The 56,413-nt window shown below is 64.4% G+C and carries 55 protein-coding genes (1 of these 55 cut by a window edge); 16 read left to right on the plus strand and 39 right to left on the minus strand.

Annotation, left to right across the window (positions count from 1 at the left end):
• From NH448_RS15495 to speB, 4 genes are all read right to left on the minus strand, one after another.
• Positions 1-454 (minus strand): thiamine pyrophosphate-binding protein (locus tag NH448_RS15495; protein WP_253028991.1); only part of this gene is annotated, 454 nt, incomplete at its 3' end.
• A complete protein-coding gene (locus NH448_RS15500) occupies positions 451-1,134 on the minus strand; it encodes an HD domain-containing protein (RefSeq protein ID WP_071211135.1) in 684 nt (227 codons plus the stop codon). The genes NH448_RS15495 and NH448_RS15500, both read right to left, overlap by 4 nt.
• A gap of 13 nt (positions 1,135-1,147) precedes the next feature.
• Positions 1,148-2,533, minus strand: coding sequence for a YjiH family protein (locus tag NH448_RS15505; RefSeq protein WP_083970496.1), 1,386 nt, complete (start codon positions 2,531-2,533; stop codon positions 1,148-1,150).
• 92 nt (positions 2,534-2,625) lie between these two features.
• Positions 2,626-3,576: an agmatinase gene (gene speB / locus NH448_RS15510; RefSeq protein WP_045993646.1), complete on the minus strand. Its 951-nt coding sequence runs from the start codon at positions 3,574-3,576 to the stop codon at positions 2,626-2,628.
• 231 nt (positions 3,577-3,807) lie between these two features.
• Here speB and NH448_RS15515 point away from each other — a divergent pair, with 231 nt between their 5' ends.
• Positions 3,808-5,310, plus strand: coding sequence for a sigma 54-interacting transcriptional regulator (locus tag NH448_RS15515; RefSeq protein WP_045993686.1), 1,503 nt, complete (start codon positions 3,808-3,810; stop codon positions 5,308-5,310).
• A gap of 39 nt (positions 5,311-5,349) precedes the next feature.
• On the opposite strand, the gene NH448_RS15520 is transcribed toward NH448_RS15515, so the two are convergent.
• From NH448_RS15520 to NH448_RS15545, 6 genes are all read right to left on the minus strand, one after another.
• Complete coding sequence (locus NH448_RS15520) at positions 5,350-6,747, minus strand: NAD(P)/FAD-dependent oxidoreductase (protein ID WP_045993645.1); 1,398 nt, start codon at positions 6,745-6,747, stop codon at positions 5,350-5,352.
• Positions 6,744-7,064, minus strand: a complete 321-nt coding sequence (locus NH448_RS15525) for a (2Fe-2S)-binding protein (protein ID WP_045993644.1) — start codon at positions 7,062-7,064, stop codon at positions 6,744-6,746. The genes NH448_RS15520 and NH448_RS15525 overlap by 4 nt, the downstream gene beginning before the upstream one ends.
• Complete coding sequence (locus NH448_RS15530; RefSeq protein WP_045993643.1) at positions 7,042-8,166, minus strand: FAD-dependent oxidoreductase; 1,125 nt, start codon at positions 8,164-8,166, stop codon at positions 7,042-7,044. Before NH448_RS15530 ends, NH448_RS15525 begins: the two co-directional genes overlap by 23 nt.
• A gap of 62 nt (positions 8,167-8,228) precedes the next feature.
• A complete protein-coding gene (gene dctP, locus NH448_RS15535) occupies positions 8,229-9,221 on the minus strand; it encodes a TRAP transporter substrate-binding protein DctP (protein WP_045993642.1) in 993 nt (330 codons plus the stop codon).
• A gap of 86 nt (positions 9,222-9,307) precedes the next feature.
• On the minus strand, positions 9,308-10,606 hold the full coding sequence (locus NH448_RS15540; protein ID WP_045993641.1) for a TRAP transporter large permease: 1,299 nt from the start codon (positions 10,604-10,606) through the stop codon (positions 9,308-9,310).
• Positions 10,599-11,132: a TRAP transporter small permease subunit gene (locus NH448_RS15545; protein WP_045993640.1), complete on the minus strand. Its 534-nt coding sequence runs from the start codon at positions 11,130-11,132 to the stop codon at positions 10,599-10,601. Before NH448_RS15545 ends, NH448_RS15540 begins: the two co-directional genes overlap by 8 nt.
• Before the next feature lie 117 nt (positions 11,133-11,249).
• Between NH448_RS15545 and NH448_RS15550 the strand changes: the two genes are divergently transcribed.
• Positions 11,250-12,188 carry a LysR substrate-binding domain-containing protein gene (locus NH448_RS15550; protein WP_045993639.1) on the plus strand — a complete coding sequence of 313 codons (939 nt, stop codon included), beginning with the start codon at positions 11,250-11,252 and terminating at the stop codon, positions 12,186-12,188.
• Between the two features lie 36 nt (positions 12,189-12,224).
• Here the strand turns inward: NH448_RS15550 and NH448_RS15555 are convergent, their stop codons facing one another.
• Both NH448_RS15555 and NH448_RS15560 read right to left on the minus strand, forming a co-directional pair.
• Complete coding sequence (locus tag NH448_RS15555) at positions 12,225-12,740, minus strand: DUF805 domain-containing protein (protein ID WP_045993638.1); 516 nt, start codon at positions 12,738-12,740, stop codon at positions 12,225-12,227.
• A 160-nt stretch (positions 12,741-12,900) separates the two neighbouring features.
• On the minus strand, positions 12,901-13,815 hold the full coding sequence (locus tag NH448_RS15560) for a mechanosensitive ion channel family protein (RefSeq protein WP_108449236.1): 915 nt from the start codon (positions 13,813-13,815) through the stop codon (positions 12,901-12,903).
• 266 nt (positions 13,816-14,081) lie between these two features.
• Between NH448_RS15560 and NH448_RS15565 the strand changes: the two genes are divergently transcribed.
• Genes NH448_RS15565 through NH448_RS15575 form a run of 3 tightly spaced genes read left to right on the plus strand, consistent with a single transcriptional unit; the run spans position 14,082 to position 17,482 of the window.
• The gene (locus tag NH448_RS15565) at positions 14,082-15,470 is read left to right on the plus strand and encodes an AbgT family transporter (RefSeq protein ID WP_045993637.1); all 1,389 of its coding nucleotides are present in this window, start codon (positions 14,082-14,084) and stop codon (positions 15,468-15,470) included.
• Between the two features lie 8 nt (positions 15,471-15,478).
• Positions 15,479-16,180: a DUF1028 domain-containing protein gene (locus NH448_RS15570; protein WP_045993636.1), complete on the plus strand. Its 702-nt coding sequence runs from the start codon at positions 15,479-15,481 to the stop codon at positions 16,178-16,180.
• 51 nt (positions 16,181-16,231) lie between these two features.
• Positions 16,232-17,482, plus strand: coding sequence for an allantoate amidohydrolase (locus tag NH448_RS15575; RefSeq protein WP_052704424.1), 1,251 nt, complete (start codon positions 16,232-16,234; stop codon positions 17,480-17,482).
• Between the two features lie 48 nt (positions 17,483-17,530).
• Here the strand turns inward: NH448_RS15575 and NH448_RS15580 are convergent, their stop codons facing one another.
• Entirely contained in the window at positions 17,531-18,280 is a 750-nt protein-coding gene (locus tag NH448_RS15580) for a FadR/GntR family transcriptional regulator (RefSeq protein ID WP_045993683.1), read from the minus strand.
• A 299-nt stretch (positions 18,281-18,579) separates the two neighbouring features.
• Here NH448_RS15580 and NH448_RS15585 point away from each other — a divergent pair, with 299 nt between their 5' ends.
• Complete coding sequence (locus NH448_RS15585; RefSeq protein ID WP_045993635.1) at positions 18,580-20,832, plus strand: EAL domain-containing protein; 2,253 nt, start codon at positions 18,580-18,582, stop codon at positions 20,830-20,832.
• A gap of 17 nt (positions 20,833-20,849) precedes the next feature.
• On the opposite strand, the gene NH448_RS15590 is transcribed toward NH448_RS15585, so the two are convergent.
• The 4 genes from NH448_RS15590 to NH448_RS15605 form a co-directional block, all read right to left on the minus strand.
• A complete protein-coding gene (locus NH448_RS15590) occupies positions 20,850-21,593 on the minus strand; it encodes an SDR family oxidoreductase (RefSeq protein ID WP_045993634.1) in 744 nt (247 codons plus the stop codon).
• A gap of 85 nt (positions 21,594-21,678) precedes the next feature.
• Positions 21,679-22,641, minus strand: coding sequence for an SMP-30/gluconolactonase/LRE family protein (locus tag NH448_RS15595; protein ID WP_045993633.1), 963 nt, complete (start codon positions 22,639-22,641; stop codon positions 21,679-21,681).
• Between the two features lie 88 nt (positions 22,642-22,729).
• On the minus strand, positions 22,730-23,878 hold the full coding sequence (gene dgoD / locus NH448_RS15600; protein WP_045993632.1) for a galactonate dehydratase: 1,149 nt from the start codon (positions 23,876-23,878) through the stop codon (positions 22,730-22,732).
• Positions 23,879-23,947: 69 nt separating this feature from the next.
• A complete protein-coding gene (locus NH448_RS15605; RefSeq protein WP_045993631.1) occupies positions 23,948-24,763 on the minus strand; it encodes an FCD domain-containing protein in 816 nt (271 codons plus the stop codon).
• 283 nt (positions 24,764-25,046) lie between these two features.
• Between NH448_RS15605 and NH448_RS15610 the strand changes: the two genes are divergently transcribed.
• The gene (locus tag NH448_RS15610; protein WP_045993630.1) at positions 25,047-26,027 is read left to right on the plus strand and encodes an Rpn family recombination-promoting nuclease/putative transposase; all 981 of its coding nucleotides are present in this window, start codon (positions 25,047-25,049) and stop codon (positions 26,025-26,027) included.
• Between the two features lie 71 nt (positions 26,028-26,098).
• Here NH448_RS15610 and NH448_RS15615 read toward each other — a convergent pair whose 3' ends face one another.
• From NH448_RS15615 to NH448_RS15715, 21 genes are all read right to left on the minus strand, one after another.
• Positions 26,099-26,926 (minus strand): 4'-phosphopantetheinyl transferase family protein, encoded by an 828-nt coding sequence (locus tag NH448_RS15615; RefSeq protein WP_052704423.1) that lies wholly within the window; start codon positions 26,924-26,926, stop codon positions 26,099-26,101.
• Positions 26,907-27,347: a hypothetical protein gene (locus tag NH448_RS15620; RefSeq protein WP_045993629.1), complete on the minus strand. Its 441-nt coding sequence runs from the start codon at positions 27,345-27,347 to the stop codon at positions 26,907-26,909. Before NH448_RS15620 ends, NH448_RS15615 begins: the two co-directional genes overlap by 20 nt.
• A 53-nt stretch (positions 27,348-27,400) precedes the next feature.
• Positions 27,401-28,660, minus strand: coding sequence for a beta-ketoacyl-ACP synthase (locus NH448_RS15625; protein WP_045993628.1), 1,260 nt, complete (start codon positions 28,658-28,660; stop codon positions 27,401-27,403).
• Positions 28,660-29,385 (minus strand): 3-oxoacyl-ACP reductase FabG, encoded by a 726-nt coding sequence (fabG, locus tag NH448_RS15630; RefSeq protein ID WP_253028992.1) that lies wholly within the window; start codon positions 29,383-29,385, stop codon positions 28,660-28,662. The genes NH448_RS15625 and fabG overlap by 1 nt, the downstream gene beginning before the upstream one ends.
• Positions 29,382-29,915, minus strand: coding sequence for a hypothetical protein (locus NH448_RS15635; protein ID WP_239452575.1), 534 nt, complete (start codon positions 29,913-29,915; stop codon positions 29,382-29,384). Before NH448_RS15635 ends, fabG begins: the two co-directional genes overlap by 4 nt.
• A complete protein-coding gene (locus NH448_RS15640) occupies positions 29,912-31,120 on the minus strand; it encodes a beta-ketoacyl-ACP synthase (protein ID WP_045993625.1) in 1,209 nt (402 codons plus the stop codon). Before NH448_RS15640 ends, NH448_RS15635 begins: the two co-directional genes overlap by 4 nt.
• The gene (locus tag NH448_RS15645) at positions 31,105-31,644 is read right to left on the minus strand and encodes a DUF3261 domain-containing protein (protein ID WP_071211134.1); all 540 of its coding nucleotides are present in this window, start codon (positions 31,642-31,644) and stop codon (positions 31,105-31,107) included. The genes NH448_RS15640 and NH448_RS15645 overlap by 16 nt, the downstream gene beginning before the upstream one ends.
• Positions 31,645-31,790: 146 nt before the next feature.
• A complete protein-coding gene (locus NH448_RS15650) occupies positions 31,791-33,044 on the minus strand; it encodes an NAD(P)/FAD-dependent oxidoreductase (RefSeq protein WP_253028993.1) in 1,254 nt (417 codons plus the stop codon).
• The gene (locus NH448_RS15655) at positions 33,028-35,382 is read right to left on the minus strand and encodes a hypothetical protein (protein ID WP_253028994.1); all 2,355 of its coding nucleotides are present in this window, start codon (positions 35,380-35,382) and stop codon (positions 33,028-33,030) included. Before NH448_RS15655 ends, NH448_RS15650 begins: the two co-directional genes overlap by 17 nt.
• Positions 35,379-36,008, minus strand: a complete 630-nt coding sequence (locus NH448_RS15660) for a LolA-related protein (RefSeq protein ID WP_045993623.1) — start codon at positions 36,006-36,008, stop codon at positions 35,379-35,381. Before NH448_RS15660 ends, NH448_RS15655 begins: the two co-directional genes overlap by 4 nt.
• Positions 36,005-36,445, minus strand: coding sequence for an acyl-CoA thioesterase (locus NH448_RS15665; protein ID WP_045993622.1), 441 nt, complete (start codon positions 36,443-36,445; stop codon positions 36,005-36,007). The genes NH448_RS15660 and NH448_RS15665 overlap by 4 nt, the downstream gene beginning before the upstream one ends.
• On the minus strand, positions 36,435-37,988 hold the full coding sequence (locus NH448_RS15670) for an aromatic amino acid ammonia-lyase (protein ID WP_045993621.1): 1,554 nt from the start codon (positions 37,986-37,988) through the stop codon (positions 36,435-36,437). The genes NH448_RS15665 and NH448_RS15670 overlap by 11 nt, the downstream gene beginning before the upstream one ends.
• Positions 37,972-38,910 (minus strand): glycosyl transferase, encoded by a 939-nt coding sequence (locus tag NH448_RS15675; protein WP_052704421.1) that lies wholly within the window; start codon positions 38,908-38,910, stop codon positions 37,972-37,974. The genes NH448_RS15670 and NH448_RS15675 overlap by 17 nt, the downstream gene beginning before the upstream one ends.
• The gene (locus tag NH448_RS15680) at positions 38,907-39,647 is read right to left on the minus strand and encodes a glycosyltransferase family 2 protein (RefSeq protein WP_045993619.1); all 741 of its coding nucleotides are present in this window, start codon (positions 39,645-39,647) and stop codon (positions 38,907-38,909) included. Before NH448_RS15680 ends, NH448_RS15675 begins: the two co-directional genes overlap by 4 nt.
• The gene (locus tag NH448_RS15685; RefSeq protein ID WP_253028995.1) at positions 39,640-41,412 is read right to left on the minus strand and encodes an AMP-binding protein; all 1,773 of its coding nucleotides are present in this window, start codon (positions 41,410-41,412) and stop codon (positions 39,640-39,642) included. Before NH448_RS15685 ends, NH448_RS15680 begins: the two co-directional genes overlap by 8 nt.
• Entirely contained in the window at positions 41,409-41,942 is a 534-nt protein-coding gene (locus tag NH448_RS15690; RefSeq protein ID WP_239452578.1) for a hypothetical protein, read from the minus strand. The genes NH448_RS15685 and NH448_RS15690 overlap by 4 nt, the downstream gene beginning before the upstream one ends.
• 17 nt (positions 41,943-41,959) lie before the next feature.
• Positions 41,960-42,223: an acyl carrier protein gene (locus NH448_RS15695; protein WP_083970492.1), complete on the minus strand. Its 264-nt coding sequence runs from the start codon at positions 42,221-42,223 to the stop codon at positions 41,960-41,962.
• On the minus strand, positions 42,213-42,482 hold the full coding sequence (locus NH448_RS15700) for a phosphopantetheine-binding protein (protein ID WP_045993617.1): 270 nt from the start codon (positions 42,480-42,482) through the stop codon (positions 42,213-42,215). The genes NH448_RS15695 and NH448_RS15700 overlap by 11 nt, the downstream gene beginning before the upstream one ends.
• The gene (locus tag NH448_RS15705; RefSeq protein ID WP_045993616.1) at positions 42,454-43,242 is read right to left on the minus strand and encodes a lysophospholipid acyltransferase family protein; all 789 of its coding nucleotides are present in this window, start codon (positions 43,240-43,242) and stop codon (positions 42,454-42,456) included. Before NH448_RS15705 ends, NH448_RS15700 begins: the two co-directional genes overlap by 29 nt.
• Entirely contained in the window at positions 43,239-43,907 is a 669-nt protein-coding gene (locus NH448_RS15710) for a beta-ketoacyl synthase chain length factor (RefSeq protein WP_045993615.1), read from the minus strand. The genes NH448_RS15705 and NH448_RS15710 overlap by 4 nt, the downstream gene beginning before the upstream one ends.
• Positions 43,908-44,417: 510 nt before the next feature.
• Complete coding sequence (locus NH448_RS15715) at positions 44,418-45,065, minus strand: hypothetical protein (protein WP_045993614.1); 648 nt, start codon at positions 45,063-45,065, stop codon at positions 44,418-44,420.
• 391 nt (positions 45,066-45,456) lie between these two features.
• On the opposite strand from NH448_RS15715, the gene katE reads away from it, so the two are divergent.
• From katE to NH448_RS15750, 7 genes are all read left to right on the plus strand, one after another.
• Entirely contained in the window at positions 45,457-47,607 is a 2,151-nt protein-coding gene (katE, locus tag NH448_RS15720; protein WP_253028996.1) for a catalase HPII, read from the plus strand.
• Positions 47,608-48,058: 451 nt separating this feature from the next.
• On the plus strand, positions 48,059-49,222 hold the full coding sequence (locus tag NH448_RS15725) for a Fic family protein (RefSeq protein ID WP_253028997.1): 1,164 nt from the start codon (positions 48,059-48,061) through the stop codon (positions 49,220-49,222).
• Positions 49,223-49,776: 554 nt separating this feature from the next.
• Positions 49,777-50,562 (plus strand): IclR family transcriptional regulator, encoded by a 786-nt coding sequence (locus NH448_RS15730; RefSeq protein WP_253028998.1) that lies wholly within the window; start codon positions 49,777-49,779, stop codon positions 50,560-50,562.
• A 228-nt stretch (positions 50,563-50,790) separates the two neighbouring features.
• On the plus strand, positions 50,791-51,750 hold the full coding sequence (locus NH448_RS15735) for a C-terminal binding protein (protein ID WP_253028999.1): 960 nt from the start codon (positions 50,791-50,793) through the stop codon (positions 51,748-51,750).
• 95 nt (positions 51,751-51,845) lie between these two features.
• A complete protein-coding gene (locus NH448_RS15740) occupies positions 51,846-52,829 on the plus strand; it encodes a DctP family TRAP transporter solute-binding subunit (RefSeq protein ID WP_071211131.1) in 984 nt (327 codons plus the stop codon).
• A gap of 92 nt (positions 52,830-52,921) precedes the next feature.
• Positions 52,922-53,416: a TRAP transporter small permease gene (locus NH448_RS15745; protein ID WP_045993609.1), complete on the plus strand. Its 495-nt coding sequence runs from the start codon at positions 52,922-52,924 to the stop codon at positions 53,414-53,416.
• Position 53,417: 1 nt separating this feature from the next.
• Positions 53,418-54,701: a TRAP transporter large permease gene (locus NH448_RS15750; RefSeq protein ID WP_045993608.1), complete on the plus strand. Its 1,284-nt coding sequence runs from the start codon at positions 53,418-53,420 to the stop codon at positions 54,699-54,701.
• Between the two features lie 77 nt (positions 54,702-54,778).
• Here the strand turns inward: NH448_RS15750 and NH448_RS15755 are convergent, their stop codons facing one another.
• Entirely contained in the window at positions 54,779-55,405 is a 627-nt protein-coding gene (locus NH448_RS15755; RefSeq protein WP_045993607.1) for a hypothetical protein, read from the minus strand.
• 553 nt (positions 55,406-55,958) lie between these two features.
• Here NH448_RS15755 and NH448_RS15760 point away from each other — a divergent pair.
• Together NH448_RS15760 and NH448_RS15765 are read left to right on the plus strand one after the other, a co-directional pair.
• Positions 55,959-56,411 carry a helix-turn-helix domain-containing protein gene (locus NH448_RS15760; RefSeq protein WP_045993606.1) on the plus strand — a complete coding sequence of 151 codons (453 nt, stop codon included), beginning with the start codon at positions 55,959-55,961 and terminating at the stop codon, positions 56,409-56,411.
• On the plus strand, positions 56,411-56,413 hold the start of the coding sequence (locus tag NH448_RS15765) for a PIN domain-containing protein (RefSeq protein ID WP_045993605.1). It continues 561 nt past the right edge of the window; the window shows 3 of its 564 coding nt (coding positions 1-3); it begins with the start codon at positions 56,411-56,413; its stop codon lies off the right edge, out of view. Before NH448_RS15760 ends, NH448_RS15765 begins: the two co-directional genes overlap by 1 nt.

Below are 56,413 nucleotides of genomic sequence, written 5' to 3' on the forward strand. Positions count from 1 at the left end.
GGGCCAGCACCTCGCCGAGGCCGTTCGGGTCGAGCAGGGTGTGGCTGAAGCGCGAGACGCCGGCCATCAGCTCGCGTTGGCCGGGGAGTTCGTGCAGCCGGCCCTGGCCGCGTCCCAGGGTGTCGCGGCGGTTGACGCTGGAGATCACCAGCATCGGCACCGAGTCGGCCAGGGCCTGGCCCATGGCGGTGGCGATATTGGTCATGCCGGGGCCGGTGATGATGAAGCACACGCCGGGCTTGCCGGTGGTGCGGGCGTAGCCGTCGGCCATGAAGCCGGCGCCCTGTTCATGGCGCGGGGTGACGTGGCGGATGCCACTGCCCTGGTGGTCGTGTCCATTGCCGCCTTCGAGGCCACGATAGAGCTCGATGGTGTGGACGCCGGGGATACCGAAGACGGTGTCCACGTCGTAGGTGTCACGCAGCAGACGGATCAGCAGTTCAGCGCAGGTCATGCGGTACTTCCTTGAGACGGATCAGGGGCTTGAGACGGGCCAGGGGCTTGAGACGGATCAGAGGCTTGAGACGAGCCAGGGGCGAGGGCGGGGTGCGGGGCCACCGAGTAGGGGGCTCTTGCAAAGATCCGCCTGACCATGGGCTCGAAGTGCGCCAGCGGCAGGGTGTCGTAGGCGGGGTCGAAGGACGGGCAGTCCCAGTCACGACAGAAGGCTTCGCAGTCGTCGAACCAGGGATGGCCGCGGAATTGCTCGCGGGCATCCTTGTTGCCGCCGACCTTGTCCCAGTAGTAGTGACCCTGGAAGACGTCGTGATGCTGGACGATCCAGTGGGTCTTCTCGCTGACGAAGGGGCGCAGGATCGAGGCAGCGAAGGCGGCGTGGTCGAAAAGCGCCAGTTCGTCACCGATGTCGTGGACCAGGGCGGCGACGATCATCTCTTCGTCGGCGCCGGCACGCTCGGCCCGGGTCGCGCTCTGCAGGCAGTGCTCCAGCCGGGTGATCTGGTAGGGCTGGTGGCCCTCGCCCAGCCGGGCGAGGGTGTCCAGTACGCTGTCGGCGAGGCCGGCCAGGTAGTCGGCGTCGTGGGCGGCGATCACCGCCCAGTCTTCTGCCGTGCTTTGGTCGATGCGGGTGAAGGCCGCCTTGCCGGCGGCGTGAGCATCGTTTGGGTCTGTCATGTCGGCCTCCCGATCAACCCACCAGCCAGTGGGCCATGACCACGATGATGGGCAGGGTGATGGCGGTGCGCAGCAGGAAGATCACCACCAGTTCCCACAGCTTGAGCGGGATCCGTGACTTCAGCAGCAGGGCGCCGATCTCTGACATGTAGATCAACTGGGTCAGTGACAGACAGGCGATGACGAAGCGAGTCAGTTCGCTCTCGATATCGCTGGCCAGTACCGCCGGCAGGAACATGTCGGCGAAGCCCACCAGGGTCGCCGGCGCGGCGGCCTCGGCCTCGGGCAGACCCATCCACTCGAGCACCGGCACCATCGGCATGGACAGCCAGGTGAACAGCGGAGTGAACTCGGCCAGTACCAGCGCCACGGTACCGATGGCGATGACCAGCGGCAGCAGCCCGAAGAAGATGTCGGCGACGTTGAACAGTGCCAGGCGGGCGAGCTTGAGCGGGCCCGGGGCGGTCTCGGCGCGGGCCACGGCGATGCCCAGGCTGTAGCGCAACAGACTCTGGTTGCCGGTGTTTTCTTCCTGGATCTGGCAGCCCACCGGCTCGTAGTAGGTGTTGGCCTTGCGTGACAGCGGCGGCAGGCGCGGCACGATGACGGCGGCGACCAGGCCGGCCACCACCACGGTCAGGTAGAACGGCACGAACAGGTGGTTGATGCCGATGAAGCTGGTCACCAGCAGGGCGAAGGCGATCGACACGATCGAGAAGTTGGTGGCGATGGCCGAGGCCTCGCGGGCGTTGTAGAAGCCCTGCTCGTATTGCTGGGTGGTGATCAGTACGCCGACGGTGCCGGAGCCCATCCAGGAGGCGGTGGCGTCGATGGCGCTGCGCCCGGGCAGCCCGAAGATCTTGCGAAAGGGCGTGCGCACCATGGAGCCGATGAACTCCATGAAGCCGAAGTCCACCAGGAAGGGCAGCAGGATGGCGGCAAAAAAGAAGAAGGTCAGCAGCACCGGCGCCAGGTCATTGAGCATCACCCCGCCGGTGAAGGAGGCGGTGACCATCTCCGGGCCGACCTGGAAGTAGGTCATCAGCGCGAAGGCGGCGCCGAGGGCGCGCATCACCACCCACAGCGGGGCGATGTCGAACAGCTCCTTCATCGCGCCCTGGCGGGCCCAGCCTGGTTTGGTCAGCTTGACCACCAGGGTCAGCACGATGGACAGGGTGAGCACGACGGTGGCGATGGCGGGCAGGGCGTCGCCGAGGGTGGCCTTGAGCCAGTCGGCGGCCAGACCCATGCCGATGTTGATGGTATCACCGACCGAGAAGGGCACCAGGAACAGCAGGATGCCGATCAACGACGGGACGAGGAACTTGATCAGACCATGGGTGCTTAGCTTGCCCCCGTCGGTCGTGATCTTGTCGGCAGAATGCAGGTGGGAGGACATGGGCGATCACTCTTTGCTGTTGTAATGGTCGGCGCCCTGACGCGGGCGCCTCGTTGGCTGTCGCCAGGGCCACTCCCTGGCCCTGTGAGGATTCAGTCGCGGCGCGCGACTCCGGGGAGCACGCACAGCATTTCATAGAGCAGGGTGGCGCCCATCAGGGCGGTGTTGCCGCTGGGGTCGTAGGGCGGGGAGACTTCGACCAGGTCGCCGCCGACGATATTGAGCCCCTGGGCGCCGCGCACGATCTCCAGGCCCTGGGCCGAGGTCAGGCCGCCCATTTCCACCGTGCCGGTGCCGGGCGCCACCGACGGGTCCAGGCCATCGATGTCGAACGAGATGTACACCGGGCCATCGCCCATCTGCTCGCGCACCTCGGCCATCAGCGGCTCGAGCGACTTGTGCCAGCACTGTTCGGCCTGGACCACGCGGAAGCCCTGCTGGCGACACCAGTCGAAGTCCTCGGCGGCGTAGCCGGTGCCTCGCAGGCCGATCTGGACGACCCGGTTGGCGTCCAGCAGCCCTTCTTCCTGGGCACGGCGGAACGGGCAGCCGTGGGCCACCTCTTCGCCGAACATGTGCTCGTTGACGTCGGCGTGGGCGTCGATATGGATCAACCCTACCGGGCCATGCTTCTTGGCGATGGCACGCAGGATCGGCCAGGTCAGGGTGTGGTCACCGCCCAGGGTCAGCGGCACGCAGTCGTGGGACAGGACGTCGTCGTAGAAGCGGCTGATGATGTCCAGGTTCTTCGGCAGGTTGAAGGTGTTGATCGGCACGTCGCCGATGTCCGCCACCTGCAGGCTGTCGAAGGGTGCAGCACGGGTGGCCATATTGTAGGGGCGCAGCATGCGCGATTCGTCGCGGATCTGGCGCGGCCCCAGTCGGGTGCCCGGGCGGTTGGAGGTGCCGATGTCCATGGGAATGCCGATAAAGGCGGCGTCCAGACCCTCGGCGCTGGTCTGGGTGGGCAGACGCATCATGGTGGCAGGGCCACCGAAGCGCGGCATCTCGTTGCCGCCGAGAGGTTGATTGAAGTCGCTCACAGGGAACTCCTGGCATCGTGGATGGGGACGGTCGCGGCCCTGGGCCTGACGGTTGTTGTGGATGATGCAGACGCCGTGCCATCTTTTGGGCATTTATACTAAAGATGTAATAGAGGTGCAGGGATTCCAAGGGATGGTCTGCTGTGGTGGTAGAAGTGATCCAGAAGTGAATCGCGATCCCGACGCATCGTGATACACTTCTGAATCAATGATGCATTTATGGATCGTTTGATGAGCGACGACGACACCAAGATTCTCAAGACCATCATCGATACCGCCCACGACCACTTCTTCATCGTCGCGCCGGACGGTCGTATCCGCGACGTCAGTCCCGGGGCGGCGGCGGTCTACGGCATGTCCTGCGAAGAGCTCTGCGCCACCAGCGTGCAGCGGCTCGAGGCCGATGGCGTGCTGACCCCGTCGGTCAGCCTGGAGGTCATTCGCAGCGGGCGGCCGGCCCAGCTGGTCCAGCGCACCGGCACCGGACGCCGGGTCATCGCCCAGGCCCATCCGGTATTCGAGGGTGAGCGGCTGGTGGCGGTGGTCAGCCGCTCCATGGACTTGACCGATCTGCAGCTGCTGCAGCAGGAGTACGCGCTGTTGCAGCGCCGCTTCAGCGAGCACCTGCGCCGGGGCCATGCGCTGGAGAGCGACAGCGAAGCACTCGAAGCCGAGCTCGATGACCTGGAGGTGAAAAGCCAGCTGATGCGCGAGGTGGCGCTGCTGCTCAAGCGGGTCGCGCCCACCGACGCCACGGTCTTGATGCTGGGCGAGTCCGGGGTGGGCAAGACCGCTTTCGCCCGCCAGCTGCACCGTTGGAGTTCTCGCCGCGATGGCCCCTTTATCGACGTCAACTGCGCCGCCATCCCTGAAAGCCTGTTCGAATCGGAGATGTTCGGCCATGAAAAGGGCGCGTTTTCCGGCGCTGCGCCGGGGGGCCGCAAGGGGCTGATCGAGCAGGCCGAGGGCGGCACCCTGTTTCTCGACGAGATCGGCGAGTTGCCCCTGGCGGTGCAGACCAAGCTGCTGAAGACCATCCAGGACGGCAGTATTACCCGGCTTGGGGACAGGGCCCCGCGACGGGTCGACTTTCGCCTGGTGGTGGCCACCAATCAGGACCTGTCGGCACGGGTCGAGCAGGGCCTGTTTCGCCTGGATCTGTACTACCGGCTGAACGTGATTCCGGTCACCCTGCCGCCCCTGCGCGAGCGTCGCGAGGATATTCCCGGCCTGGTCGAGCGCCAGCTAAAGCGCCTCAATCGGCGTTATGGACGCGACAAGATGCTGTCGCGAGACGTGTGGCAGGCGCTGATGGGCTGGGATTGGCCGGGCAATGTGCGTGAGTTGGAAAACACCCTGGAGAGGGCCTGGTTATCCAGTGACGATGTCATCCAGGGCGATCTGCTGGTGCCGTCCACGGGGGCCTCGGTAGGGCCGCTCGGCGGGCAGCAGCGTGAAGCGCAGCAGACGGCGGCGTCCCTCACCGGAGACTCCGCTGCGCTGGCTGATGGCGCTTTGTCACCCGCGACACCATCCGCACCAGGCGCAGCGCGACCCGAGCTGTCGCTTGCCCGGGGCGAGGGCCTGAAGGCCGCCCTGGCCCGGCGCGAGCGTGAGATCCTTGCCGATTGCTGCCGTACCCTTCCCACCACCTACGCCATCGCCGAACACCTCGGCATCAGCCAGCCAAGCGTGGTGCGCAAGCTCAAGCAGCATGGGTTGCGGATCGGGTGAACTGGGTAAGACGGCCGACAGCAGGGTATTGTTGGGCTCTCAGCCGCTATCTGTATCGGCCAGCTCACCTAGTGTGATCGGCTTGATCGGCATCCTCAGCCGGTAGTACCCCACCTCCTCGGGTTCACGCTTCTGTGTAGTGGCGATCAACTGGTTGATGGTCAGGCCGCATAGTCGGCCCTGGCAGGGACCCATGCCTGCGCGGCTGTAGGCTTTGGCCTGGTTGGGGCCAGGGCAGCCGTGGCGGGCGAGTCGTCTGATTTCTCCAGCAGTGACCTCTTCGCAGCGGCACACCAGAGTCTCGTCGGGAGGAGCCAGAATGTCCCGCGAAGGTGAATAGAGGTGGTCGAGAAACGGCCGGGCTGAGCGTTCGCGTGTTCTGAGCCGGCGCGGTGCGCGGGTCATCGCTCTGTAGCGACGCTCGTCGAGACGTCCGAGTTCCCTGGCAATGGCCAGCGCTACCATTCGCCCGTCCGCCTCGGCGGCCTTTGCCCCGGAAATGCCGCCGCCATCACCGGCGACAGCGATTTCCGGTCGTGAGCTTCGGCCATCGCTATCCAGTGTGGGATGCCAGCATTGTTGGGCGGCATGCCAGTGGTGGTCGAGCTCCAGAGCGCGGCTGAGCTGAATATTGGGGACGACGCCCTGATGCACTAGCAGGCTGGCGCAGTCCAAACTGTGGTGCTTGCCATCAGAGGTGAAATGCACTTCTGAAACCCGGTCCTCTTGGCCTTCAGCTCGCAACGAGGACACGTGTCGATATAGCGGTATCCGTGAGCGTCGAACATCTCTCAGCAGTGTGCCACCTTTCATCAATAGTGGCAGGTTGCGTGTGGCCTGCATCAAGTGAGGCAGTGACTGGCGCCACTGGCCGCGAGGCGTGGTATCAAGCAACGCCCGGATTTTCACTCCGGCGCGAAGCAATTGTGCCGTCAGCAGTAACAGCAGTGGGCCGCTACCCGCCAGCACCAGGGGAGCGGGAGGCACCAGTGCGTGACTCTTCAAGGCGATTTGAGCGGCACCGCAGGTCATTACCCCCGGAAGTGTCCATCCCGGGAAGGGTACGGGCCTTTCCTGGGCGCCGGTGGCCAGTAGCAGGCGTGACGCCGTAAGTCGACGGCCTTCGCCCGTCCGAGAAAGGTGCAGGACAAGTCCATCTTCCACTCCCCACAGAGTGTGTCCGAACATTGTCTTCACGGCGCCGCTTCGTGGGAGTGCCTCGAGTAGTCGCCGGCCGGCGTAGTAGTCGGCGCCGAGGATGGACTCGTCGCACAACGGGCTCTGTCCGATGGAGCGGTAGATCTGGCCGCCTGGCGCCTGTTGTTCATCGATCAGGACGCACGTCAGGCCGCACTCGACAGCGGCAGTGGCTGCGGCCATACCGGCTGGTCCAGCGCCGACGATAGCCAGGTCGTAGTCGGGAGTGGAGATGGTCATCTGAATATCTCCTGAGTGGGACGGACGCCGGACTGGAAGGTGATACGCATCTGGTCGCGAACCTCGGTCATGCAGCCCTGCTGATTGGGACGATCATCGATGGTCAGCAGGCATTCGAAACAGGCACCCATCAGGCAGTAGGGCGCACGAGGATCTCCGCTCACGGCGGTTCGTCGAGACGGCAGGCAACCTGCTGCAAGAACGGCAGCGGCGACGCTGTCTCCGGCGTAGACCTTGACGGGTGTGTCGTCGACAAAGACGGTAAGCGATGGCTGGTCGCGCCGGGCTAGGCGCTCAAAGGGCAAGGCGTTGGGCACGAAACACCTCCAGGGGCTGGTCGGTGGGGGCGCCGCCGATCCAGTCAGCCAACGGGCCTTCATGGAAGGCGGCCAGGGTAACACCGCTGTGACAGGTCACCAGGTAGGCACCCGGGTGACTGGTGGAAGCTTCGTAAAGCGGATATCCGTCGGGGGTCATTACCCTCAGGGCGCTCCAGGCGCGGATCAGCTGGACATCGCGAAGCAGGGGAAAGAAACGCAAGGCACGGGCGGCGATATGGGCCATGACGTCGTTGGTCGTCGCTGTGTCAAAGCCCACATCCTCTTTTGAATCGCCGATCTGAATCGTGCCTTCTCCGGTCTGGCGAACATGGCCCGTGGGGTAGCACAGGAAGGGGCGAACGCGCTCGGCGATCAGCACCTGGCCACGATTTGGCGACACGGGGGCTGTCAGGCCGACCTGAGGGGCAAGGTCGCGATTTCCGAGTCCGGCGGCGAGGACCACCTTGGCGGCAGAATAGCGGCCGTACGCTGTCTGGAGTCGAAAGGCGCCGTCGCGGTGGTCGATGCGTTCGACGCGTCCGCCGGTTTCGAGTTTTCCGCCGAGATCGATGAAGCGTTGCATTAGCGCCCGCAGCAGCCGCAGCGGGTTAACGTGACCATCCTCTGGGCACCAGGTGGCTCCTGCTGTCTGGTCGCCGAGTTCTGGAATGAAGTCTCGTGCCTGTTGAAGGTCGAGCACCTCGAAGGGGTAGTCACCCTCAGCGTCCTCACGCATCCGGCGTAACATGGCGTGTCGGGCTTGCAGTTCCTGTTGAGTCTGGCATAGGTAGAGACCACCTCGCTGCTCCAGTTGAAGGTCGATACCGGTGCTTTCCCTCAGTTCTTCGGCAAAGCGTGGCCAGCGTGCTGCGGAGCGTCGGCTGATAGTGGCGTATTGCGGCAGGTTATCGCCCTTGCCCTGCACCCAGACAAGGCCAAAATTGCCCCGCGATGCTCGGATGGCCAAGTCGCCCTCGTCGAGCACTCGTACCGTCAATCCTTGGCGTGCCAGGCCGACGCCCACGGCGAGGCCGACCAGGCCGCCGCCCACTACGACCACGTCGCTGAGAGAGGAGGATGTCTTGGTCGCTTGTTGCATGAGACTGCCTCTTTAAAGCAGAGGGGATCCGCCCGCGGGCGGATCGAAGGTGGAAAGCGGCCTTATTCGATGACCTGATCGAGGACGCTTTGAGCCCAGTCGGCGCCGATGTCATCGAGGATGACTGGCCAGACCTTCTCTCGCACGATGGACGCGGTGGCGTCGATCTGGGCGTCATCGACCTCAATCAGGGTGGCGCCGGCCTCGGCCAGCAGTTGTTCGTTGTGGGCCTGGTCGGCTTGGGCGTTTTCCCAGCGAGCGGACTCGAAGCGAGCTGCTGCTTCACTCAGTGCCTGTCGGGCAGCGTCGTCTAGATCGCTGTAGACACCTTCGTTGATCAGCAGGTACCACACCTCGAAGTGGGTGTTGAGTGGTACGTAGGTGTTGGTGACATCTCTAAACGAGGCGTAGTAGCCCTCTGCTCCAGACCCCATGACGCCATCGACAACCCCGGTCTGTACCGCCGTGAAGGCGTCAGAGAAGGGTAGGGGAGAGCCGATGTATCCGATGTTGTCCGCCATCAGTTGGAACGACTTCATCGGCGGTACACGTAGCTTGGCGCCCTTGTCAGCCGAGGGATCGGCAGGGTTCTCAACGTCGCTGTTGAGGGCGATGCCGCCGAAGTAGACCGGCCAGGCCGCCAGAACACGTATATCCTGACTGGCATAGATGCTCTCGATTTCCTCGCGCATCGGCGCGCCCGGCTCGAAAACCCGCTTGGCGTCGTCCCAGTTGCGAACCAGATAGGGCAGGTAAGCTAGCTGAAAGCGCTTGTCGGCCCCCGACGCCGGAGGCTGGACCGCCATGTCGACGGCGCCCAGGCTGACTCTTTCCTGCACGATGGTGTAGTCGCCCAGGGCATTGGCCGGGAATAGGCGGATGTTCAACTCGCCCTCGGTGGAGGTGGCGACATCATCAGCAAAGGCCGCTGCCGCCTGGTCGATGGCTGTGTTCTGAGGACGCACGTGGGAGAGCTTGAGGCTGGTGGCCTGGGCTGTGGCGGATGCAAGGGCCGCCGCGGCGATCAGACTGACAAGGAGGCTTTTTGTGGTCATGGTGTTTTCCTTTCTGGTCGGAGTGTCGTTGTCATTGGAAGCTCGTGATGCCAGCGACGAGCGGCGCCAGGGGCTTGTCCGTTGGATCAATAGCCGAACAGGCCCGGCAGGTACTCGGATAGATCCGGCCAGGCTGAGACCAGCACCACCACCGGGATGTAGCCGAACAGGATCAGAGTCATGGCAGGACGAATGACTTGGGTGAAGCGGACCTTGCCGATGCGAGCCCCCAGATACAGGATGCTGGCGTAGGGAGGGGTGACCCCTCCCATGGCGGTATTGACCCCCATGATGGCGGCGAACTGAACAGGGCTTACACCGAGCGCCTCCATCAGTGGCAGCAACAGCGGTGCGGTCAGGATGATCGCGGTGATGTCGTTGACGATCATGCCGATAAAGAACAGCAGCAGATTGATGAGGATAAGCAGAATCAGCTTGTTGTCGGTGATCGCGAAGATCATGTCGACCAACTGTTGGGGAATGGCTTCGAGTACGTAGATCTGGCTCAGCATCAGGCTGAAGAGGATCATAATCAGAATGGCGCCCACCGCTGTCGCTGACTCCTTGCCAGAGGCCAGAAAGGTCTGCCAGGTGAGGCCACGATAGATCAGGAAACCAACAGGAATGGCGTAGATCACCGCCACGGCAGCGGCTTCGGTCGGCGTCATGATGCCGCCGTAGATGCCACCAAGGATGATGACCGGCATCAGCAACGCGGGTAGCGCGTGGGTGGTGCGACGTCCTGCTTCGCGCATCATCTTGTCCATCGGCAGGGGCTCGTCGAGCACCAGATCGAATTTTCGAGTCATGACCATGTTGACCAGACAGAAGTTCAGCATGATCAAGAGTCCGGGGCCGAGTGTGGCGAGGAAACTGGCGAGAATCGAGGTATCGGTGACCCAGCCATAGACGATCATGGTGACGCTTGGCGGTATCAGCAGTCCCAGGATCGAAGCGTTGGCGATTAGTGCTGTCGAGTAGGCCCGCGGATAGCCCTTGCGCTCCATTTCGGGAATCAGCAGTGGACCGATGGCGGCGATGCCGGTCAGACCACTGCCGGAAATGGCACCGATGATGGCACAGCTTACGGCGGCTACCGCGCCGAGCCCTCCACGAACACGGCCGACGAAGACGTTGACGAATTTCAGCAGACTGCTAGCGATGCCACTGACGCTCATCAGAGTGCCGGCGAAGACGAACAGGGGAATTGCCAGCAGCACCGGATTGGTCAACTGGCTGAATCCCCAGACCATCAAACCGCGCATCGTCGCTTCGCCGATCACCGTCATCACCATCAAGGCGGCGCCGAAACAGTAGGGCAGGGGAACGCCAAGGCTGAGCAGTACGATCAGAGTGGCGAAGGCAAGCAGGGCGATCTCAATCATGGGGAGCATCCTTCCCGTTGTCCTGATCAATGGCCTCGTCCTGGGCGGCGAGGTCGGGGCGCTGTCGCCTTCCAGCCAGATAGGCCAGATTGCGAATCAGGTGCCACAGCGTGAACACAATCATCAGTACCAGGCCGATCAGCAGCGCAGATTCGTACCACAGCGTCGGCAGGTAGAGTGTCGGGGTCTGCTTGTCGACCCGCAGCACGTACTCGAAGTAGTTCCAGGCCCACAGCGTCAGCCAGGTCGACACGACAATGCTGATGCTGTCCGAGACGACCTGGAGCCAAGCCCGAGAGCGCTCGCGTGAGAGGAAGATATCCAGGACATTGGCTCGGATCTGAGAGTCTTCTCGAGACGCATTGACGCTGCCGAGGATGTAGAGCCAGATGGTGGGAATGATCGCAGCTTCCTCGAGACCCATGACCGGAGTCTCGAGCAGGTAGCGGGTGATCACCTGCACGAACTGCGCCAGGGCTACGATGCTGATCAATGCTGTAAGGGCATAGCGAAAGAGTCGATCCATCGGGGTCGCCTCACTTGTTGTGTTGTTGGGGACCGATGCGCTCATCGTGGTATTCAACACGTATAACCTCAAATCGTTTTTCAGTATCATTAGATAACATGATGTTTTAGGTGTCTCATGGCGAAAGTAACCTACCGACAAATCGAGGCTTTTAGAGCGGTCATGCAGGGGGGGACGACCACTCGTGCAGCGGACATTCTGTGCATTTCCCAGCCAGCGGTGAGTCGCCTGTTGCATGACTTCGAGCAGACGGTGGGCGTGTCCATGTTCGAGCGTCATCGACGGCGACTGGTGCCAACAGCGGAGGCAAGGTTCTTTTACGAGGAGGTCGAACGAGCCTTCGTATCGCTGGAGCAGCTATCTAGAGCGGCGGAAGAACTCAGGGAGTTTCATCTGGGCAGCTTGCGGATCGCCGGTATGCCGGCGATCTCGCTGGATTTCTTGCCAGGTGTGGTTCGCGGGTTTCTAGCGGCGCATAGTGGTGTTTCCGCCACTTTGCAGGTTCGAAATACGCAGCAAGTGATCGATCTCGTTGCCGGCCAGCATTTTGACCTGGGAGTCATTTCCGCCATTCCGGTAGACGATCCCGCTGTCGTGGAGCGAGCCCTGCTGGACAGTAGGGTTGTGTGTGTATTGCCTGCGGGGCATCCGCTAGCCGACCGTGAGCATCTGGAACCTGAGGATCTGGCGGGCGAGACGTTTGTCTCGCTGGGTCCGGAACAGCGCTTGCGGGAATCCGTGGATCGGCTGTTCGAGGAGCGGGAGGTGAAACGTCATCAGGCCTTTGATACCCAATTGCACTATGCCGCCTGTGGTTTCGTGCTGGCTGGTGGAGGGGTATCGCTGGTTGATCCGATGACGGCGCTTCACTATCGAAAGTTGGGGCTGGTGGTCAAGCGCTTCGAACCGCGTATCCCGTATCGCTACAGCTTGATCGTGCCTCGCGATCGGGAGCCGTCTCGCCTTGCCCGGGCGTTTATCGACCGGGTGCGAGAGGAGGCGAGGTTGCTGGCAAGGGAAACTGACGATCTCTTCTCTCTTACCGAAAGGCCCTGACGTGCTCCTGCAGTGTTTACTGCCCACTTCCCCGGCTTACTGACGGAAGACGTAAAAGAACCCGACCCAGGTGGCCAGGATCAGCAGTGGCTTCAGCACCAATACCGCACCGCTGGTAGAGCCCCGTTCGTCGTGCTCGGTGTCGCTGGACTCCCCGGGCTGCATGGCGAGTACCACCGTCAGCAGCAGGTTGGCGCCGGGGACCAGCAGCATCAGGCTCCACAAGCCCGCCTGGCCCAGGTCGTGCAGGCGACGAGTGCCGTGCAGCACCAAGGGCTGAAGGCTGATGACAACCCACCAGAGCCCCAGCAGGCCTGCCTTGATCGTCAATGCGTCCTCGAGGGCGGGGGCGGTGATGGTGGTCGCCCACAGGGCGGCATAGTAGAACGATAGCGCCAGGGTAGCGTTGAGACAGAAGTCGAGACGACTCTCGCGCCCCGCCAGGCTGTCGAACCAGTAGCCCGGCAGCACTCGCCTGAGCTCGAAGGCCTGGGGCGATGAGTGACCGGGGGCGACAGGGTCGTGAAATCCGGGAGCAGTAGGGCGATGCATCGGTATCTCGTCCTGTAGATCCAGCGTGATGCCGGTGTGCAGTTGAGGGAGACTGGTTCGATAAGCTGCGTCCTTCCGACTTGAATCCTACCCATTTTCTCCCTTGGTCTAGATAGGCGATCACGTAGTTTCTAGTACGAACCGCGTAAATAGTGCTGGTTCATAAGTCTGGTGGGCGACCTGCTTCCGAAGGATGGAAGCGTTCGGCCTCTGCCTGGTCCTTGAACACCAGGGTGCGGTAAGGGAAGGGAATCTCGATATTGGCCTCATCGAGCGCGCGCTTGATGGATGCCACCACCTGATCGCGGGAAGCGCGGATGTCGACGGGGCGGGACCCGGTCCACCAGGCCACCTCGAAGTCGATGGAACTGGCGCCGAAGGCCTTGGCGAAGACCTGCACCGCACGCACGTCGCTGCGCACCGAGTCCACCTCGGCGACCGCGCCCTGGATGATCTCGCGAGCCTGGTCCACGTCCTCGTCGTAGGCGACGCCAACGATGATGGAGGTGCGCCGGATATCGCGGTTGGTGCGAACGATGACCGGCTGCTGGAACAGCAGGGCGTTGGGCACCACGATCATCTGGCCGTCGGTGCGGCGGATACGGCTGTCGCGCACCGTGATCTGCTCTACCTGTCCTTCCACGTCGTTGGCCTCAAGGGCGATGTGGTCGCCGATCTGGAAGGGTTCTCGCCACAGGATCAAGAGGCCGGCGAGGAAGTTCTCGAACACGTCCTTGAAGGCGAAGCCGATGGCGATGGAACCGAGGCCCAGGGTGGTCAGGGCCTTGCCGGGGGTGACGGTGGGGAAGATCAGGGTGATGGTGATCAGAAGTCCCCCGAGCCAAAGACAGAGCCCCGTCAGCATGGTCAGGACGTCGCGAAGATTGCGTCGAAGCTTGGCCTTGTCGGCCACCCGAGCCACCAGGGCGCGGCCGAATCTCGCCACCAGCCAGGTCACCAGGATCAGCAGCAGGCCGGCGGCCAGTCGTGGGCCAGCAGAGCCAATGTCTGACAGGTAGGCCTGAACCTCTCCCAGCAGCAGCGACACGAAGGGTAGTTGTTCCAGTTCTTCCATCGCATCCTCCCGGGCCATGTTCAGGCGGTGGGCGCACTATCCTGCGCCCTTGTTGCTGAGCATAGCGGGGCGCCAGGCAAATCGCGCGTCACCTGCCAACGCTGGCAGTCCGGATACCGCGTCGGTTCCGACTTGACCCTCTATTTATCATGATAAATACTTTTGTTCATCTGGAGGTGGCCGCGATACGCTCGCGGCGTCACTCCATCGCCAGGCCTTCTTCGACAAACGATCCAGAACGGTTCTTCCACAACAAGGACAACTCCATGAGTGCCCACGACCAGACGCTGAAAGAGCGCAAGAAGTGGTATCGCACGGTGCCAGACCCGATGGTGCTGATCTTCCTGATCCTGCTCGCCACCTATGCGCTGACCTTCATCATTCCCGCCGGCGAGTTCGAGCGGGTCATGCAGGATGGACGCACCCGCGTAGTGCCGGACTCCTTTCATTATCTGAGCGACGTGGCGGCGATCTCGCCTTTCGACATCTTCGTGGCAATTCCCAAGGGCTTGAACGCGGCCTCGCTGTACCTGTTCATCGTGTTCATCGCCGGCGGGCTGTTCCATATCCTTCAACGCACCGGCGCCCTGGAGAACGCCATCGGGGTGGCGGTCAATCGCGTCGGCGTCGAACGGCGTAACGTCATCATCACCGCCGGCACCTTCATCTACGGCTTCTTCGGTGTGGCCGTCGGCTTCGAGAACAATATTGCGCTGGTGCCCATTGCGGTGCTGATCGCCAGCGCGGTGGGCTGCTCCAGCCTGGTGGGCACCACCATGGCGGTGGGTGGCATCGGCGTGGGCTTTGCACTGTCGCCGATCAACCCCTATACCGTGGGCGTGGCCCAGGGCATCGCCGAGCTACCGACCTTTTCCGGCGCCTGGCTGCGTGCCTTGCTGGTGCTGACCTCATTGGGCCTGTTGTCCTGGTATATCTGTCGATTCGTCACCCGCATGGACTTCGAGGAGCCCAACGACGCCAAGGCCATGAGCAAGTCGCTGGACGAGTACCACATGAGCAAGCGCGACAAGCTCACGCTGGTGGTGTTCGTCGGTGGCCTCGCCGCCATGCTGGTGGGGGTCTTTACCCAGGGCTGGTACATCAATGAGATTGCCGGCATGTTCCTGCTGATCGCCATCGTGATCGGCATCGTCAACGGCCTGTCGGCCAACGAGATCGTCAAGCAGATGATGGAAGGGGCATCCGGCGTGACGGCGGGCGCCCTGGTCATCGGCCTGGCCGCCTCGATCCAGGTGATCCTCAAGGACGCCCAGATCATCGACACCATCGTCTACGCCTTGAGCGGTCTGATTCAGGACATCCCGGGGGCGCTGTCGGCGATCATGGCCAGCGTCGTCCAGGGGGTGATCAATCTGTTTGTGCCATCCGGCTCTGGCCAGGCGCTGGTGACCATGCCGATCCTGGTGCCGGTGGCCGACCTGGTCGGCATGAGCCGCCAGCTGATGATCACCGCCTTCCAGGTGGGTGACGGCCTGACCAACCTGATCGTGCCGACCTCCGGTGGCACCCTGGCGATGCTGGCGCTGGGCCGGGTGTCCTACGAGAAGTGGCTGAAGGCTATCCTGCCCTTCATGGCGCTGGTCTACCTGCTGTCCTGGGGTGGTCTGGTGATCGGCCATATGGTCGGCTACTAGGTCGCGCCATGACACTGTCGCTGCTGCATGTTCATCCGGCTACCGGCACGGTAGCCGCCCTCACCGCCACCGGAGGTGTGGCGGTGGGCGGCTACGTTCACCATGTGTGGCGTGGCGTCGGCGCCTGCGCGACCCAGGGGCGGGTTACCCACCCCTGGTATCCCGACGGTGTCCGCCGGGCGCTGGAACGGGGGGAGGATGCCCGCGGTGCGCTTGCCCGGCAGGTCGACGCCGACAAGGGCACCTCGTTGCGTCAGTGCCTGGTGATGGATGTCCAGGGGCGCTCAGCGCTGCATAGCGGTGCCGACAACCTCGCCACCGTCGCTTCCTGTTGCTACCCCGGCGTGGCCACGGCGGGCAATCTGCTGGCCAGCGCCAAGGTGGTCGAGGCCCTGGCTCATGCCTTTGTCGACACCTGTTGTACCAACGCCGACGCCGTGCGCCAGGGCGCAACGCCCGAGTACCGCGACGACTATGAGGCGACGCTGCTCGAGGGACTGATCGACGCCCTGGAGGTCGCCCTGGCAGAGGGGGGCGACGTCAGAGGCACGCGCTCCGCCGCTCTGCGTATCGAGTCGTTCACCCAGGCCCCCCTCGATCTGCGTGTCGATTGGTGTGAGGGCGATATCGCGGACGAGTTGCGCGCCCTGGCCAGGCGTGTGCGCGCGCCTGCCTTTGCCGACTTTCTGGCGTCCCTGCCGCGTCGCTGACGCCATTCCTTCGTTATTCCGGTGCCTCAAGGCACCCGATCTGGAGATATCATGACCGCTGACCACGAGACCATGACGCTCGGCGCACAACTGCTCGAGCGCCTCGACGAGGCTGCGTGTTTCTCGGAGTCTGGCGCCGGCGTGACCCGGCTGTTCTGCTCGGAGCAACACCGCCAGGTACTCGAACTTATCGCCGATTGGATGCGCCGGGCCGGACTTGAGCCCGAACTGGATGCCTCCGGGAATCTGGTTGGGCGATGCGACAAGGCGCGCGCCGGCGCGCGCACGCTGATCATGGGGTCACACCAGGACACCGTGGTCGAAGGTGGCAAGTATGACGGCATGCTCGGCGTAGCGCTGCCGCTGCTGGCGCTGGAGCGATTGAAGAAGGATGGGATCGAGCTCGACTACGGCGTCGAAGTGGTGGCCTTCGGTGATGAGGAGGGGACCCGTTTTCAGTCGACGCTGATCGGCAGTCGTGCCCTGGCCGGTACCTTCGATCCTGCCAGTCTGGAGGCCAGGGATGCCGATGGCATCAGCGTGGGCGAGGCGCTTCGGGCCTTTGGTGGTGATCCTGAGCAAATTCCGTCATTGGCCCGAGATCCTGACTCGGTGCTGGGCTTCGTCGAGGTCCACATCGAACAGGGGCCGGTGCTGGAACGGCGCGATCACGCTCTCGGCGTGGTGACCTCCTTGACCGGGATCGAGCGTCACCGGCTGACGGTTGCCGGCAAGGCAGGCCACGCCGGCACCACGCCGATGCCGGGCCGTCGCGATGCGCTGGTGGGGGCTGCCGAGATGATCGCCGAGGTCGACCGCATCCTTAACGCCACCGAGGATTTTGTCGGGGTGGTGGGTAAGCTGGAGGTACGCCCCAACGCGGTCAACGTGATTCCTGCCGAGGTGGTGTTCACCCTCGAGCTGCGCTCTCCCCACGCCGAGGTTCGGCGTCGTGGTCGCGAGGACATTCTGGCCGCCTGCCGACAATTGGCACAGGCGCGCGAGTTGTCACTGACGGTGGAGACGACCTATGAGGCCGAGGCGGTGGCCTGCGCGGACTGGCTGATCGAGGCCTTGGGGGATGCCTGCCAACGGTGCGATGAGCCGGCTGATCTGCTGTTCAGCGGCGCCGGTCATGACGGTCTGGCGATGTGCGACCTGACCGGTATCGGCATGTTGTTCGTGCGTTGTACCGATGGCCTGAGTCACCATCCGGACGAAGCCATCACCGCGGCCGACGGTGAGGCGGCCACTCGTGTACTGATGCAATTTCTCAAGGACCTGACTCCGAAAGCGCAATAGGCGTCGTCGAGGTGGGCAAGGCACTCGCACCTCCGCCTCTGAGGGTCGTTAACCTTCGTTGAGAAACCCGCGCCGCACCTGTGCTTCGTTGTCGTGCATCACCGCCTGGGCTTCCAGCAGATGCTCGCGCATCAGGGTGCGGGCGCGTTCTCCGTCGCCGGCCTCGATGGCGTCGAGCAGCCAGGCGTGATACTGGCAGCCGGCGGGACCGATATGATGGTCGCCGGGCTCGTACAGCCGCCGATAGACGGTAAGGTCGGACAGCACCTGGGCGGTGAAGCGGATGATGAAGGACAGCAAGGGGTTGCCGCCGGAAAGCTGCGCCAGTTGTTCATGGAAGTCCAGCGAGTCGATGTGCTGCTGGCGCTCGGCGTCCAGGTCACAGGCGGGCTCGGCGTAGCTCGCAAGTGACTGGCGCAGCCTGGCGATCTCTGAAACCTCGACCTGCCCCGCCAGCGAGGCTACCAGCTCCGGTTCCAGCGCCAGGCGGATCTGGTAGATGTCGCGGATCGAGATGTCCTTGAAGTACAGATAGTGGCTGAGCAGCGAGATGGCGCGGGATTCGCTCATTTCCCGGATAAACACGCCGCCGCCGGGGCCGGTACGCGTCTCGACCAGCCCCTGGGCTTCCAGCACCCGGGTGCTTTCACGAACGGTGCCCTTGGAGGCGCCGAGGATCTCCATCAACTCCGCCTCACCGGGCAGGCGATCACCCGGTGACAGCTCGCGTTCGACGATCCAGCCCTTGATGGTCTCTGCCAATTGATAGGGTCGTCTGCGAGGTGTCGATCCGGTCATGTTGGTCTCTCGTCGGTCATGAAACCACAGCATATCAGAGCCTATGACGGACTGGCCGCCACCTCGTCGGTCAGGGTTGCCGCGACTGCGCGGGGCTGGACGGCAAAGATTTTGTGAATATTAGTTACATTTAGTAACAGTATGGCTATTCTAGAAGGCCAGGGTGAAGCCTGTCCCTGAAGTGGCCTAAGCCGGCCAGACCGCAGTGCCTGTGAGGGGGTTACGGGTGACTTTTCTGCCACTCTGTGTGCAGCGTTTGTGTGGTGGTGGCGCCATCGACAATCCGTGGAGGCCTTTCGATGTCCTTTCGTGCTCGGCTACTGCTGGTGATGCTGGTCCTGACCATCGGGATACAGCTGGTCGTGTCATGGGCGGTACTCAGTGCGGTTAAATCCACCGCCTTGGAGGAGGGCGAGAAGGAACTGAGAGTAGCTTCCAGTGTGGCAGTCGCCCTGCTCGATGGCTGGGGCCAACAATTGCTGCATAGTGTGAGCCTGCTGGTGGAAGATCCACGTTTCCGCGAAGCCGTTGACTCGCTCGACAGGGCGGCGAGGGGAAACGTTCTGGGTGAGTACGCGCAGCGCATGGGCGCCGATATGGCGAGCCTGCTCGATGAGAAGGGTCGTGTGCTGGTGTCGAGCCATCACGAAGCTCTGGGGACAGGAGCTTTCCGCGACCCCAGGGAACAGACGAGACACAATGATGGGGCCGTTACCCTTGGCATTCATGATGGCGAGGCCTTTCAACTTGTGTTGTATCCGGTCCAGGGAAAGACGTCGGCGGGGTGGCTGATCATGGGGTTTCGCCTCGACGAGGACATGGCAACGGCGCTGTCGGCGCTGATTCGCAGCGACACCCATTTCGAGGTGCAGGTGGGTGAAGGTGAGGACGTAGGCCTTGTGGGGAGCGAGGGTCTGCGCCGAGCCTTGACGCTGTTCGAGGATGCAGAGGGGCGTATCCAGCTCGTGGTAGAGCGTTCCTACGAGACTCTGTTGGCCGACTATCAGGCAATAAAGCGCCAGCTAGCGATCATCCTGGCGATCAGCCTGGCGCTGATGCTGGTGGCCGCTATCCTGATCGCTCGGAGCGTGAGTCTGCCGCTGTTGCGCCTGGTGGGGGCGGCCAAGAGTGTGGGGCGTGGGGAACCTCTGGATCTCGATCGACTTCCCCGCAAGGGAGAATTTGGTCTGCTGTCCTCGACCATGCTGAAGATGCAGAACGACCTGGTGCGCCGGGAAGCCGACATTCGCAAGCGCTCACGCCAGGACCAGTTGACCGGGCTAGGCAATCGCCAATGCGCCAACGAGGATATCGAGGCTGCCATCGCCACCGGGCGTCCCTTTACCCTGCTGCGGCTGACCATCAACCATATGCGCCGGATCAACGACACCTTCGGCCATGACTTCGGTGATCAGGTACTGAGTACGCTGGCCGGACGCCTGGCGGATCTGCCGGCACCCAAGGCAGGGGCTTACCGTCTCAGTGGCGACGAATTCCTGCTGCTGCTGTCAGTGTCTCACCTCGACCCGCTGTGGCTTGAGGATACGCATCGTCGACTGACCCGGGCGATCCGTCTGGATGGGTCGCCGGTGACACTCGATTGCGCCATGGGCGAGGCGCGCTATCCGGAGCATGGCGGCGAGGCCAACCTGCTGCTGCGGCGGGCCGAGATCGCACTGGATCGAGCACGTCAGCTACGCCAGTCCTATCAGTGTTACCTGCACGGCCAGGACGAACGCCATCTGCGCCATCTGTCTCTGGTGCGCGATCTCCAGCACGCCGCCAGCAACGGTGAGTTCTCGCTGCGTTATCAACCCCAGGTGTCGGCCCTGACCGGCCGGGCCCTCGGCATGGAGGCACTACTGCGGTGGGACCACCCCAGGCTCGGACGCATCCCGACGGATGAATTCATCGCCCTTGCCGAGCGCTCGGGGCTGATCCACCAATTGACCCAGTGGGTCATCGACACCGGCTGCCAGCAGCTGGCCAGGTGGAGCGAGGTGGGGCTCAATGTGCGCCTCGGGGTGAATATCTCGGCCATGGACCTGCAGCAGCCAGGGTTGATCAAGCGGGTCGAGCGGGCGCTGGACCGCCATGGCCTGCGCGGCGAGTGTCTGTGCATCGAGCTCACCGAGAGCGCGCTGATGGAATCGCCGGAGATGGGGGCGCGCAAGCTGCAGTCATTGCGCGCCATGGGGGTGGAGCTGGCCATCGATGACTATGGAACAGGCTATTCGTCGCTGGCCCAGCTCAAGCGCATGCCGGTCCAGGAGCTGAAGATCGACAAGTCTTTCGTCATGCAGCTGGTGAAGGGGTCCGAGGACGACGTCATCGTGTCCTCCACGATCGAGCTTGCTCACCATCTGGGGCTCAGCGTGGTCGCCGAGGGGGTGGAAGACCAGACGGTGGCGGACCACCTGGCGGAGCAAGGCTGCCATATGCTGCAGGGCTTCCTGATTTCACGACCAATGACCGCCGAGGCCGCCACCGAGTGGCTGCGCAGTCGCGTCGGGGACGGCATCCGCGACGCCGCCAACGAAGAACTGCGCTGAGCCTTGACGACGCTGCTTCAGGCGAAGCCGCCATTGGCGCGGATGACCTGGCCATTGATCCACTCGGCCTCGGGGCTTAGCAGGAAGGCGATCACCGCGGCGATGTCACGCGGTTGGCCCAGTCGCTCCAGTGGTGGCATATGGGTGAACCTTTCGATCTGTTCCTCGGTCTTGCCCGAGCGGAACAGTTCGGTATCCACCGGTCCCGGCGCTACCGCGTTGACGGTGATCCGCCTGCCGCGCAACTCGCCGGCAAACACTCGGGTCAGCGACTCCACTGCAGCCTTGGTGGCGTTGTAGAGCCCGTAGCCAGGCAGATTCAGCGCCAGCGCGCTGCTCGACAGGTTGACGATTCGGCCGCCATCTTCCAGGCGCGAGGCGGCTTCCCTCAGGGTGTTGAAGGTGCCGCGCGTGTTGGTCTCGAAGTGCGTGTCGTAGTCGTCGTCCGCCGCCTCGGCGATGGGCACCGCCTTGAGCACGCCGGCATTGTTCACCAGCGCATCGACGCGACCGAAGCGCTGCATGGCAGTGTCGAAAAGCTGCGCCACTTCGTCGGTGCGTGAGATGTCTGCCTGAACGGCCAGCGCCGCGCCGCCCTGGGCCAGGATCTCCTCGACCAGGCCGTCGGCGACCTCGCGGTGATGGGCGTAGTTGACGATCACTGCATAGCCATCGTTGGCCAGACGCCGACTGATGTCGGCCCCGATACCGCGTGAGCCACCGGTGATGATGGCGACCTTGGGAGAGTCGGATTCGCTCATGCTTCAGGCCTCTGGGGGTGCGTCGTAAACCTGGGGGCGCCGCCGCCGATGGACAAGCCGAAAGCGGCGGCATGTGAGCAGCGATTCAGCGCAGTGCGATCGGTGGATCATCGAGCCCACGTACGCCGGGAAGCGCTTCGCTCAGGTCGAACAGGAAGGTAGCGCCGTCCTGGCGGCCTTCCTTGTGTTCTCGCTGTCCTTCGGTGGCGGTGGTGATCAGCAGGGTGGTCAGCTCACGCCCGCCGAAGGCCGGGCAGGAGGGCTGGTCGGCGTTGACCCTGACATGACCGACCTCCTCGCCATCCGGCGTCAGCCGGGCAACCCGCCCTGACCCCCATAGCGCCAGCCACATGTAGCCATCGGCATCGATCACTGCGCCGTCCGGGTTTCCCGGGTCGTCGTTGAAGTCCGCCCAGGGTTCGGGCTCGGCCAATTGTTCGGGCCTTGCCGCCACCCCGTCCTGAAGGAAGGCGCCGCCATCCTGGCGCAACGGGAAGCCCTCGGCGTCGAGCGCCCAGCGCATGACCACCCCGGTGGCGGTGTCGGTGAAGTAGCCAAGGCGACCATCCGGTGAAAAGCACAGGGCATTGGGGATGGTGATGTCTTGCTTCAGGCAGAAGATCTCGCCGCGGTACAGGCGATAGAGGCTGCCGGCTGCGGCTTCGGCGGCCTTGCCCATGGTCGAGAACCACAGCCCGCCGTGGCGATCGATGCGCGCATCGTTGCTGCGCGTCACCGGGTTGGCAGCCTCGACCTCGCGCCAGGGTGACACGCCGCCGTGGGCGTGGTCGCGTTCCTTGAGGCCGTGTTCGGTGACCAGCAGATCATCACCGCTGGTCAAGGGGGCGGCGAAGGACACCAGCTCGTCCAGCGCCTGGGACCGATGATCGCCGTCTTCGAGGCGGTAGCGATGGAAGCGGCGCCCGAGGATATCGAGCCAGCGAAACTCGCCACGCCGGGCGTCCCAGCTGGGGCCCTCGCCGAGTTCGCAGGGTGCCTCGACGATGGCGCGAGCCTCGCCAAGGCAGGGGGATGCGGAACGGGACATGACGTCTCCTCGAACTTGGCGGATGGCACCTTGGAGCGCGCATCCACCAGGACTGTTGTCATTGTTCGGCAACGCGATCAGCCGTCGCTCACCACTCGGCGACGGAGCCGTCATCGTGTTGCCATACCGGGTTGCGCCAGCGGTGTCCGACCTTGGCGCGTTCCTCGACGAACGCCTCGTTGATCTCGACGCCCAGGCCTGGCCCCTCGGGAATGGCACAGAAGCCGTCCTCGATCGCCAGCGCGTTCTTGTCGACCAGATAGTCGAGCACGTCGTTGTCCTTGTTGTAGTGGATGCCCATGCTCTGTTCCTGGATAAAGGCATTGTGACATACCGCATCCAGCTGCAGCGACGCCGCCAGGGTCAGCGGGCCCAGCGGGCAGTGGGGCGCCAGGGCCACGTCGTAGGCCGAGGCCAGGGTGGCGATCTTCAAGCCTTCACTGATGCCGCCGCAGTGAGACAGGTCCGGCTGGACGATATCGACCATGTTGTCGGCGAGCAGGTCACGGAAGGCGAAACGGGTGTGCAGGCGTTCGCCGGTGGCGATCGGGGTGGCCAGATCCTGGGCGATGGTCTTGAGCACCGGCAGGTGCTCGGGTGCCACCGGCTCCTCGATGAACATCAGGTGATAGGGCTCGAGCTCGCGCATCAGCGTCTTGGCCATGGGCCGATGGACACGGCCGTGGAAGTCCACCGCGATGCCCACGTCGGGACCGACGGCGTCGCGAGCCTCGGCGACGCGGGCGACCGCCTCGTCGATCTTGCGATGGCTGTCGACGATCTGCATCTCCGGCGTACCGTTCATCTTGAAGGCGGTAAATCCCTGATCGGTCAGTGCCTTGGCGCCGGCACCCACGTCGGCGGGACGATCGCCGCCGGTCCAGGCGTACATGCGCATGCGATCACGCACCTTGCCGCCCAGCAGTTGGTGCACCGGGACGCCGAGTTCGCGGCCCTTGAGGTCCCACAGCGCCTGGTCGATGCCGGCGATGGCGGACATCAGAATCGGGCCGCCGCGATAGAAGCCGGCCCGGTACATGACGTTCCACAGGTGCTCGATATTGCGCGGATCCTGGCCGATCAGGTAGTCCGACAGCTCGTGCACTGCGGCTTCCACGGTGGCGGCCCGGCCCTCGATGACCGGCTCGCCCCAGCCGTAGACGCCCTCGTCGGTCTCGATCTTCAGAAAGCACCAGCGTGGCGGAACCTGCCAGGTCTTGAGTCGGGTGATCTTCATGGTCGATGCCTCTTGTGGGGGCCTGCTTGGCCCGATGTCGATGGGGTTGGGTGAAGCGAGCGGACGGGCTTAAAGGTGTCGCGACGCCGGTGTCGTGATGCCACTGGCCGGGAGTGTCTTGTCCAGGTCACGTGCGGTGCGCTCGAGCAGCAGTTCCGTGGCGCGGCGGGCCTGCTCTGGCTGCCTCAGGCGAATCGCCTCGAGTAGCTGGCGGTGGCGCTCCAGGCTGTCGCTGAGTCCACGCGCATGGCCGCCTGCTGCGTCGTCCGTGGGGCCGTCGGAGGAACTCCCGGCATGGCGCTGCGAGCGCTGGATCAGGGCCACGATGGAGGGCCTCAACAGCAGCCCCATCTGGCGCCAGACCAGGTTGTGGCTGGCGCGATAGATGGCGTCGTGAAAGGCCACATCGTGTTCGGCGTGGGCCAGTCGTTGCGAGGGCGCATCGGCGGTCTCCCGCATGCCGTCGAAGGCGCGTTCGATGCGTGCCAGGTCTTCTCCGGAGGCGTTAAGCGCCGCCAGCTCGCCGATATAGGGCTCCGCTGCCAGGCGAAAGGCGAACACCGCCTCGACCAGTTGCGGGTGGGGCGCGTCCAGGCTGGCCATCCAGCCGCTCATCTGCGGATCCAGCAGATGCCAGTCGACGATATCGCGCACCACGGTGCCGCGACCGGCGGTGCGCTCGATCAGGCCCGCCGCGCTGAGTTCGCCCAGGGCGTTACGCACCCGATTGCGGCTGGCCTCGAAGTGCTGGCACAGATCCAGCTCCCGAGGAAACAGATCCCCCGGCTGCCAGTGTCCCGACAGAATCGCCCGTGCCAGTACCTCGGCCAGCGCCGCGGCACCGCGACCCTCGGCGGGCCTCGGGAGTGAAGCGAGAGCGTCCATCCAGGCCTCCATAATGTTCGACGTTACTATAGTTAATGTCTGACATTTTAGGCAAGGCAGGAATGCCTCGAATGGGGTAGACCTTGGTGGAAGGCACGGTGCTGAACGCGTGCGCTTGTTAGCTCGCCGATTAGTGGCTGCCTGATTCTCGGCAGCCGCCGTCATTCTGCCCCATGCAACTCACATGCTGGCCTTGTCTGTGCTGAAGCTTACGTGTGGGCTCGAGAAGAGTGTGATTAGCCGCCACGCTGCGATGCAGGATGTATTGACGGACCAGCCTGCCATGCGTGATAGACATGATCAGAGCTACAAGCTGCTGTTCAGTGAGCCCAGGGTGATACGTGACCTCTTGACCGGGTTCGTCGAAGGCGAGTGGGTCGAGCGGCTGGACCTGGACAGCCTGGAGAAGGTCAGCGGCAGTTTCGTGACGGATGATCTTCGCGACCGCGAAGGTGACGTGATCTGGCGGGTGCGTTCTGGTGATGACTGGCTGTACCTTTATCTGTTGATCGAGTTTCAGAGCAGCGTCGATCCCTTCATGGCGCTGCGCATCATGACCTACGTGGGTCTGCTGTATCAGGACCTGGTGAAGCAGAGAAAGTTGGCCAGCGAGCGCAGGTTGCCGCCGGTGCTGCCCATCGTCCTCTACAATGGAGAAAGACGCTGGAGTGCCGCGAAGGAGCTGTCCGAACTGATTCATCCCGCAGCGACGGAGCTGGCTCGCTACCAACCCTCGCAGTCCTATCTACTGCTGGATGAAGGTGCGATCGTCGCCGACGAGCGCTGGCCTACGGACACCCGCAACCTGGTTGCCGCCATCTTTCGGCTGGAGTATCACCATAGCCAACAGGACGTGATCGACACCATCGGCCAGTTGGTGGAGTGGTTGAAATCACCCGGGCAGGCTCGGCTGCGGCGCCACTTCGCGACATGGATCAAGCGCGTCCTGCTGCCCAACTGGGTGCCGGGCGGGAAGAGCGACCACGAGCAGTGGCAGGCGCTCAATGACCTTGAGGAGGTACACACCATGCTGTCGGAACGTGCCAAACGATGGCCCGAACAGTGGAAGCAGAAGGGACTCGAGGAAGGACGACGGCTAGGGCGAGAGATAGGTCTAGAGGAAGGACGCGAGGAAGGACGCGAGGAAGGGCGCCTGGAAACCGCGCGTAACCTGCTTGCGCGCACCGCCATGGATGACCGCGAAATCGCAGAAATCTGTGGACTCGAGCTTGAGCAGGTGGCGGAGCTGAGAAGACAAGCATGAGGCAGGACAGCAGTGAATAAGGCCCACCTCCTGCTTTCCAGATGGCCCCATCCGGCGCCGATGACGCTCTCTCAATCGAATGTCTGTGGAAGCCCCGTCCAGTCCGGGAACTCCAATCCACCCAAGCGCATCTCGATGCTCAGCCCGAGTTCACGGGCGCACAGGCTCAGGGTGAGGCGGTCATCCTGCGCCTGCCAGGCGTAGAGGGGATCGCCCGACTGCTGACGATTTGAATGACTATTCGTATGGCTATTCGAATGGCTGATCATGTCGGTCAGGTCAGGCGCCATCAATGAGCCGATGCGGGTGGCAAGGACGTGGTCCGGGGGCTGGCCTTCGAGACAGCCGAGTTTGTAGCGGGCCTCGTACAGGGTCCAGGCGCGGTAGAAGGCTGCCAGGGCATCCGGCGCCCGCTGGATGGCCCGGCGTACGCTGGCTTCGGGCAGCGTCGCGATCAGGCCATCGAGGCGGCTTCGGTGACGCTGTCGCTGTCGCCGGTCGGGACATTCGATATCCAGCCCTACCGGCACCTCGGCGAGCCCAGCGACGACCAGGCTGCCGCTGTGGCTGAGGCACGCGGTCCAGGGCGAGGGTAGCCCGGGGTGGCGAGGCGGCCCGGCACCGCGAGGGGACCAGCCCGCCACCGGGCAGTCAAAGCCGAGTCCGGCGGCGAGTCGGCTGAGCCGTTCACGACCCAGGTGCGAGGCAGCCTCGCCGCGAATGCCTGCTTGAATGCGTCGCGGCTGTCGCCCGTTGTCGTGTCCTTGGCGTGCTTGCTGCGACCCAATTCCTTGTTGTCTCCCCCGTGCCGCACCCTGATCGGACGTGCCGCTGGCCGGCAGTTCGGCGATGGCCAGCAGCAGGCATGGGAGACGAGCCTCAGCGCAGGGTGACGACATCGCCCTTCAGCGCGACACCGGCCATCAAGGCGCCGGCGTGGCACTCGTACTCGCTGGTCGAGGCGCGTGCGTTCCTGTCGTAGAAGCTCTCGATGTTGACCACGGCGTTGCCGCCCTGCTGGCGGGCACTATCCTGGAGCGCGATCAGCGCCGACAGCATGACCCAGCGACAGGCCTCTTCGTCGGTCTTGTTGAAGGCGTTGGTCTTGCGGCTGGTGACCACCTCACCGAAGTCCTGGCTGACGTTGCCGCCGGCATCGGCAAACACCAGGCGGATGTTCGGGTCAAGCTTCTCCTGGGCGGCCGGAGTGGCCAGGGCTTCCTGGATCGGCAGGAAGTAGGGGGTGTCCCTGGCTTGGGCACTGGTGGCTGCGCCAAGGCCTGCGACCAGTAGCGTCAGTGCGAGGATTCCCTTTCTCATGGTGTCGTTTCCTTTCTTTTTGGTGGGAGGCCTGGTGGCCCCTTGGGCTTCAGCTACGGCCAGCGGCGGAAGATCAAGGAGGTGTTGATGCCGCCGAAGGCAAAGTTGTTGCTCATCACGTACTCGCAGTCGATGCGTCGGCCCTCGCCGCGCAGGTAGTCGAGCTCGGCGCAGGCCGGGTCGGGATGGTCGAGATTGAGGGTGGGGTGAAACCAGCCCTCGCGCATCATCTCGATGGCGACCCAGGCCTCGAGGGCACCGCAGGCCCCCAGGGTGTGGCCGGTGAAGCTCTTGAAGGCGCTGACCGGCTGGCGCTCGCCGAATACTGCCCGGGTTGCCTGGCTCTCGGCGATGTCGCCACGATCGGTGGCGGTGCCGTGGGCGCTGACGTAGCCGATCTGGGCGGGGCTGACGCCGGCATCGTCGAGGGACTGGCGAATCGCGCGCTCCATCATGGCGGCGTCGGGCTGGGTGACGTGGCGGCCATCGCTGTTGGTGCCGAAGCCGACCAGTTCGGCGTAGATGCGGGCGCCGCGCGCCTGGGCATGCTCCAGGTCCTCGAGGATCAGGCTACCGGCGCCTTCACCGATCACCAGACCGTCTCGGTTGCGGTCGAATGGGCGCGGCGTTGCCTCGGGGGTGTCGTTGCGGGTGCTGGTGGCGAACAGGGTATCGAAGACCGCCGCCTCCGAGGCGGACAGTTCCTCGCAGCCGCCGGCGATCATCGCCTTCTGACGGCCGAAGCGGATCGCTTCGTAGGCGTAGCCGATGCCCTGGCTGCCTGAGGTGCAGGCGCTTGAGGTGGTGTGAATCCGTCCCCGTAGGCCGAGAAAGACGCCGATATTGACCGGCGCGGTGTGGGCCATCATGCGGATGTAGGAATTGGCGTTGAGGCCGTCGGTGGACTTGTTGATCAGCATGTTGCCGAAGTCGGCCACGGCGTCGGGTTCGCCGGCGGAGGCCCCGTAGGCGATGCCCATCTCGCCGCTGCCCAGCAGGTCGCTGTCGAGCAGCCCGGCATCCTCGAGCGCCAGCTCGCTGGCGCGGGTGGCCATGCGCGCGCCGCGCCCCATGCTGCGCAGGGCCTTGCGATGGTAGTGGGCGGGCAGGCTGAAGTCTTCCACCGGGGCGCCGAGGCGAGTGTTTAGCCCATCGTAGACGTCCCACTCGGGAAGGTGGCGAATTCCACTTTCACCGCGCTGCAGTCGGGTCTTGATCGTGTCCCAGTCGTTGCCGACGGGAGAAAAGCCGGCCATGCCGGTGACCACCACGCGGCGGCCAAGTCCATCGGCTCGATGTCCATTGTGATGCATCAGCAGAGGCCTCCATTGACGGCGATGACCTGGCGGGTGATATAGCCTGCGTCCTCGGAGCACAGGAAGCTGACGGTGGCGGCCACCTCCTCGGCGCGACCGCTGCGGCGCATCGGAATCGCCTTCAGCGCTTCCTCGCTGGCCAGACCCTCGGTCATGTCGGTGTCGATCAGTCCCGGGGCCACCGCGTTGACGGTGATCCGGCGCTTGGCCAGCTCCACCGCCAGGGCCTTCACCGCGCCGATCAGGCCGGCCTTGGCGGCGCTGTAGTTGACCTGGCCGCGGTTGCCCATGATCCCCGACACCGACGACATGACCACGATGCGGCCTGGCCTGCGGCGTCGCACCATGGGCATGGTGATCGGCTTGACCACGTTGTAGAAACCGTTGAGGCCGGTATCGATGACGCTGTCCCAGTCGTCATCGGTGAGCGCAGGGAAGGCGCCGTCGGCGGTGATGCCGGCGTTGCAGACCACCCCGTGGTAGGCGCCGTGGACCTCCATGTCGGCCTCGAGAGCGGCTCTGGCGGCGTCTCTGTCGGTGACGTCGAAGCAGAGCACGCGGGCGTCACGGCCCAGGGCGTGAACTTCGTCGGCCACCTGTTCGGCGGCGTCACGGCGGCTGCGGCAGTGGACCACGATATCGAAGCCATCGCGGGCGAGCCTGAGGGCGATGGCGCGGCCAATGCCCCGACTGGAGCCGGTGACGAGCAGGGTATCGGTCATGGCGCTGAATCCTCGAGCATGGCCGACAGGGTCTCGGCACTGTCGGGTTGAAAGACGTTGAGGGTGGCGTGGGCCAGGCGCCGCTCCTTTGCGTCGCGCAATTCACCGCGGAAGGCGCCGAGTCCATTGTCGGCGCGGTAGTCGAGTTCGACCTTGACCTCGACAGGGGAATCGAAGACGAAATGCTCGACGTCGCAGTGATAGTGCCGTGAGCCCAGCAGAAAACCGATCCGGGGTTCGCCTCCGGCCTCGCGGGCGGCCCGCCCGGACCAGGCAGCGATGGCCTGGGCCAGCCACTCCAGGCCGACCCAGCCGGGAATGCCGTGGTCATTGGCAAAGGGGTCCTGCCGGTCGGGCGTGATACGGGCGATCAGATGTTCCTCACCGATCTCCAGCACGCTGTCGAGCAGGCACATGGCGCCGGAGTGGGGCACCAGGTCGGCGATAGGGGGCAGCGCGTCTGCACTGCCGGAAGAAGAGGCATCAGTGGACATAAGGGGGGCTGTCACGGGAGTCGGGGGTGTCGTCATGGCGCGCGCTCCATCACCAGGGCGATATTGTTCCCACCAAAGGCGAAGGCGTTGGTCAGGCTACGTCGCACCTCGGTGGCTGGCGTCGTATCAGATCCGCACAGCGAAAGCGCGGGCAGTTGCGGGTCTGCTGCGTGCAGATGTGGCGGCCGCCGGTTGTGGTGCATGGCCAGCCAGCAGAAGGCTGCCTCCAGCGCGCCGCAGGCGCCCAGGGTGTGGCCGGTGAGGCTCTTGGTCGAGCCACAGGCCACGCCATCGGGGAAGGCTTGAGCGACCGCCCGGGACTCCATGCTGTCGTTCTGTCGGGTGGCGGTGCCGTGGAGATTCAGATAGTCGATCTGATCCGGACCGAGGCCGGCCATCTCTAGAGCGGCGCGCATGGCCTCCAGAGCGCCCATGCCGTCGGGGCGAGGGGCGGAGATATGGTGGGCGTCGCTGGTCTCGCCGCAGCCGCTGAGCTGAACGCCGCCGGGTTCGGCGGTGACCAGGAACAGTGCGGCGCCTTCGCCCAGATTGATGCCGTCGCGATCCTCGGCGAAGGGGCGACAGGGCTCGTCGCTGACCGCCTCGAGGGCGGCAAAGCCGTTCACCGTAAGACCGCACAGGCTGTCGGCGCCACCGGCGATGACGGCGTCACACAGCCCCGCCTTGAGCATCCGCCTGGCGCTGGCCAGGGCCTTGGCGCTGGAGGTGCAGGCGGTCGACAGGGTATAGGCGGTGATCAGACGGATATCCGGCCGCTCGGCGGCCAGGCGCCAGGCCAGAAAGTCGGACGCTGCGCCGATCTCGTGGCGGCAGTAGTGGAAGGGCTCTGGCCACTGGCCGCTGGCGGCACGATGGGCCACTGCCGCCTCGGTCTCGCCGATACCGGAGGTGCTGGTGCCCAGCACGACGCCCAGGCGTGCCCCGGGATGGCTGGCAAGGTAGTCATCAAGGGTCGGCCGCAGACGCGCGAAAGCGGCGTCCAGCAGGCGATTGTTGCGCGAACGATGGCGCGCCGGCCAGTCACCGTCGTCGGGCAACGGCGTGGTCACGGTGCCCAGCCACAGCGGCCTGCCGGGGGTGTATTTATCGCTACGCACCAGGCCGTGCTGGCCGTCGAACAGCCGCGCGGCGATGGTCGAGAGGTCATCCCCCAGGGGGCAGACCAGTGCCGGCGCATGCAGTCGGCAGGGTGTCTGCGCAGGTGTCACGTCGAGGGGCATGGTGAATCGGTCACTGCGTTATGGTTGGTGGTGGTCGTGCTGACGCTGCTGTTCGGGCTTTTGTTCTCGCGGGCATCCGGGGAGGGCGCGAGGGTCGCCACGCTGAGCCGGTAGTCAGCCTCGATATCATGAATCACGTGGCAGGTCGGCGTCATCTCGAGTCGCACCGCCAGGCGGCCCTGATGATAGATGCGGCGCTCGTGGTCGCGCTGCTCGAGCGACCAGTCACTGCCGGCGAAGGCCTCTCGCAGGCGTGCTTCGGGCCACAGGCTGAAACTCAGGCGGCTGGCCAGCCAGTCGGCGCTGAAAGGCGGCTCGAAGGCGGCGCCCGGAGCGAAGCGCGCGCCCTCGTCATCCTGCACCAGGGTCAGCAGTCGCTGGCCCTGAGGGCTTATCAGCGCCAACTGAAGCTGCTGGTGGTCATGACGCAGCACGCCGAGCAGCACGCGGCGCTCGCCCTGGTGCTCGAAGGTCAGCCGCTGGGTCTGGGCGCTGATGGGCGCTAGCGTGTGCAGTGCCGGCATCGGCGCCACGCCTGGACCCAACCCGCAGGCGCCGAGCAGGCAGAGTATCACTAGCGCCGCGAAGGACCTGCCTGGCCCACGCAGCCTGGCCCAGGGGCTCGACCACCCGCCATTTGGCGGGTGGTGCGGGAGCGTAGAGCGCACCTTCACGGAGCGACGGCCTGGCTGTCCAGTTCGCAACGCTCGGCCAGGCTGGTGAGGCGTCGACGGCTGGCGGCGACAAAGGGGTTGTCGATGTCCCAGGCGTATCCCGCCAGCACCGAGGCGATCATCTGACGCACCCGGGGCTGTTGATCCGGATGGAAGATGACGCGTGGCAGGCGGCCGTCGTACCAGGCATCGACAAACTCGCGGAAGGTGGCGACACCACGGCGCAGCGGTGCTTCAAAGTCCTGCGCCCAGTCCACGGCCTCGCCGTCGAGCTGGTCTGCTACCAGTGGCGTCGCGCGCAGCGCCGAGTCCAGCGCGATGGTGACGCCGGAAGAGAACACCGGATCGAGAAACTCGCCGGCGTTGCCGAGGATCGCGAAGCCCGGCCCGTGCAGGCGGGTGATATCGGCGGAGTAACCGTCGATGCGCTGGACCTCGCGGGTGGCCGTCGCGTCCTTGAGCAGGCGAGCGTAGCGGGGCTCCTGACCCAGCATCGCCCACAGCCGCTGGTCGTCGCTGTCGCCGGCGCTCTCGAGCAACTCGGGACTGGCGACGACACCGACGGAGGCGCGCCCGTCACGGAAGGGGATCAGCCAGTACCACACGTCCGGGTGGGTCGGGTGGACGCCGATCAGAATCTTGTCGCGGTCATGCTCGGCGCGATCGATACGGTCTTCGACGTGGGTGAACAGCGCGCAGCGAGTGGCCAGGCTGGAGGGGCGGTCCAGCGCCTCCAGGCGTGCCAGCACGCGGCCATAGCCGCTGGCATCGAGGACGAAGCGGGCTTCGATGTCGAAGCACTTCCCGTCATCGTCGACACAGCTCAGTCGCGGCCTGAACGGATCGGCGCGAAAGTCGCTGACGCTGACGCCGAAGTCGACGCGCGCGCCCGCCGCCCTGGCACCCTCGATCAGGCGCTGGTCGAAGTCGTCACGGGGCACCTGCCAGGTGGTGCCGGGGCCATCGCTGAACTTGTCACGGAAATCGATGGCCGCGTAGTCGTCGCCCCGGCAAAAGGCGGCGCCGTTTTTCGGCTGGTAGCCACCGGCCTTGGCCGCCTCGAGCAGGCCGCAGCGCTCCAGGTGCACCATGCACTGGGGCAGCAGGCTTTCGCCGATGACGAAGCGCGGAAAGTGGGTGCGCTCCAGCACCCTGACCGAATAGCCCTTGCGCGCAAGCCAGGCCGCGGCCGCTGCGCCCGAGGGGCCGGCACCGATGATGGCGACGTCGGTATCAGGTCGATCTTCCATGGGATGAACTCTCCAGTTCTTGGGTGTCGCTTCCTGCGACACCCCGGTGGGCGGCCACGCCAGCGCGTTCCGTCGCGCCTCGGGCCAGGGGGACCAGGCACCAGGTGGCAACCAGTCCGATCAGGCAGGTCTGACCAAGAAAGTGCAGTGCCGGCGTGGCACTGAACGCCAACAGGCCGAACGCCAGCAGGCTGGACGCGCAGGACAGGCTGATCGCCAGCCATGCGCCCGGGTCTTGCGGGTGCTCGGTGCTGAAGATACCGGCGTCGAGTCCGATGCCGAGCACCAGCAAAAGACCCAGCAGGTGAAACAGGGTCAGGCCGGTGTGGCTCAGTGCGTAGAGACCCAGGGTGATGATCACTGCGCCCACCGGCGGCAGCAGCACCCGCCAGGCGTGGCGACGGTAGCGCAGGCCGAAGACGCCCACCAGCAGTGCCAGGGCGAGTGCCAGCCAGCGCACCAGCTCCTCGCTGAGCAAGGCGAGCTGCTGCGACAGCGCCGCGACCCGATCGCGATAGATCACGTCCGGTGACTCGGCGAGCTGCGTCAGCGCCTTCGATGCGGTGGCGTCCACCTCACCGATGGTGATCAGGGCGGCGGGGCGTTCGAGGCCATCGAGCCAGAGCGCACGGTCGGCTTCGCCGGCGCGGCTCGACAGCCAGGTCTGCGGGGACAGGAAGGGCACCTCGTGCAGAGGATCTTCAAGGCGCGGGATCAATGTCGAGGGCAAGCCGGCAGCCTTCAGCAGCTCCGGCAGGGCCGCGGCGTAGCGCTCGCGCACCCGTTCGAGGTTGTGCTCCTGGGTCTGCATCGACGGTACCGCCTGGGCCAGGTGGCGATGGGAGGACAGGTGGCCCTCCCGTTCGAGCCGGGACAGCGGCTCGTCAAGCTGTTCCAGGCGCTTCAGCAGGGCATCCGGGGTCTCGGCACTGACGATCAGGTAGCGGAAGCTGGCCGGGCGCTCGAGCAGCGTCTGTACCCGCTGCTGTTCGGCGATCAGCGCAGCCGGCGACGGATTGAGCTGGCGCAGGTCATGGCTGGTGGTACTCCGGGTCAGCGCCAGCGCGGCAGCCACAACCAGCACCAGCGCCAGGGCGGGATACACCCAGCGCTGGCCGCGGCCAAGACGCAGTCGATCGAGCCGCCTGGCGATGGTGGCGGTAGCCGGGTGGTGATAGAGCGGCAGCCGTGGCAGCCACAGACGCACGCTGAGCCAGGCGCCGAGCAGGCCGAGTGCGGTGAAGGTGGCCATCTGGCGCAGCCCCGGCAAGGGAGTCGCCAGTTGCACCAGGTAGGCGCATAGGCTCGAGGCCAGGCCTAGCGTCAGGCCCGGCCAGAACAAGCGCAGTGAGCGCCCCGGGTTGAGTTGGCGGGTGCATTGCAGATGCAGCGCGTAGTCCACCGACAGACCGATCAGGCTGGCGCCGAAGGCCAGGGTGATCAGGTTGAGCGAGCCGAAGATCAGCCAGGTCAGCGCGCTGGCAAACACCAGACCGGTGGCCACCGGCAACAGCAGCGTGGCGATCACCAGCGGGCGGCGGAACACCAGCGCGAGCAACGCCAGAATGCCGAACAGCGAACCCAGACCGATGGTGGCGATCTCGTGACTCGCCTGCCTGGCACCGGCGGCGGCATGGAATACCAGCCCGGCGCGCAGCAGGGTCAGCTCGGGATGCGCCTGGCCGAAGCGCTCCAGCACCGCACTCAGCTCTTGCTGCAGTGCCATGTCGTAGGGGCTGGCCGCCAGGGTTGCGCCGATCAGGCTCCACTCGGTCTTGTCGGTGACCACCCCGGGGCCGCCGGGGTGCCAGCTGACCGGGCCCTGGAAGCGAGCCTCGAGCCAGCCGTCGAGCAGGCCGAAGGGGTCGCGCTCGAGATCGGCGTCGACGCCTGGGGCGAACAGCCGTGACAGGCCGCGCTGGCGCCAGGCCTCGGCGTCTTGGCGGGCCAGCGAATCGGTCAGCAGGCGATAGCGATAGGGGGTCAGGGTCTGATCCGGGCGCGGCGGCGACTGGCTATCCAGGCTTGCGATGATGCCGCTGGCCGTCAGCGCCTGGCGAAGCTCGTTGACCGCCTCCACGGGGGCGGCGTGCGGCGTCGCGTCGCTCGCGACCAGCAACAAGAAGCGGCGCTCGAAGGTGGACGCAAGACTGTCATCGGCGCGGGCGATCAACTCGCCCTGCTGATGTTCGGGCAGCAGGGCGGTGATGCGGGTATCCAGTGGCGCACCGCGCAGCACTTGCACGGCCAGCAGCACGATACAGGCCAGCAGCACCAGTCCCCAGCCGCGACTCGCCAGCAGCGCGCCGCGGGCTGAATCAGTGCCCCCGAGACTCATGCGCCGGGGGCTCCGGTCAGGGCGTCACAGGGCAGCGGCGACAACTCGAGGCGCAGACGATCGCCGTCGGTGAAGCTGACCTGAAGGTGCTCGACCTGCTCGGCGCCGTCCAGTTCGATCCCTTGCAGACGCTCGGCGATGGCCCTGTCCAGGGGCGCAAGTTGTGCCTGCCAGTCATCGAGGTTGCCGCCAAGGCGCACGCTGAAATGCCCTTCAAGGCTCGCCCAGTTGCCGTCGAACAGTCCCGTCAGAACGGGTAGCAGGGCCTTGAGCCCCGGTGGCAGTTCGGGGTTGTCGGCGGACAGCACGACCCGATCCTCGATCGGGCTCAGGGTCTGCCACACCAGCCCAGAGGGCTCGCGACGAAAGTAGCCGGCGCTGGGCAGTTCGGTCTGCAGGTCCGCCATCCAGCGGTTCTGCTCGAAACTCACGCAGGCCGGCTGATGCTGCTCCAGTTGCCGGCTCAACTGCGGCAGACTCGGTACCGTGCCGGTGGAGGCAACAGCAGCCGTTGCCAGCATCGGCAGCACCAGCAGGATGCCCGCCAGGGCGCCCCTCAAGGCTCGGCTTTTCCCGTGAGCCCAGCGAGGCCGGTGTGAACGGTGGTGCGTGGAGCTGTGGTTCATGGTTGCGCCTCCTGCCAGGCGATCAGCCGCTCGATCAGCGCAGGTGGCGAGGCCAGGCGCATCTCGCCATCGTCCAGCCCCACCGCGACCTGGACCGACCAGGCGCGGGTCAGGCGCTTGCGGCTCTCGGCGCAGCGGATGGTGTAGTCGATCTTGAGGCGGTTTTCCCATTCGCTCAGGCGAGCCTCGATGGCCAGGCGCTGGGCGAAACGAGCGGGCGCGGCGTAGCGCAGGCGCAGATCGATGATCGGCCAGGCGAAGCCCGATGCGCGCATCTGCAGGTAGTTGTAGTCGATGGCGTCGAGCAACCGGCAGCGGGCGATCTCGAGATAGCGCACGTAGTGGCCGTGCCAGGCCACCTCCATCATGTCGACGTCGTGAAAGGGCACCTCGAGCTCCACCTCGGCTCGGGGTAGCGGGCGATCGTCAGGCGTCATAGAACCTCCAGTGACGGCGGCGTATCAGGCCACAGAGGTGGTTGAGGTCGCTGTCCATGGCGCGGTCCTCGGCCAGGGGGGCGACGTCGCGGCGCACGCTGTCGACGAAGGCCGCCAGGCGCTCGGGAACGGCGCCGGCGTCGTTCAGTCGGCTGCGCAGTTCGACGCCCTGCACCGCGGCGTGCAGGGTCGCGGCAGCCACCTGCTCGACCAGGGTCAGCACGCGCAGGGCATCGCGCGCGGCGATGGTGCCCATGCTGACCTTGTCCTGGTTGTGGCACTCGGTGGAGCGCGAGAAGACGCTGGCCGGCATGGTCAGCTTGAGCGCCTCGGCGGTCCAGGCGGAGGCGCCGATCTGTACCGCCTTGTAACCATGATTGAGCGCGAGGCGCTCGGCACTGGCGCCGCTCAGGTTGCTCGGCAGGCCATGGTTGTAGCGGCTGTCCACCAATAGAGCCAACTGCCGGTCGAGCAGGTCGGCCAGATTGGCGGCGGCCTGCTTCAGACTGTCCATGACAAAAGCCACGTGGCCACCGTAGAAGTGGCCGCCGTGCATCACCTTGCCGGCCTCGGCATCGATCAAGGGGTTGTCATTGGCGCTGTTGAGTTCATTGGTCAGGAACTGTCGCCACCAGGGCAGGGCGTCTTCGACCACGCCGATCACGTGGGGCGCGCAGCGGGTCGAGTAGCGATCCTGCAGTCTGGGTGAGTTACGCGGGGTACGCGGTGCATGCAGGTCCTGGCGCAGCCTGGCGGCCACCTGCTGCTGTCCCGGGTGCGGCTTGGCGGCGAACAGTTCGGCATCGAAGTGGTAGGGGTTGCCGTCCAGCGCCTGCACCGACAGCGCGGTGATGCGAGTCGACAGTTGTGCCAGGTAGGCGCAACGGGCGAAGGCCAGGCAGCCCAGCGCGGTCATCACCGCAGTGCCATTCATCAGCGCCAGGCCTTCCTTGGGCTTCAGTCGATAGGGGAGCAGGCCGCGCTCGGCCAGGGCCTCGGCGGCCGGACGGCGGGTACCATTGTCGATGACCTCGCGCTCACCGCACAGCACCGCGGCCAGATAGGACAGCGGCGTCAGGTCACCGCTGGCGCCGACCGAGCCTTCCTCGGGAATCACCGGCAGCACGTCGTGCTCGAGTAGCCAGGCCAGCCGCTCGAGCAGCTCGAAGCTGACCCCGGACACCCCCTGGCACAGCGATACCAGGCGCACCAGCACCACCGCCCGGGCTGCCTCGATGTCGAGGATCTGGCCCATGCCGCAGCCATGGAAGGTGTACAGCTGGCGGGGCAGGTCGTCGATGTCCTGGTGGGCCACCGGTCGGGTACAGGCGTCGCCGTAGCCGGTGGTGACGCCGTAGACCACGCCGTCTTCTTTAAGCAGGCGCGCGAGAAAGCGCTGGCCGCGCTCGATGCGCGTGCGAAACTCGGGAGCTGGCGACAGCGCGACGCTTCGGCGGCGCAGGGCCACATCGAGTACGTCCTCCAGGCTCAGGGCGCCGCCATCGAGGATCAAGGGGGCGGTCGGCTCAGCGGGGTGGGTCATGGTCAGTCGTCTCGTCGGCGATCCAGAAAGGAAAGAAGTTGAACCACTGCAACGGGTGGCGCTGGACGCGCCAGGCCAGGTCGGCGCAATGGCGTTGCATGGCCTCGGCGATCCAGGCGCTGCGGCCACGGCGCCCCAGCCGCGAGGTGTCGTCGATCAGGTCGAAGTCGACCACAAAGCCGTCGCCATCACGCACACAGGCAAGCCGGTAGAGCCGACAGCGCAGCAGGCTGGCGAGCAGGAAGGGGCCCTCGGGAAAGGGCGCCGGTGCACCGAGAAACTCGAGCGCACGGGTGCGGCCCTGGCGCAAGGGAATGCGATCGGCAGCGATGACCACGAAGCCTCCGGCGCGGATGCGTGCGTCCAGGCGCTGGGCGCTGGACGGTGAAATCTCGCTGACCTCGAGAATCTCGGGGCGACGGCGGCCGGTGGCGCGCTCCAGCAGTTCGTTGAACTTGCGCGCGTTGCGGGTGTGCATGATCACCGTCAGGTCCAGCGAGGGGTGGCGTTCGCTGAGGGCGTTGACGATGTCCAGGTTGCCGTGGTGGGCGACCAGAATCAGGCCCCCCTGGCCGCCGTCCACGGCCTGGGCGAAGTGCTGTACACCGTCGCCGGACAGCCGCGAGGGGGGATACTCGCCGTTCCAGGCGGCCACCTTGTCCATCAGCGATCGACCAAAGCTCAGAAAGTGACGAAAGCTACGCGCCCGCAGCCGCAGTGGCTGTCGTTCGAGCGCCGGATCGAGCCGTGTCAGGTAGTCCTGGGAGGCGCGCCGGGCGGTGCGGTGGGACAGGTAGTACCACAGGATCACCGGCCACAGCAGTAGCTGGAAGGGCCAGTCGCCGAAGCGTCTCAGCCAGACCATGAACAGCATCCCCGAGAGGGTGCCGCGCTCGCCGATGGCGGCCCAGTGGCGGTTCATGGCTGCCTCCGATGGCGCCACAGCAGACCGGGCAGGCGGGGCCACATGGCCACGAACAGGCGGGCGTGCATGGCGCTGATCTGGGCGTTGTCGCGCCACAGGGCGAAGTGGCTGACTCCTTGCTCGGGGTAGTGCACCCGTACCGGCAGGTTGGTGAGTTCGCCCCCAGCCCAGTACCAGCGCACCAGCACCTCGGTGTCGAAGGTCATGCGATCACCACAGGGGTGCCGACGCAGCAGGCCATTGACGGCAGCCAGGGGGTAGAGACGTACCCCGCACATGGAGTCGCGAATCCGCCGCGACAGGGTGTTGATCCAGACCCACACATGGGTGGCGTAGCGGCCGTACAGCCGGGCCCTGGGCACGCTGTCATCATAGCGGGCGTAGCCGACCAGCAGACGATGGGGCGTCTGGTGCATGGCATCGATGAAGGCTGGCAGGTCGTCCGGGTGGTGCTGGCCATCGGCGTCGACCTGCAATGCGTGGCTGTAGCCCAGCCGCTCGGCCTCGAGCAGCCCACTGCGCACCGCCGCGCCCTTGCCACGATTGCGCTGGTGGGTCACCAGCGCGTGGCCCGCGTTGGCCAGACGCTCGAGCTCCCGGCGACAGGACGGATCACTGCCGTCGTCCACCAGGATCACCGGCAGGCCCAGATCGACGAGCCGCCCGACCACTCCGGCCACACTGTCGGGGTGGTTGTAGACCGGTACCACGGCGCAGGGGCGGGGCTCAGTCATGGCGCGCCTCCAGCCGGACCCTGCCGCCGGCGTGGCGACCCTTCGGCGAGTCGAACGAGAAAGCGATGCCATCGGTACGACGCTTGAGCGTCAACGTCAGGCGTTGGCCGGGACGCAGGACCTTCTGGAACTTCAGCCGGTCGACGCCGCGAAAGGCGCAAAGCGCCGGAAACCGCTCACGCGCGTGGTGGATGGCCCACTGCACCAGTACCACCCCGGGAACCAGCGCGAAGCCCTCGAAGTGGCCTTCCAGATAGCGCAGACGCTCGGGTACCTCGAGGGTGATGCGCTGCTCGTCGTCGACGTCCACTGCGCCCAGCCAGCGCGGCAGACGATCGTCGTCGAGGTCATCGAAGAAGCGACGCAGGGTAGCGTGATCGTGCTTGCCCTGGGGATTGAGTGGAAGCGACTCGACGAAGCGCCAGTAGCGCGGAATCGCCGACGGCTCGTGTTCGCTGGCGAGGTGCTCGCGCAGGGTCGAGATCAGCCTTCTTCGGGGCTCATGCTGCTGGGGTAGCGCATCGCCGGCCACGGCCAGCACCACGCCGAGCCTTCCGTCGCGCAAGTCGAGATCCACGCAGCGGGCGTCATCGACAACCTCGTGCTGGCACAGACGTTGTTCCAGCGCCGTCAGCGAAACACGCTTGCCGCCGATCTTGGCCAGTCGGTCGCGGCGCCCCAGCAGGCGAAAGCCCTCGCCCTGGCGCTCGACCCGATCGGCCTGGTCCCACCACTGCTCCGGCCGGGCCAGGAAGGGCGAGCGCAATCGCAGGGAGCTGTCATTCAGGTCCAGCTCGACCCCGGGGAACGGGGTCCAGAGATCACCGCTCGACTGCCGACGATGGGCGATGCCGCCGGTCTCGGTGCTGCCGTAGATCTCGATCACCGGGCTATCCAGCAGACGCTCGCAGCGCATGGCGTCGTCCCTGGACAGCGGCGCTCCGGAGCACAGTACCCGGGCAATGCGCTGGTGGTGCAGGGCCAGGTGCTGCGGCAGCCGCGACAGTTGCGCGGGGCTCGCGACCAGGCAGGCGTCCAGCCCGACCGAGGTTGCCTCGCTGACCCGTTGGCCCATCACCTCGGGGAAGCGGCTGTCGTCGCCACAGAAGGGGGCGCCGTGACACAGCGGCGCTAGAATACCGGCGAGCAGGCCGTAGATATGCTGGTGACTAACCTGACAGACCACGGCTGTCTGTGCTAGCGGCCACAGTGCGGCGTGACGCTCGAGCTCTTCGTCGAGTTGGCGAAAGCACTTGGGCTCGAGGCTTGGTTGGCCGGTGGAACCCGAGGTGCACAGCACCACCGCCTCTTTTTCCGCCGCCTCTCTGTCAGCCATCACCGCCGTTGCACCGGCAGGGTTCCGATCAGCTTCCCACTGTGCGGTGGCGAGGGGTTCCTGGGCAGGTAGATCCTGGGTGTCTTCCGGCGATGGCTCGGCGGGGAGTCGGCCGACGACCAGCGGCATCAGTCGCGCCAGAGTGGCGGGACGATCATCGCCGGGAAGCAGCGCGCTTTGTCCGCTTTCCCAGAGTGCCAGCAAGGCTGCAGTAAAAGTGATCGGGTCTGGGTCGAGCAGCAGCCAGCGACCGTGCGGGCGAGGGGCGAGCCAGGCGAGCCAGGCGTCGATTCGCCGGCCAAGATCCCGGGAATGGCACCAGCGGGAGGGCAGGTGCCGAGCGTCCGGCCAGGCCTGTCGCCAGGGGCGATCTGCCAGACACAGATAGCCGTCACGGGTTGTCGGGGCGCCGATGATGGGGCGTGTCATGAGGAGGAGCTCCGCAACCGGCGACGGCACAGCCATTCGCCGGTAAACATCAGGGCGATCAGGCCATAGCTGATAACGCCGTTGTACAGGGTCCAGACGTCCAGGTCCGCAAAGGCCGCCGTCCAGGCAGCGATACCGCCATTGATCAGGAAGAACAGGCACCAGGCCTGGGTGACGCGCCTGGTATAGCGCACCCCGGCGGGGGGCAGGTCGGGCTCCTTGAGACGCGCCAGGCGTTCGATCACCGGCATGCCTCGCCACAGGCTGGCGGCGAAGGACGCCAGCAGTACCGCATTGACGGCCACCGGGTAGCCACGCATGCCAAGCTCGGCATCGACGGCAAGCCCCACCGCCAGCAGCGCCAGAGCGGCAAGGATCGCCAGGCCGCGTGCCTGGGGCAGGCGCCAGGCGATCAGCCCGCAGCCAATCAGCAGCAGTGGCCAGGGCCCCAGGGTGCCCCGCAGCCACCACACCGACAGCGGCCAGCTCAACGACAACGCGGTGGCAAGCACCACGGCGGTAGTGGACACCGTGCGCAAGACCGGGCTCAGTCGCGCATCAGCTGATCGACGGCGTTGACCACATCATCGATGCTGCGCACCGACTTGAAGGCCTCGGGATCGATGCGCCGACCGGTGAACTGCTTGAGTTCGACCACCAGATCGACGGCGTCGATGCTGTCGATGTCGAGGTCTTCGTAAAGACGGGCCTCCAGGGTTACCTCGGCAGGAGAGACTTCGAACAGCTCGACCAGGGTACGTTGCACGTGGGTGAGAATCTGTTCACGGCTGATGGCGGCTTCAGTTGACACGGCGTTCCTCCACCAGTGCTTGCAGCGCCGCCAGGCTGGCGAAGTGGCGGCGAGTATCCTCGGCCTCGGCGTCAAGGGTGACGCCGTATCGCTTCTGCAGCGCCAGGCCCAGTTCGAGGGCATCGATGGAGTCGAGCCCGAGGCCCTCGCCGAACAGCGGCGCATGGTCGTCGATGTCTTCGGGGGTGACATCCTCGAGTTCGAGGGTGTCGATGATCATGTGCTTCAAATCAAGCGACAGCGGTACGCTTTGGTTCATGGTGGAGGCGCTCCAGTTCCCTGTTGAAGTAGTGGCTCAGTTCCCGCGTCAGTTGTCGGGCTTGCTGGCTGGTCGGTTGGTTTGACGCCGGCTCTGGCGGCAGGTCGTCGAGTATGTGCAGGTCCATCTGAACCTTGCGCCGGGGGATGTGATACCAGGGCTCACCCTTGGTCAGGGTGGTGGGCGAGCATTTGATCAGCACCGGGGTGATGGCGCTGCCGGTGCGCAGGGCGATGTTCGCCCCGCCACGGCGAAACTTGATCGGACGACCGGGCGTGGTGCGTGTGCCCTCGGGAAACAGGATCAACGAATTGCCCCGGGCAAGGCTGTCCCGCGCGGCCTCGAGCAGTGCCTGGGGATCGCGGTTGGTGATATAGCCGGCGACACCGATCGGCCCGCGGGTGAAGGGGTTGGTGGCGAGCCGGCCCTTGACGATGCAGTCGGCGTTGGGGGTATAGGCCAGCAGGAACACCACATCGATCAACGACGGATGGTTGGCCAGAATCAAACGGCCGCCACGGGCGAGTCGCCCACGACCTTCCAGGCGATAGTCGAGTACCCCGAGGCCCTTCATCAGCGCAATGAAGGCGCGAAAGACCCGCTGGATCAGACGCCTGGCCAGGCGTTGGCGACGCACCGGGTCGCGCATCCCCAGTTGCAGCAGTGGTGCCACCACCAGGCCGATGATCAAGCCGCCAATGCCGAAGGCAGTGAAGGACAGGAAGGTGCCGATGCCGCGCCGCCACTGGTCCAGCGTCATGCTTCCTCCAGGCGCCAGCCCGGGGCGGCGGCGAGACGTGGACTGCAGCCACCAAGCCAGTCGATGACGTCGAGCGGCGTCGGTGCCGCCCCTGGCGTGGCGTCCTCGGCTACCAGCGCCCGGCCCTGGGTCAGTGACAGTCGCAGGCCCACCGCGCAGGCGTGCCCCGGGTGCGGCGTGCAGTCGATATAGTCGCCGGGAAGCGTCCCTTCGCTGAACACAATGACCACCGCTTCATGGCCCTCGGCCAGGTAGCCACGGGCTTCCCACAGCAAGGCGTTGAACTCGTTGCCGCTGGCGCCGAGCGCCTGTAGAGGGCGGTAGTGATGGTTGGCGATGGCGTGGACGCCCAGGGTGGCGTTGTGCACTGACATCGAAAACCGAGTAGGCGAGAGCGGTTCCTGATTCGCCAGAGCCTTCAGCATCGACAGAGTAAAGTTGGCGTCGCCGTGGCGGGATGCGTGGATCAAGGGACAACGCGCCTCGGGATCGAGCCCTGCAAGAATATCGCAGGTGGCCCGACCGGCATTGTCCAGTCGGCGTCGTAGCATGGCCGGTAGCGAGACTCCCGGCTTGTCTGAGGGCAGTAGTCGGGCATCCTTCGTCGCGTTTTCTTCGCGGAGAGGATCCCAACCAAGCCATTCACTTAGGCGTAGTTGTTCCATGCTTAAAATCCGCCTGAGCGAAAAGGTAAATTTTACCGCTAAATCTGCACCTATCCAAGCACGTTAATTATCAGTATTACGTCGAAAAAGGGGTGTTTGGTCGCGTTTTTTTCTGATTGGCGCACATGTCGATAGGCGCGCGGTGTAAGCAAGGTTGGGCTCGATAAGGCCTTTCAAGGAAAGTTGCTCCGGAAAGTACCGAGATCAGACACCAAAGCCACATCAAACAGGGCATAAAGCCACATCAAACAGGGCATTAAGATGCGACATATGTGGGGCGACATGGTGGCGTGTTTCATTGCTGTCCAGATCACTGCGGTTGCATGTGGTACAGGAGGCCTCGGTGGAAGTCCGTCGGCGCTATTCGGGGTGCGAGCTGCTGCAAAGGCACAACCTGACTTTCTTGTCGAACCAGAATGGGCCACCGAGGCGGCCCGTTTTTGTCCGTGTACGTCAATGCCGAGCGAGTGGCCGGGCATCGGCGCAGCGAGGCTGACGGCTCGTGCCTGATCAGGGCGTCGCCTTCTGGGCGATGGCCTGGCGATAGCTTTCAAGCGTCAGCTGATTGCTGGTCGCCCAATCGCTGTCGACCACCATCTGCATGCGATCCTTCAAGTGGGCGTGGATCGGTTCCAGCTGTCGTGCGTCGGAAAAGGTGAACTCGGTCTCGATATCGGTGTTCAGGGCGATAGCCCAGAAGCCCGGCTTGACCCAGGTCCAGAAGCGGGTCACACCGATATCCACGGTGGTCACGTCGTCGCTGGCGTCGGCGCTGTTGACTACATTCCAGCCTGCGTCCTCGAAGCCTTCGCTGGCGTAGACGCGCACCAGCTCCGTGATGGTCTTGTCTTCCGGCAGCAGCACGTCCCCGAGCGCCTTGCCGTAGCCATTGCGCTTGCGTCCGATGGCCCGGGACTTGAGCTCGTCCGTTGCCGCCTCGGCGCCTTCGAACCCCAGCGACGGAATGTCGGCGGAGCGAGGAGCTTCCTCGAACTGCCGCTGATCGGTGACGTTGCGTATGTACAGGCTGGGGCCCGGATTTGCCTGAGTTACCGTCGCGGTGTCGGGCGCTTGTACGTCCACGGTGCTGCGGCTGGTGGCGCATCCCTGCAGAAGGGCGGCCGCCATGATGATGGCGGCCAGCATGATCTTTTTCATCTAGGTTCCCTGAGTCTCTTGATATCTATTGAAATTTTCGTTGGCAGCATAGCGATCTGTGCCGAAGCGAAAAATATCAGGACTGGCTAAAAAAATGCAGCGGACTCAGGCCGAAGCCGGCTCGTAAGACAACGTAATGCAGGTGTGTGATTGTAATTATCTAAGTTTTGTTAATATCTTGTACATGTTTTATGTATTTGATTTATAGGTTTTTTTGGTCTTAGGTAGGTGGTGGGTGCTGTTGCAGGGTTTGTGAGAGGTATCTCGATTGCCTATAAGGGAGTAGCCCATTCGGCGGAGCGCCTGGCTACAGGTGCCAGCCCGACCGATGACAGTCCACGCCTGGTGGCGTGGAAGGCTCATTTCCCGAGCAAACAACGGAGTGTTTGTCATGGCGAAGAATCCGTACACCCAACCGAATCGAGACGAGGCTCATGACACTGAGCGTCGTACCGACGCCAACAGCAAGTCCGACAATCTCGAGACCTACCGCAGTGATGCGACCGGGCATGACCTGCGTACCAACCAGGGCACCCGGATCGCGGACAACCACAATTCGCTGAAGGCCGGCGAGCGCGGCCCGACGCTGATGGAAGACTTCATCTTCCGCGAGAAGATGAATCACTTCGATCACGAGCGCATTCCCGAGCGTATCGTCCATGCCCGCGGTGCGGCGGCCCACGGCTACTTTCAGCCCTATGAGGCGGCGGCAAGGTACTCCAAGGCGGGACTGTTTCAGGATACCGGCAAGAAGACGCCGGTATTCGTGCGCTTTTCCACCGTGCAGGGCGGCCGCGGCTCCAATGACACCGTGCGCGACGTGCGCGGCTTTGCCACCAAGTTCTACACCGATGAGGGTAACTGGGACCTGGTGGGCAACAACATGCCGGTGTTCTTCATTCAGGACGCGATGAAGTTTCCCGACCTCGTGCACGCGGTGAAGCCCGAGCCCCACAACGAGATTCCCCAGGGACAGTCGGCCCACGACACCTTCTGGGACTTCGTCTCGCTGATGCCCGAGAGCGCCCATATGGTGCTGTGGACCATGTCCGACCGGGCCTTCCCGCGGCACTACCGCTATATGGAAGGCTTCGGCGTCCACACCTTCCGGCTGATCGATCGACAAGGCAAGGCCCGCTTCGTCAAGTTCCACTGGAAGCCGCTGGCGGGCACCCACTCGCTGATCTGGGACGAGGCCCAGAAGCTGTGGGGTCGTGATCCGGACTTCAACCGCCGCGAGATGTGGGGAGACATCGAGAATGGCGATGCCCTGGAGTGGGAGCTCGGCATTCAGGTGGTCGAGGAAGAAGACGAGTATGCCTTCGACTTCGATATCCTCGATCCGACCAAGCTGATTCCCGAGGAGCAGGTGCCGGTGACTCCCATCGGCAAAATGGTGCTGGATCGCAACCCGGACAACTACTTTGCCGAGACCGAGCAGGTCGCCTTCAACCCCGGCAATGTAGTGCCCGGCATCGACTTCAGCAACGATCCGCTGCTTCAGGGGCGCCTGTTCTCTTATCTGGATACCCAGATGCTGCGCCTGGGTGGCCCGAACTTCCATGAGATCCCGATCAACCAGCCGGTGTGCCCGTTCCACAATCACCAGCGCGACGCTCCGCACCGTCAGACCATCAACAAGGGCCAGGTTTCCTACGAACCCAACTCGATCGAGGATGGCTGGCCCCGGGAGACCCCGCCGGCGGAAGAAAACGGCGGTTTCGAGAGCTATCAGGAGCGCATCGATGCCCACAAGGTCAGGGCGCGCAGCGAGTCCTTCGGCGACCACTACTCCCAGGCCAGGTTGTTCTGGCATAGCCAGAGTGACGTCGAGAAAGAGCACATCATCGCCGCTTACGCCTTCGAGTTGTCCAAGGTCGAGCGTCCGTGGATCCGTGAGCGGGTGATCAAGGAGATCCTGCCCAATATCGACATGGAGCTCGCGCGCCGAGTAGGCGAGGTGCATGGTGTCAAGCCGCCGGAGCATCCGCCGGCACCCTCGGAAGAGTTGGGCACCACGTCGCTGGACGCCTCCTCGGCGCTTAGTTTGATGCATCGCGGTCAGCCGGATATTCGCTATCGCAAGGTGGCGATCCTGGCCACCGACGGGGTCGACGGTGACCAGGTGGAAGCGCTGCAGAAGCGCCTGGAAGCCGAGGGGGCCCAGGGGCTCATCATCGCGCCGTCGATGGCGCCGGTGGCGACCGTTCAAGGCGGCACCCTGACCCCGGATGCCATGCTCAACGGACTGCCGTCGGTGACTCTGGACGCCGTGGCGGTGGCCCCTGGCGATGACAGTGTCAAGGCGCTGGCGGGTTCCGGCCTGGGGCTTTACTACGTGCAGGAGGCCTACAAGCACCTCAAGCCGATCGCTGCACTCGGCGACGGTGCCAATGTGCTGCAGGCGGCTGGCATCGAGGTGCCGGAAGACGGCGTGTTCTCGGCGCAGACCGTGGACGATCTCTACGCCGATTTCCAGGAGGCGATTCGTGGCCACCGGGTCTGGTCGCGCGACGCCAAGGCCAACGACATGCCGGCCTGAGGTCCGGCGATGGCAGACCCCTTTGAACAGGCGGTCAGCACAGCAGCCCCCGAGGAGACTCGGGGGCTTTTTTTGGGTTCATCGCATTTTGCCGGGAAATGCGGCGCGGATCTTCAGGAAGAAGTACGCCGTGTCGCGTTATCCATAGGCCATCCGCCGATCGGACCTGATCCACGGCTTGCTGTTGGGGCTATTGGCCGGTCTTACCCATGCCCTGTATTCGTGGACGGCACGCCGCCTCATGCAGCGGGGCATCGCTCCCCGGGCCGCCATGAGGGCCACCTTTGACCACCTTTGGATTGGGTGGCCTGATCTGAAACCTGTCCTCATGGTCGCCGAGGCCTTATGACTCCCAGACTTGCCAGCTGAGCCGAAACCAATCACTATTCGGCTCGCAATGTGAGTCGAATGCCGTTGTCATTCGGCTCCTCCGCCTTCTTGGAGGCCTGGCATGACCGATCACGCCTCGACATGGATCTGGCAGCATCCTGACTGGCCGAACTTCACCTGGCACGCGGCCGAGATTCAGCCGCGGGTCCAGGCATGCTGGAGGGATCTCGGCATCTTGCTGGGACGCTCGTGGGCTCTAACATCCGCGGATGACCAGGACGCTGAGGCAAGAGCCGCCCTGGATACGCTACTGCAGAGCATCGTTACCTCTTCGGCCATCGAGGGAGAGCGTCTGAACGTGGCGTCAGTTCGCTCTTCCTTGGCCCGACGCCTTGGTGTGGAGGAGCCGGAGGGGGCTACCTCACCACGTGCTGAAGGCCTGGCGGAGTTGATGCTGGATGCCACCTTCAAGCCTGACACGCCGCTGGACACCACCAGGCTGTTTCAGTGGCATCGGTGGTTGTTTCCCGATGCTGACGCGGGGCTTACGACGTTAAGGCCCGGGCAGTGGCGCGGAGTGGAGCCCATGCAGGTGGTCTCGGGTCGCCTCGATCGACCCAAGGTGCATTTCGAAGCGCCGCCGCGAGAGGGGTTGGAACATGAGGTTGATCAGTTCCTCACTTGGTTCGCGTCCAGCCGTCATGACCCCGAGTTGGATCCCCTGGTTCGAGCGGGCCTGGCACACTTCTGGTTTGTGACACTGCATCCATTTGAAGACGGCAATGGTCGGATTGCCCGGGCAATCGCCGATCGCGCCTTGGCGCAGGCGGATCAGCAGAGTATCTGCCTGTATGCCATGTCGGCTGCCATCCTGGAGCGCCGCGCTGACTATTATCGGCGCCTGGAAGCGAACCAGTGTGGCACGCCTGACCTGACGACCTGGCTTGTCTGGTTCCTGGAGACGCTGGATGCCACCTTGTTGGATGTCCTGGGGAAGGTCGATAGGACGTTGGCCAAGGCCCGTTTCTGGCAGCACTTCAGGGCGGCCGGCCTGTTGCCTGAGCAGGTGACGGTGTTGAACCGCCTGCTGGATGGCGGTGAGAGAGGCTTCGAACACGGCATCAGTGCGTCGCAGTACCAGAAAGCCGCCAAGGTCAGTAAGGCAACTGCCACCCGTCATCTCGCAGGACTGGTCGAGAAGGGGTGCTTGGTGAAGCTTCCAGGAGGTGGCCGCAGCACGCGCTATCAGGTACCGGAACGGTTTCATCAGGACAGCGGGGAGTAGGTGTCCGCCGTGATGACACGAGGAGAAGGAGTGCCGAGCCATACTGCTGAGCCCCGCGGTTGCGGGGAACGGTAGGACGGGGTGCCGCCCTCTCGACCTCGGTAAGGCACGTTGCCGACAGCTAGCTTGGCCTTTCCCCAATAGCGATAATAACTCGTTGAGACCGCTACATTTTTTTTCTTCGACTCCGCTCAAGCGGACCTCTGGTGACCCTGCGTTCAAGCACCAGCCGGTGTAAGCGTCACCTGAATGAAAGGTGCAGGAGTAAAGACGGTTCCCTCCAGCTAAATAAATTGCCTGAAGTGCGCATCATTGCCCGAGCTGATATCGACCTTGGTTGAGTCATCAGGAGATGTCTTGCAAGAGATGTCGGCGATGACGTACTGATCGGTGAGACGTTGTTTTTTCTACCACCGCCACTTTCACGAAGTTGGCGGTTTTTTGTTGCTTTTTCCGTTAGTTACTTATTCAAGTGACTCACTATGTGGTGGATTGGTTGACTATTTGACCGTGTATGGGGCCTTGCCTTGAATGGGATGAATCAAGGAGGCGCCATGGATGAACTGATTCCCCCCAAAGACCGCTCCGGCACCCAGACCCTGAGTCGAGGGCTCGAAGTGCTGCAGTGCGTCGGGCGTGGTATTTCCACGATCAAGGCGCTGTCCCAGGCGATGCAGCTCCCCCGCAGTACGGTGGCCCGCTCCCTGTCCTGCCTGGTCAGAGACGGCTACCTGCACAAGGTGCCCTACAAGGGCTACTACCTCGGGGCGAAGTTGATCGAGTTGGGCGAACGGGCGGCGGAGCAGCAGCCCCTGGTCGATATTGCCAGGCCGTACCTTGAGGCGCTGGCCGAACAGACGCGGGATACCGTGCACTTCGGGGTGCTCGACGGTGGTGATGTGCTCTACCTGTGCAAGTTGCCGGGCAAGCGGACTCTTGAGATGCGCTCGCGCACCGGAGGGCGCATGCCGGCGCTGGCCACTGCCCTGGGCAAGGCAATGCTGGCATCGAAGGATCCCTCCAGCTGGCCCGCCTACTATGCCGCCGTGCAGCGGGTATCCAGGCCTCGCGAGGATGCTCCTGCACTCAAGTCATTCGCGGAGGTCCGTCGCGATCTAAAGGAAGCCGACGTGCGCGGCTGGAGCTTCGACTGGGAAGAAAACGAGTACGGCATCCGCTGTGTCTCGGCACCGGTCAAGAATCATGTCGATAACGCCGTGGCCGCCGTCAGTGTCACCAGTGTCATTAGCTTTATGCCGAGAGACCGCATGGCAGCCTTGGGCCCCCAGGTCAAACGCACCGCCGACACCATCTCGCGAGCTCTTCGAGGTGAAAGTTAGCAAGCAGCATCGCGTCCAGGCGCGATCGCGCGTGACGCTCAGTGCCTGGCAGCCACCACCCACACCGGAGCGTGAGATGGACGTATTGGTCGATACCGGCCCCTGCAGCGCCGGGGATGACATGAATGGACCACTGATGATGCTGGCATCAGCTGTCTCTGACGATGTCAGAGAGGCCGTTCCGCCTGTGGACAGTGGTTGCCTGGGATCTTGAAAAGGACACCTGCCATGAACATTGTCTTCTCCGATCTGGATCACGCCGATCATGACATCGAGCGGGACATCCTGGCTTCCGCCGGATTCGACGCACCGATGCTGGCCTGTCGCAGCGAGCAGGATCTGGTCGATCAGCTTACTGACGTGGACATCGCGCTCAACCAGTACGCCCCCTTCACCCGTCGGGTGCTCGAGGCACTGCCACGACTCAAGCTGATCGTGCGCTACGGTGTCGGCGTCAATAACGTGGACCTCGAGGCGGCCACCGACGCCGGGGTGCAGGTATGCAACGTACCCGACTACGGCATGAACGAGGTCTCCGACCATGCCCTGGCGCTGACGCTGGCGCTCACGCGCAAGCTGGTGCCGATGAACCTTGCCTGTCACCAGGGTCGCTGGGACTACGTCGAGGCCATTCCATTGCGGCGGCAGTCGACTCAGACGGTGGGTCTGATCGGCCTGGGGCGGATCGGTCGACTGTACGCTCGGAAAGTCGACGCCCTCGGTTTCCGCGTCATCGGCTACGACGCCTTCTACCGCCCCAGTGCCGAGGATGGCACCGACTATATCGAAGCCGTCGAACTCGATTCGCTCTACGGACGGGCCGACGTGGTGGCGGTGTTCTGCCCGCTGACGGAGGACACCCGTCACCTGATCGACGCAGGGACACTGGCCGCGATGAAGCCCGGGGTCTTGCTGGTCAACACCTCACGAGGCGGGATCATCGACGAGGTGGCACTGGCCGAGGCGCTCGCCTCCGGTCACGTCGCCGGAGCAGGACTCGACACCACCGAACGGGAGCCGCTGGAACCCGATAGCCCGTTGTGGGCCCAGCCAAGCTGTCTGATCACACCGCACATGGCCTGGTATTCCGAGGACGCGGCTGCCGAGCTCAAGCGCAAGGTGGCCGAGGAGGCGGTGCGCTTTGCCAGAGGGGAGGCGGTGTACTGGGCCGTCAATCGGCTCGCGTGACGAACCCTCGAGAAGCGGATGCAGGATTGCTGTGACGACGGGCGCCTTGGTGCCCGTGCTCTTCAATGCCAACAACACCAACAAAGGAAGACCTCATGCCAAGACTCTCCAGAATGAAGCTGTCCCTGATCGCCGCGGCACTGGCGATGACCCCGGCGCTGTCCCAGGCCGAAACGCTGCGCATGTCCAGCGTGACCTCGACCTCGGCCAAGGACGCCAGTGTCGAGTTCAAGCGACTGGTTGAAGAGCGGACCGACGGCGAGCTCGAGATCACGCTGTTCCCGGATAACCAGCTAGGCGATGACAGGGTGGTGGTGGAAAGCACCATCTTCGGTGATATCGACATCGGTATCTCCTCGACCAGTCCGATGGCCACGCTGTTTGCGGACCTGTACGTGTTCGATGCTCCCTTCCTGTTTCTGTCGACGGAGGCCACCTACAGTGCCCTGGACGGTGAGGTCGGCGACAAGCTCCTCGAGTCGCTGGAAAGCAAGGGCCTCAAGGGGCTGGCGTTCTGGGAGAACGGTTTTCGCAACTTCACCGACAGCGGCAAGGTGGTGGCCGAGCCGGCAGATCTGGACGGCATGAAGGTGCGGACCATGGAGAATGAGGTCCATCTGGCGGCCTGGCGCGCCTACGGTGCGAATCCGACACCGATGGCCTTCACCGAGCTGTTTACCGCGCTGCAGCAGGGGACCGTGGACGCCCAGGAAAACCCGTTGGGCATCATCGACGGCAATCGCTTCCAGGAAGTGCAGGACCATGTGTCGCTGACCCAGCACGTCTATACGCCTTACCTGGTGTTCATGAACCTCGACAGATACAACGCCCTCGACGACTCCCTGCGTGAGGCGCTCGACGCCACCATCGATGAGATGACGACCTACCAGCGCGAGCGCTCCCAGCAGCTGGAAGGCGAGATCCTCGACAAGTTTGCCGATCAGGGGGTGACGGTGACCGAGATTACCCCGGAGCAGAAGGAACTGTGGCGTGATGCCGCCGTCGAGGCCGACATCTACTCGCTGGTCAAATCGAAGATGGAGCATCCCGAGTACCTCGACGAGCTGTTGAAGCCATGACCCGATGAGGCCAGAAGGCGCCCGCCGCACGCGGGCGCTTCGCTGTAGCCTTGCCGACTTCTGTCATCACCCCGCTGCCAGGGAGAGAGCGGATGAAACTTGTGAGATGGCTCGATGAGTACGCGGAGATCTCGATCTGCGTGGCGCTGATGTCCGCGATGACGCTATTGCTCGCGGTGCAGGTGTTCATGCGATACATCATGGGCGCGTCGCTGTCCTGGTCCGAAGAGCTCGCGCGCTACTTCTTTATCTGGTTGATTTATCTTGGGATCAGCTACGGCGCCCGGGAAATGCGGCATATCAAGATCGACGCGGCACTCAAGCTGTTCCCGCGCTCGGCGCGTCACTGGGTGGTCATCCTGGGGGACCTGCTGTTTCTGGCCTTCGCGCTTTATGTGGTCTGGACCAGCTGGGCGGTCATAGAGCGCCAGCTGATGCTCGGCCAGGCCTCCCCGGCTATCGGTGTTCCCATGTGGGTGGTCTACGCGGCGCCTTTCGTCGGCTTTGCGCTGACCACCCTGCGCCAGGTGCAGAGCATTCGCTGGCGGCTTGCGCATCCCGACGCCGTACACGACAAGGAGGTGTGAGATGACCGCGACGGTATTGTTCTTGAGCCTGGTGGTATTGTTGATCCTGAACGTCCCTGTGGGCATCGCCATCGGTCTGTCCTGTGTGGTGACCATCCTGTCCTTCGGCACCCTGTCAGAGCTCTATGTGGCCCAGACTCTGGTGTCGGCCACCGACAGCTTTCCGATCATGGCCATACCGCTATTTATTCTGGCCGGCGACCTGATGGGGGCCGGCGGCGTGTCGCGGCGGATTCTCGGGGTGGCCTCCGCCTTCTTTGGTCGCTTCACCGGGGGTCTTGCCATCGTCACCGTGGTGGTGTGCATGTTCTTTGCCGCGGTATCGGGCTCGGGCCCGGCCACGGTCGCAGCGGTGGGGTCCATGGTGGTGCCGACCATGCTCGAGGCCGGCTATTCGAAGTCCTTCGTGCTGGCGCTGGTGGCGGCGGCCGGGAGTATCGGCGTGATCATTCCGCCTTCGATCCCGATGGTGCTGTACGGGGTCTCCACCGGCACCTCTATCTCCAACATGTTCCTCGGCGGTGTCCTGCCGGGGCTGTTGATTGGTCTGGTGCTGATCACCTACGCCTACTTCTATTCCCGCAAGATGGGCTGGAAGGGCGATGATACCCCCTTCGATGGGCGCAAGACCCTGTGCCTGGTATGGGAGGCCAAGTGGGCGCTGCTCAATCCGGTAATCATCCTGGGGGGCATCTATGCGGGCATCTTCACTCCCACCGAGGCGGCGGCAGTGGCGGCGGTGTACGCCTTTGTCTGTGGGGTGTTCATCCATCGCGAGCTGTCGCCCCGGGATATCTTCAAGACCATCGCAGGGTCCTGCGCCACCACCGGCACGGTGATGGTGATCCTGGGCTGCGCCTCGACCTTCGCCCGCATCCTGACCATCGAGCAGATCCCGGTGGCGATCGCCGACTTCATGCTGCAGTTCTCGTCGAGCCCTGCGGTGTTGCTGCTGGTCATCCTGGTAATGCTGCTGCTGGTGGGCTGCGTCATGGATACCACACCGGCGATTCTGGTGCTGTCACCGATTCTCTATCCGGTGGCGACCTCCATGGGTATCGATCCAGTGCACTTCGGCATCGTCATGGTGGTCAGCCTGGCCATCGGCTTCATCACGCCACCGCTGGGGATCAATCTGTTCGTGGCCTCGCGCATCGGCAATGCCTCGCTTGGCACCGTGATCAAGGGCATCGTGCCCTTCGTGATCGTGATGATCCTGACCTTGCTGGTGATCGCCTACGTACCGCAGCTGTCGCTGGTATTGCTGTCGGTGTTCAACGGCTAGTCGCCGCTGGCGGGAGATGAAGGAGCAGCCTTGCCCTGGGGCATCTTCAGGCCCAGGGCAAGGTGCTGTCTGGAGCCTCAGCGGTCCAGATAGTTGCGATAGATACGCGCCATGCGCTTGCGGTCGCGGTAGCCCCTGAGTTGTTGCGTTTCCAGGTGGTGGGGGCGCGCCTGTCCGTTGTCGTCGAACACAAAGGAGCGGCTGGCCCCCATGATGCCGGGGGCGGAGCTGTAGATGTACAGGACCAGCAACTCGAGCACGTAGTCGCTGTCTTCACCCTCACACAGGGTGTTGTCTTCGTCCTCGATGTCGGCGGCGCGTGCCCGGCGCACCAGACTATCGATTTCGCCGGCATCCAGGTGAGCGTTGGATGGCAGCGGACCCTGCAGCGTCCCCCTGGCGATGGAGGTGGGGGTATCGCCGTTTTCGTCGGTATCCACCTCCGACACGGTGCAGCGGCGTATTCCGCACTTCTCGTGCAGCCACACCTGGACGGTCTCGATATGGATGCCCTCGGCGCTCATGTTGCTGATCAGGCAGCGGCCCTGGGTGGACAAGCCCATCACCTGATTGATGACCACCTTGGGGCGCCGCTGGCGACGGAAGCCGGCGTAGAGCAACTGAGCGTAGAAGATCCAGACCGCCAAAGTGCCGAGGCTGGTCATGAATTGCAGAAAGGTACCGTGGCTGGAGATCCATTCCATGGGAGAGGTCCTTGTCGGTTAGGGGAGGGCGAGATCGAATCCGCTAACTCTGCATTGTGTGGCGTGGGCTCGATTGTGCAATAACGAGTGTTAAGTAGGAGTGTATCAGTGACGGCTGAGTTGTACGGCGGGGCGGGTGCCGAGACTCAGGTTTCGATGCCGGTGGTGAACAGCACCAGGCCTGGGTTCGCGTGATCCCCGGCCGGTGTTCCAACCCTCAAGCCCCGCGGCGGACAGCCCATTCAGCAGCAGTCAGATGGAGAGCTTGTTGGCCTTCAGCACCTTGCTTGCCGGTAGCCGGAACATCCCGCGAGCCGGACAGGTACTTCCGGCCCTGGCCCACCAGTTGGTCGATGAAAGGCTTCTGTACGTCCATGTGTTCGGGCCCTGCCATGGTGTTCACTCTTGCTAATTTCCTGGCTGGCACACAGTGCCGCATAGGCAGTCACGTTGTTTCGAATATTGCGAGTTTTGTTTATTTCGAATAACCTGGCAAGCAACGATAGAACACAAGGCGGCAGCCAGCGCTAGCGGGCTGCGTGGAGGCCCAGTCATGAACAGCGCCAGCCAAGATAGCGTGCCCGGCAACTTCGAGCTCACCCGCCTGGCCAGGGCCAGCGCCACCGAGCTCAGTCAGCTGCTTCGCGAGCGGCCCAAGAACGACCGGGCGCATATCAAGCTGGATGGGGCCGACCTGGTGCTCCCCCGCCAAGCGCTGGTGCTGCTGCGTGACCTGCTGACCGAGATGGCCCAGGGCAATGCCGTGACCATCCTTCCCACCCATGCCGAGGTGACGACCCAGGAAGCCGCCAACATGCTCAATGTCTCGCGGCCCCACCTGGTCAAGCTGGTGGAAGAGGGCGCGATTCCCTTTACCCGGGTGGGCACCCATCGCCGAATTCGCCTGCAGGACCTGTTGGCTTACAAGCGCCAGCAGGAGGAGACCTCCGAGGCCGCTCTGCAGGAGTTGGCCGACCAGGCTCAGGAGCTGGACATGGGCTACTGATG

This window comes from Halomonas sp. OfavH-34-E, from assembly GCF_024124525.1.
Taxonomy (GTDB): domain Bacteria; phylum Pseudomonadota; class Gammaproteobacteria; order Pseudomonadales; family Halomonadaceae; genus Halomonas; species Halomonas litopenaei.

Bases quoted from the DNA above. Each gene is read 5' to 3' on its own strand.
- NH448_RS15610 (WP_045993630.1), top strand. From the start codon at position 25,047: ATGCGTGATAGACATGATCAGAGCTACAAGCTGCTGTTCAGTGAGCCC.
- NH448_RS15615 (WP_052704423.1), bottom strand. From the start codon at position 26,926: ATGTCGTCACCCTGCGCTGAGGCTCGTCTCCCATGCCTGCTGCTGGCC.
- NH448_RS15660 (WP_045993623.1), bottom strand. From the start codon at position 36,008: ATGAACCACAGCTCCACGCACCACCGTTCACACCGGCCTCGCTGGGCT.
- NH448_RS15675 (WP_052704421.1), bottom strand. From the start codon at position 38,910: ATGAACCGCCACTGGGCCGCCATCGGCGAGCGCGGCACCCTCTCGGGG.
- NH448_RS15680 (WP_045993619.1), bottom strand. From the start codon at position 39,647: ATGACTGAGCCCCGCCCCTGCGCCGTGGTACCGGTCTACAACCACCCC.
- NH448_RS15580 (WP_045993683.1), bottom strand. From the start codon at position 18,280: ATGACCGGATCGACACCTCGCAGACGACCCTATCAATTGGCAGAGACC.
- NH448_RS15620 (WP_045993629.1), bottom strand. From the start codon at position 27,347: ATGAGAAAGGGAATCCTCGCACTGACGCTACTGGTCGCAGGCCTTGGC.
- NH448_RS15740 (WP_071211131.1), top strand. From the start codon at position 51,846: ATGCCAAGACTCTCCAGAATGAAGCTGTCCCTGATCGCCGCGGCACTG.
- NH448_RS15665 (WP_045993622.1), bottom strand. From the start codon at position 36,445: ATGACGCCTGACGATCGCCCGCTACCCCGAGCCGAGGTGGAGCTCGAG.
- NH448_RS15710 (WP_045993615.1), bottom strand. From the start codon at position 43,907: ATGGAACAACTACGCCTAAGTGAATGGCTTGGTTGGGATCCTCTCCGC.
- NH448_RS15560 (WP_108449236.1), bottom strand. From the start codon at position 13,815: ATGGAAGAACTGGAACAACTACCCTTCGTGTCGCTGCTGCTGGGAGAG.
- NH448_RS15645 (WP_071211134.1), bottom strand. From the start codon at position 31,644: ATGCCGGCACTGCACACGCTAGCGCCCATCAGCGCCCAGACCCAGCGG.
- NH448_RS15500 (WP_071211135.1), bottom strand. From the start codon at position 1,134: ATGACAGACCCAAACGATGCTCACGCCGCCGGCAAGGCGGCCTTCACC.
- NH448_RS15575 (WP_052704424.1), top strand. From the start codon at position 16,232: ATGACCGCTGACCACGAGACCATGACGCTCGGCGCACAACTGCTCGAG.
- NH448_RS15705 (WP_045993616.1), bottom strand. From the start codon at position 43,242: ATGACGCTGGACCAGTGGCGGCGCGGCATCGGCACCTTCCTGTCCTTC.
- NH448_RS15650 (WP_253028993.1), bottom strand. From the start codon at position 33,044: ATGGAAGATCGACCTGATACCGACGTCGCCATCATCGGTGCCGGCCCC.
- NH448_RS15585 (WP_045993635.1), top strand. From the start codon at position 18,580: ATGTCCTTTCGTGCTCGGCTACTGCTGGTGATGCTGGTCCTGACCATC.
- NH448_RS15545 (WP_045993640.1), bottom strand. From the start codon at position 11,132: ATGGATCGACTCTTTCGCTATGCCCTTACAGCATTGATCAGCATCGTA.
- NH448_RS15570 (WP_045993636.1), top strand. From the start codon at position 15,479: ATGACACTGTCGCTGCTGCATGTTCATCCGGCTACCGGCACGGTAGCC.
- NH448_RS15730 (WP_253028998.1), top strand. From the start codon at position 49,777: ATGGATGAACTGATTCCCCCCAAAGACCGCTCCGGCACCCAGACCCTG.
- NH448_RS15605 (WP_045993631.1), bottom strand. From the start codon at position 24,763: ATGGACGCTCTCGCTTCACTCCCGAGGCCCGCCGAGGGTCGCGGTGCC.
- NH448_RS15735 (WP_253028999.1), top strand. From the start codon at position 50,791: ATGAACATTGTCTTCTCCGATCTGGATCACGCCGATCATGACATCGAG.
- NH448_RS15550 (WP_045993639.1), top strand. From the start codon at position 11,250: ATGGCGAAAGTAACCTACCGACAAATCGAGGCTTTTAGAGCGGTCATG.
- NH448_RS15655 (WP_253028994.1), bottom strand. From the start codon at position 35,382: ATGAGTCTCGGGGGCACTGATTCAGCCCGCGGCGCGCTGCTGGCGAGT.
- NH448_RS15540 (WP_045993641.1), bottom strand. From the start codon at position 10,606: ATGATTGAGATCGCCCTGCTTGCCTTCGCCACTCTGATCGTACTGCTC.
- NH448_RS15760 (WP_045993606.1), top strand. From the start codon at position 55,959: ATGAACAGCGCCAGCCAAGATAGCGTGCCCGGCAACTTCGAGCTCACC.
- NH448_RS15555 (WP_045993638.1), bottom strand. From the start codon at position 12,740: ATGCATCGCCCTACTGCTCCCGGATTTCACGACCCTGTCGCCCCCGGT.
- NH448_RS15590 (WP_045993634.1), bottom strand. From the start codon at position 21,593: ATGAGCGAATCCGACTCTCCCAAGGTCGCCATCATCACCGGTGGCTCA.
- fabG (WP_253028992.1), bottom strand. From the start codon at position 29,385: ATGACCGATACCCTGCTCGTCACCGGCTCCAGTCGGGGCATTGGCCGC.
- NH448_RS15595 (WP_045993633.1), bottom strand. From the start codon at position 22,641: ATGTCCCGTTCCGCATCCCCCTGCCTTGGCGAGGCTCGCGCCATCGTC.
- NH448_RS15565 (WP_045993637.1), top strand. From the start codon at position 14,082: ATGAGTGCCCACGACCAGACGCTGAAAGAGCGCAAGAAGTGGTATCGC.
- NH448_RS15745 (WP_045993609.1), top strand. From the start codon at position 52,922: ATGAAACTTGTGAGATGGCTCGATGAGTACGCGGAGATCTCGATCTGC.
- dctP (WP_045993642.1), bottom strand. From the start codon at position 9,221: ATGACCACAAAAAGCCTCCTTGTCAGTCTGATCGCCGCGGCGGCCCTT.
- dgoD (WP_045993632.1), bottom strand. From the start codon at position 23,878: ATGAAGATCACCCGACTCAAGACCTGGCAGGTTCCGCCACGCTGGTGC.
- NH448_RS15670 (WP_045993621.1), bottom strand. From the start codon at position 37,988: ATGACCCACCCCGCTGAGCCGACCGCCCCCTTGATCCTCGATGGCGGC.
- NH448_RS15530 (WP_045993643.1), bottom strand. From the start codon at position 8,166: ATGCAACAAGCGACCAAGACATCCTCCTCTCTCAGCGACGTGGTCGTA.
- NH448_RS15725 (WP_253028997.1), top strand. From the start codon at position 48,059: ATGACCGATCACGCCTCGACATGGATCTGGCAGCATCCTGACTGGCCG.
- NH448_RS15685 (WP_253028995.1), bottom strand. From the start codon at position 41,412: ATGACACGCCCCATCATCGGCGCCCCGACAACCCGTGACGGCTATCTG.
- katE (WP_253028996.1), top strand. From the start codon at position 45,457: ATGGCGAAGAATCCGTACACCCAACCGAATCGAGACGAGGCTCATGAC.
- NH448_RS15640 (WP_045993625.1), bottom strand. From the start codon at position 31,120: ATGCCCCTCGACGTGACACCTGCGCAGACACCCTGCCGACTGCATGCG.
- NH448_RS15700 (WP_045993617.1), bottom strand. From the start codon at position 42,482: ATGAACCAAAGCGTACCGCTGTCGCTTGATTTGAAGCACATGATCATC.
- NH448_RS15515 (WP_045993686.1), top strand. From the start codon at position 3,808: ATGAGCGACGACGACACCAAGATTCTCAAGACCATCATCGATACCGCC.
- NH448_RS15625 (WP_045993628.1), bottom strand. From the start codon at position 28,660: ATGCATCACAATGGACATCGAGCCGATGGACTTGGCCGCCGCGTGGTG.
- NH448_RS15750 (WP_045993608.1), top strand. From the start codon at position 53,418: ATGACCGCGACGGTATTGTTCTTGAGCCTGGTGGTATTGTTGATCCTG.
- NH448_RS15505 (WP_083970496.1), bottom strand. From the start codon at position 2,533: ATGTCCTCCCACCTGCATTCTGCCGACAAGATCACGACCGACGGGGGC.
- NH448_RS15755 (WP_045993607.1), bottom strand. From the start codon at position 55,405: ATGGAATGGATCTCCAGCCACGGTACCTTTCTGCAATTCATGACCAGC.
- NH448_RS15635 (WP_239452575.1), bottom strand. From the start codon at position 29,915: ATGACGACACCCCCGACTCCCGTGACAGCCCCCCTTATGTCCACTGAT.
- NH448_RS15520 (WP_045993645.1), bottom strand. From the start codon at position 6,747: ATGACCATCTCCACTCCCGACTACGACCTGGCTATCGTCGGCGCTGGA.
- NH448_RS15715 (WP_045993614.1), bottom strand. From the start codon at position 45,065: ATGAAAAAGATCATGCTGGCCGCCATCATCATGGCGGCCGCCCTTCTG.